At 53.3% G+C, this 57,671-nt stretch carries 51 protein-coding genes, 1 pseudogene and 1 riboswitch (1 of these 53 running past the window's edge); of the genes and pseudogenes, 27 read left to right on the top strand and 25 right to left on the bottom strand.

The genetic code is table 11. The annotated features are described in order from the left end of the window. Together narX and narL are read left to right on the top strand one after the other, a co-directional pair. Positions 1-321, top strand: the 3' end of a protein-coding gene (gene narX, locus M2374_RS21345) for a nitrate/nitrite two-component system sensor histidine kinase NarX (RefSeq protein ID WP_117342901.1). The gene continues 1,476 nt to the left of window position 1, outside the view; 321 of the gene's 1,797 nt are visible here — the last part of the coding sequence; its start codon lies off the left edge, out of view; its stop codon occupies positions 319-321. Then, positions 314-964: a two-component system response regulator NarL gene (narL, locus tag M2374_RS21340; RefSeq protein WP_003020756.1), complete on the top strand. Its 651-nt coding sequence runs from the start codon at positions 314-316 to the stop codon at positions 962-964. Before narX ends, narL begins: the two co-directional genes overlap by 8 nt. A gap of 19 nt (positions 965-983) precedes the next feature. Here the strand turns inward: narL and M2374_RS21335 are convergent, their stop codons facing one another. From M2374_RS21335 to nasR, 7 genes are all read right to left on the bottom strand, one after another. Next, entirely contained in the window at positions 984-2,369 is a 1,386-nt protein-coding gene (locus M2374_RS21335; RefSeq protein ID WP_181695540.1) for a YchO/YchP family invasin, read from the bottom strand. 103 nt (positions 2,370-2,472) lie between these two features. Further along, positions 2,473-5,073: a nitrate reductase gene (locus M2374_RS21330; RefSeq protein WP_181689035.1), complete on the bottom strand. Its 2,601-nt coding sequence runs from the start codon at positions 5,071-5,073 to the stop codon at positions 2,473-2,475. Continuing rightward, positions 5,070-9,137 carry a nitrite reductase large subunit NirB gene (gene nirB / locus M2374_RS21325; RefSeq protein WP_181689034.1) on the bottom strand — a complete coding sequence of 1,356 codons (4,068 nt, stop codon included), beginning with the start codon at positions 9,135-9,137 and terminating at the stop codon, positions 5,070-5,072. The genes M2374_RS21330 and nirB overlap by 4 nt, the downstream gene beginning before the upstream one ends. Before the next feature lie 9 nt (positions 9,138-9,146). Beyond that, the gene (locus M2374_RS21320) at positions 9,147-9,935 is read right to left on the bottom strand and encodes an ABC transporter ATP-binding protein (RefSeq protein ID WP_115258295.1); all 789 of its coding nucleotides are present in this window, start codon (positions 9,933-9,935) and stop codon (positions 9,147-9,149) included. Positions 9,936-9,944: 9 nt separating this feature from the next. Beyond that, positions 9,945-10,820, bottom strand: coding sequence for a nitrate ABC transporter permease (ntrB, locus tag M2374_RS21315; RefSeq protein ID WP_117342905.1), 876 nt, complete (start codon positions 10,818-10,820; stop codon positions 9,945-9,947). A gap of 1 nt (position 10,821) precedes the next feature. Continuing rightward, complete coding sequence (locus M2374_RS21310) at positions 10,822-12,081, bottom strand: CmpA/NrtA family ABC transporter substrate-binding protein (RefSeq protein WP_181689033.1); 1,260 nt, start codon at positions 12,079-12,081, stop codon at positions 10,822-10,824. Between the two features lie 226 nt (positions 12,082-12,307). Further along, positions 12,308-13,489, bottom strand: coding sequence for a nitrate regulatory protein NasR (nasR, locus tag M2374_RS21305; protein WP_117342907.1), 1,182 nt, complete (start codon positions 13,487-13,489; stop codon positions 12,308-12,310). 73 nt (positions 13,490-13,562) lie between these two features. On the opposite strand from nasR, the gene M2374_RS21300 reads away from it, so the two are divergent. Together M2374_RS21300 and M2374_RS21295 are read left to right on the top strand one after the other, a co-directional pair. Continuing rightward, entirely contained in the window at positions 13,563-13,916 is a 354-nt protein-coding gene (locus M2374_RS21300; protein ID WP_096756774.1) for a DsrE/DsrF/TusD sulfur relay family protein, read from the top strand. Positions 13,917-14,179: 263 nt separating this feature from the next. Continuing rightward, positions 14,180-14,425 (top strand): DUF1883 domain-containing protein, encoded by a 246-nt coding sequence (locus tag M2374_RS21295; RefSeq protein ID WP_096756773.1) that lies wholly within the window; start codon positions 14,180-14,182, stop codon positions 14,423-14,425. Between the two features lie 47 nt (positions 14,426-14,472). Here the strand turns inward: M2374_RS21295 and M2374_RS21290 are convergent, their stop codons facing one another. Continuing rightward, the gene (locus tag M2374_RS21290) at positions 14,473-15,168 is read right to left on the bottom strand and encodes a gamma-glutamylcyclotransferase (protein WP_137361821.1); all 696 of its coding nucleotides are present in this window, start codon (positions 15,166-15,168) and stop codon (positions 14,473-14,475) included. 398 nt (positions 15,169-15,566) lie between these two features. Here M2374_RS21290 and chaA point away from each other — a divergent pair, with 398 nt between their 5' ends. Beyond that, entirely contained in the window at positions 15,567-16,667 is a 1,101-nt protein-coding gene (gene chaA / locus M2374_RS21285; RefSeq protein ID WP_115258290.1) for a sodium-potassium/proton antiporter ChaA, read from the top strand. A 105-nt stretch (positions 16,668-16,772) separates the two neighbouring features. Here the strand turns inward: chaA and kdsA are convergent, their stop codons facing one another. The 6 genes from kdsA to hemA are packed head-to-tail and all read right to left on the bottom strand — an operon-like array spanning position 16,773 to position 22,077. After that, on the bottom strand, positions 16,773-17,627 hold the full coding sequence (kdsA, locus tag M2374_RS21280) for a 3-deoxy-8-phosphooctulonate synthase (RefSeq protein ID WP_096756770.1): 855 nt from the start codon (positions 17,625-17,627) through the stop codon (positions 16,773-16,775). 35 nt (positions 17,628-17,662) lie between these two features. Beyond that, entirely contained in the window at positions 17,663-18,472 is an 810-nt protein-coding gene (gene sirB1 / locus M2374_RS21275) for an invasion regulator SirB1 (RefSeq protein WP_096756769.1), read from the bottom strand. A gap of 2 nt (positions 18,473-18,474) precedes the next feature. After that, on the bottom strand, positions 18,475-18,867 hold the full coding sequence (sirB2, locus tag M2374_RS21270; RefSeq protein WP_096756768.1) for an invasion regulator SirB2: 393 nt from the start codon (positions 18,865-18,867) through the stop codon (positions 18,475-18,477). Beyond that, the gene (gene prmC / locus M2374_RS21265) at positions 18,864-19,697 is read right to left on the bottom strand and encodes a peptide chain release factor N(5)-glutamine methyltransferase (protein WP_181689032.1); all 834 of its coding nucleotides are present in this window, start codon (positions 19,695-19,697) and stop codon (positions 18,864-18,866) included. Before prmC ends, sirB2 begins: the two co-directional genes overlap by 4 nt. Then, positions 19,697-20,779: a peptide chain release factor 1 gene (gene prfA, locus M2374_RS21260; RefSeq protein WP_115258288.1), complete on the bottom strand. Its 1,083-nt coding sequence runs from the start codon at positions 20,777-20,779 to the stop codon at positions 19,697-19,699. The genes prmC and prfA overlap by 1 nt, the downstream gene beginning before the upstream one ends. Before the next feature lie 41 nt (positions 20,780-20,820). Further along, complete coding sequence (gene hemA, locus M2374_RS21255) at positions 20,821-22,077, bottom strand: glutamyl-tRNA reductase (protein WP_096756765.1); 1,257 nt, start codon at positions 22,075-22,077, stop codon at positions 20,821-20,823. Positions 22,078-22,288: 211 nt separating this feature from the next. On the opposite strand from hemA, the gene lolB reads away from it, so the two are divergent. The 12 genes from lolB (at position 22,289) to M2374_RS21195 (ending at position 34,094) form a co-directional block, all read left to right on the top strand. Next, the gene (lolB, locus tag M2374_RS21250; protein ID WP_096756764.1) at positions 22,289-22,912 is read left to right on the top strand and encodes a lipoprotein insertase outer membrane protein LolB; all 624 of its coding nucleotides are present in this window, start codon (positions 22,289-22,291) and stop codon (positions 22,910-22,912) included. Further along, positions 22,909-23,760, top strand: a complete 852-nt coding sequence (ispE, locus tag M2374_RS21245) for a 4-(cytidine 5'-diphospho)-2-C-methyl-D-erythritol kinase (protein WP_181689031.1) — start codon at positions 22,909-22,911, stop codon at positions 23,758-23,760. The genes lolB and ispE overlap by 4 nt, the downstream gene beginning before the upstream one ends. A 266-nt stretch (positions 23,761-24,026) precedes the next feature. Beyond that, a complete protein-coding gene (gene prs, locus M2374_RS21240) occupies positions 24,027-24,974 on the top strand; it encodes a ribose-phosphate diphosphokinase (RefSeq protein ID WP_001518537.1) in 948 nt (315 codons plus the stop codon). A gap of 124 nt (positions 24,975-25,098) precedes the next feature. After that, positions 25,099-26,778, top strand: coding sequence for a C4-dicarboxylic acid transporter DauA (gene dauA / locus M2374_RS21235; RefSeq protein WP_146716910.1), 1,680 nt, complete (start codon positions 25,099-25,101; stop codon positions 26,776-26,778). A gap of 106 nt (positions 26,779-26,884) precedes the next feature. After that, positions 26,885-27,427, top strand: a complete 543-nt coding sequence (locus M2374_RS21230) for a GNAT family N-acetyltransferase (RefSeq protein WP_181689030.1) — start codon at positions 26,885-26,887, stop codon at positions 27,425-27,427. Positions 27,428-27,643: 216 nt separating this feature from the next. Next, a riboswitch (cobalamin riboswitch) is annotated at positions 27,644-27,871 on the top strand. 200 nt (positions 27,872-28,071) lie between these two features. Further along, complete coding sequence (locus M2374_RS21225) at positions 28,072-29,124, top strand: ABC transporter substrate-binding protein (protein WP_137361825.1); 1,053 nt, start codon at positions 28,072-28,074, stop codon at positions 29,122-29,124. A gap of 65 nt (positions 29,125-29,189) precedes the next feature. After that, positions 29,190-30,254, top strand: a complete 1,065-nt coding sequence (locus M2374_RS21220; RefSeq protein ID WP_153880452.1) for an iron ABC transporter permease — start codon at positions 29,190-29,192, stop codon at positions 30,252-30,254. Then, positions 30,251-31,072 (top strand): ABC transporter ATP-binding protein, encoded by an 822-nt coding sequence (locus M2374_RS21215; RefSeq protein ID WP_135911902.1) that lies wholly within the window; start codon positions 30,251-30,253, stop codon positions 31,070-31,072. The genes M2374_RS21220 and M2374_RS21215 overlap by 4 nt, the downstream gene beginning before the upstream one ends. 18 nt (positions 31,073-31,090) lie before the next feature. Then, a complete protein-coding gene (locus M2374_RS21210; protein WP_135911901.1) occupies positions 31,091-31,531 on the top strand; it encodes a pseudoazurin in 441 nt (146 codons plus the stop codon). 26 nt (positions 31,532-31,557) lie between these two features. After that, the gene (gene petA, locus M2374_RS21205; protein WP_181689029.1) at positions 31,558-32,106 is read left to right on the top strand and encodes a ubiquinol-cytochrome c reductase iron-sulfur subunit; all 549 of its coding nucleotides are present in this window, start codon (positions 31,558-31,560) and stop codon (positions 32,104-32,106) included. 1 nt (position 32,107) lies between these two features. Next, a complete protein-coding gene (locus M2374_RS21200) occupies positions 32,108-33,280 on the top strand; it encodes a cytochrome b N-terminal domain-containing protein (protein ID WP_181689028.1) in 1,173 nt (390 codons plus the stop codon). Between the two features lie 4 nt (positions 33,281-33,284). Continuing rightward, entirely contained in the window at positions 33,285-34,094 is an 810-nt protein-coding gene (locus M2374_RS21195) for a cytochrome c1 (protein WP_146717039.1), read from the top strand. A 46-nt stretch (positions 34,095-34,140) separates the two neighbouring features. Here M2374_RS21195 and ychH read toward each other — a convergent pair whose 3' ends face one another. Continuing rightward, complete coding sequence (ychH, locus tag M2374_RS21190; protein WP_045443721.1) at positions 34,141-34,419, bottom strand: stress-induced protein YchH; 279 nt, start codon at positions 34,417-34,419, stop codon at positions 34,141-34,143. 274 nt (positions 34,420-34,693) lie between these two features. Between ychH and pth the strand changes: the two genes are divergently transcribed. From pth to M2374_RS21175, 3 genes are all read left to right on the top strand, one after another. After that, positions 34,694-35,278, top strand: coding sequence for an aminoacyl-tRNA hydrolase (gene pth / locus M2374_RS21185; RefSeq protein WP_046275292.1), 585 nt, complete (start codon positions 34,694-34,696; stop codon positions 35,276-35,278). 115 nt (positions 35,279-35,393) lie between these two features. Continuing rightward, positions 35,394-36,488 (top strand): redox-regulated ATPase YchF, encoded by a 1,095-nt coding sequence (gene ychF, locus M2374_RS21180; RefSeq protein WP_096756754.1) that lies wholly within the window; start codon positions 35,394-35,396, stop codon positions 36,486-36,488. A gap of 502 nt (positions 36,489-36,990) precedes the next feature. Next, the gene (locus M2374_RS21175) at positions 36,991-37,707 is read left to right on the top strand and encodes a YebC/PmpR family DNA-binding transcriptional regulator (protein WP_137361829.1); all 717 of its coding nucleotides are present in this window, start codon (positions 36,991-36,993) and stop codon (positions 37,705-37,707) included. A gap of 232 nt (positions 37,708-37,939) precedes the next feature. Here M2374_RS21175 and M2374_RS21170 read toward each other — a convergent pair whose 3' ends face one another. Beyond that, positions 37,940-39,037, bottom strand: a complete 1,098-nt coding sequence (locus M2374_RS21170; RefSeq protein ID WP_115258276.1) for an alkene reductase — start codon at positions 39,035-39,037, stop codon at positions 37,940-37,942. A gap of 102 nt (positions 39,038-39,139) precedes the next feature. Between M2374_RS21170 and M2374_RS21165 the strand changes: the two genes are divergently transcribed. Further along, positions 39,140-40,051: a LysR family transcriptional regulator gene (locus M2374_RS21165; protein ID WP_115258275.1), complete on the top strand. Its 912-nt coding sequence runs from the start codon at positions 39,140-39,142 to the stop codon at positions 40,049-40,051. Between the two features lie 100 nt (positions 40,052-40,151). On the opposite strand, the gene M2374_RS21160 is transcribed toward M2374_RS21165, so the two are convergent. Next, positions 40,152-41,630 (bottom strand): HAMP domain-containing sensor histidine kinase, encoded by a 1,479-nt coding sequence (locus M2374_RS21160; protein WP_181689027.1) that lies wholly within the window; start codon positions 41,628-41,630, stop codon positions 40,152-40,154. A 2-nt stretch (positions 41,631-41,632) separates the two neighbouring features. Then, positions 41,633-42,346 carry a response regulator transcription factor gene (locus M2374_RS21155; protein WP_137361832.1) on the bottom strand — a complete coding sequence of 238 codons (714 nt, stop codon included), beginning with the start codon at positions 42,344-42,346 and terminating at the stop codon, positions 41,633-41,635. A gap of 143 nt (positions 42,347-42,489) precedes the next feature. On the opposite strand from M2374_RS21155, the gene M2374_RS21150 reads away from it, so the two are divergent. Genes M2374_RS21150 through M2374_RS21140 form a run of 3 tightly spaced genes read left to right on the top strand, consistent with a single transcriptional unit; the run spans position 42,490 to position 44,165 of the window. Next, on the top strand, positions 42,490-43,104 hold the full coding sequence (locus M2374_RS21150; RefSeq protein WP_181689125.1) for a cytochrome b/b6 domain-containing protein: 615 nt from the start codon (positions 42,490-42,492) through the stop codon (positions 43,102-43,104). Between the two features lie 10 nt (positions 43,105-43,114). Continuing rightward, positions 43,115-43,876: a molybdopterin-dependent oxidoreductase gene (locus tag M2374_RS21145; protein WP_181491321.1), complete on the top strand. Its 762-nt coding sequence runs from the start codon at positions 43,115-43,117 to the stop codon at positions 43,874-43,876. Between the two features lie 28 nt (positions 43,877-43,904). Beyond that, entirely contained in the window at positions 43,905-44,165 is a 261-nt protein-coding gene (locus M2374_RS21140; protein ID WP_153880461.1) for a pentapeptide MXKDX repeat protein, read from the top strand. Positions 44,166-44,255: 90 nt separating this feature from the next. Here the strand turns inward: M2374_RS21140 and licT are convergent, their stop codons facing one another. From licT to M2374_RS21125, 3 genes are all read right to left on the bottom strand, one after another. After that, a complete protein-coding gene (gene licT / locus M2374_RS21135; protein WP_181689026.1) occupies positions 44,256-45,086 on the bottom strand; it encodes a BglG family transcription antiterminator LicT in 831 nt (276 codons plus the stop codon). A gap of 166 nt (positions 45,087-45,252) precedes the next feature. After that, the gene (locus tag M2374_RS21130; protein ID WP_181689025.1) at positions 45,253-46,596 is read right to left on the bottom strand and encodes an OprD family outer membrane porin; all 1,344 of its coding nucleotides are present in this window, start codon (positions 46,594-46,596) and stop codon (positions 45,253-45,255) included. 91 nt (positions 46,597-46,687) lie between these two features. Continuing rightward, positions 46,688-47,425, bottom strand: coding sequence for a histidine phosphatase family protein (locus tag M2374_RS21125; protein ID WP_181630982.1), 738 nt, complete (start codon positions 47,423-47,425; stop codon positions 46,688-46,690). Positions 47,426-47,979: 554 nt separating this feature from the next. Between M2374_RS21125 and surE the strand changes: the two genes are divergently transcribed. The 3 genes from surE to M2374_RS21110 all read left to right on the top strand — a co-directional run bounded on the left by surE (position 47,980) and on the right by M2374_RS21110 (position 52,233). Continuing rightward, the gene (gene surE / locus M2374_RS21120; protein WP_404979249.1) at positions 47,980-48,819 is read left to right on the top strand and encodes a 5'/3'-nucleotidase SurE; all 840 of its coding nucleotides are present in this window, start codon (positions 47,980-47,982) and stop codon (positions 48,817-48,819) included. Positions 48,820-48,949: 130 nt separating this feature from the next. After that, positions 48,950-50,818 carry a PTS beta-glucoside transporter subunit IIABC gene (bglF, locus tag M2374_RS21115; RefSeq protein ID WP_181689124.1) on the top strand — a complete coding sequence of 623 codons (1,869 nt, stop codon included), beginning with the start codon at positions 48,950-48,952 and terminating at the stop codon, positions 50,816-50,818. 17 nt (positions 50,819-50,835) lie between these two features. Further along, complete coding sequence (locus M2374_RS21110) at positions 50,836-52,233, top strand: glycoside hydrolase family 1 protein (RefSeq protein WP_181630861.1); 1,398 nt, start codon at positions 50,836-50,838, stop codon at positions 52,231-52,233. 70 nt (positions 52,234-52,303) lie between these two features. Here the strand turns inward: M2374_RS21110 and M2374_RS21105 are convergent, their stop codons facing one another. The 4 genes and pseudogenes from M2374_RS21105 to M2374_RS21090 form a co-directional block, all read right to left on the bottom strand. Next, positions 52,304-53,833 (bottom strand): carboxylesterase/lipase family protein, encoded by a 1,530-nt coding sequence (locus tag M2374_RS21105; RefSeq protein ID WP_181632160.1) that lies wholly within the window; start codon positions 53,831-53,833, stop codon positions 52,304-52,306. A 106-nt stretch (positions 53,834-53,939) separates the two neighbouring features. Then, a pseudogene (locus M2374_RS21100) lies at positions 53,940-55,361 on the bottom strand (PTS transporter subunit EIIC); the annotation flags it as partial. Positions 55,362-55,550: 189 nt separating this feature from the next. Continuing rightward, positions 55,551-56,906: a carbohydrate porin gene (locus M2374_RS21095; protein WP_181689023.1), complete on the bottom strand. Its 1,356-nt coding sequence runs from the start codon at positions 56,904-56,906 to the stop codon at positions 55,551-55,553. 567 nt (positions 56,907-57,473) lie between these two features. Further along, positions 57,474-57,671, bottom strand: a 198-nt coding sequence (locus M2374_RS21090) for an autotransporter outer membrane beta-barrel domain-containing protein (RefSeq protein WP_259155879.1), incomplete at its 5' end; no start/stop codon positions are given.

Below are 57,671 nucleotides of genomic sequence, written 5' to 3'. Positions count from 1 at the left end.
TCGCACCAGGCTATTCACCTGTTGCAAATTGCCCGTGAAGCCCTGAGTAATGCCCTGAAACACTCTCACGCCGATGACGTTGTGGTGACGGTGGTGCAAAATGGCAAGCAGGTCAAACTGACAGTGCAAGATAACGGCTGCGGCGTACCGGAAAACGCCGAACGCAGTAACCACTACGGCATGATTATTATGCGCGATCGTGCGCAAAGCTTGCGCGGCGATTGCCGTGTACGCCGTCGCGAGACTGGCGGTACTGAAGTTGCTGTCACTTTCATTCCCGAAACAAACTTCACAGAAGTCCAAGGAGATACCCATGAGTAATCTGGAACCGGCAACCATCCTGTTGATCGATGATCATCCGATGTTGCGAACCGGTGTAAAACAGCTTGTCAGTATGGCGCCCGATATTACCGTGGTCGGCGAAGCCAGTAATGGCGAGCAGGGTATCGAGCTGGCTGAGTCTCTTGATCCCGATCTGATCCTGTTGGATCTCAATATGCCCGGTATGAACGGTCTGGAAACGCTCGATAAGCTGCGCGAAAAATCCCTGTCCGGCCGCATCGTCGTATTCAGCGTCTCCAATCATGAAGAAGACGTGGTCACCGCCCTGAAACGCGGCGCGGATGGTTATTTGTTGAAAGACATGGAACCGGAAGATTTGCTGAAGGCATTACAGCAAGCGGCCGCCGGTGAAATGGTGCTTAGCGAAGCTTTAACACCCGTACTGGCCGCCAGCCTGCGTGCTAATCGTGCCACCTCAGACCGCGATGTCACCCAGCTCACGCCGCGCGAACGCGACATCCTGAAACTGATTGCCCAGGGCCTGCCTAACAAGATGATTGCCCGCCGTCTGGATATCACCGAAAGCACGGTCAAAGTCCACGTGAAGCATATGCTGAAGAAAATGAAGCTCAAATCACGCGTAGAAGCCGCGGTATGGGTGCATCAGGAACGCATTTTCTAATTTTTAATGCTGCTTATCGTTAACGAGGATCATTTTCCGACACCGCGCTAAACGGTTCGGTCAGTGATAGCGTGATCTCATTGGAAGAGACACGCTGACCCTGTTCGTCTTCCACCACCACCGACAGCCGCCAGCGGTTTGTTGCCCCGTCACTGCTGTCCCACTTTGGCATAATAATCGTCCAGCCTTCTGCACTCCGGGTAGTTGTTCCCGCCGTCAAACTCAGCGCTTGCGTATCCCCCTGCCACGTCAGGTGGCGAATACCGTGTAGACTGCGCACCTCCAGCTTCAGCGCTACAGACTCGCCAGGCGTGAGATCCCACGGCGGAGTTGCCAGAAACACAGCCAGGGTTTTGCGCTGGCGATATTCCATCGTCGGCAGATTGTTACGCTGTGGTAAGTCATAACGACTCCCGCGCAAGGACTGACTGCCAGCCACTTCGCTGACCATCAACTGTTTTTTTAACGGCACGCCAAAGCGATAGTTAAGCTTTACGCCGACGCTGTTCTGGCTGACCCCGCTTTCACCCTGCTTATGCTGCGCGGTCACCGTCACCAGCGGCACCGGCGTGTAGCTCAGCCCCAGCTTGACCGCCACCGGATTATGGTAGCCGGTTCCGGAATGAAACAGATCGACCTGGTCGCCAAAGTATTGCTCCACGCTAACGCTGGTATTGAGATGTTCATAAAACGGGACCCGCATCAGGGCAGTAAGATCGTATCCCCGCGCCATGCGCTGCACCTGCGTCGCAGAACGTTCCTGCCAGGACGAGAACGGCTGGTAATAATTGGCGGATAAGCGCAGATACTCGCCCCACGCTTCAGCACCCACGCCACCGCGCGGCAGGTTTTCATCCAGCAGAGTGTCATAAAAGGTGTTGTAACCTAACAACCAGCCGTTGCGTACCCAGCGCTGCCCGATGCCCAGATTACTGACCAGCCCCTCATCTTGCTGGGTTATCCCCATCTGGCTCCAGGTTAGGTAACGTTGATTATCCTGCCAGGGAATAAACCAGCTTCCCCGGCTGCCGGTAAAGCGACCCTCGTTATCCACCTGTAGCCCAACGCTGGCATTACCCCAGGGAGAAAGCAACGACTCCAGTTGTTGATTCACCTGCTCACTGACCGTGTCACGCACCTGGCCAAACGCAAACTGCTTCGCCTGTTCACCGGTATCAAGACCATTATCGGTCATGCTGGCTTCGCCAAACGCTTTGACCATTTCGGCAAAATGCTTTTCACCGGCCCGGGACTCCGCTGCCATGCCAAGATCGGGTAAGCCATCATGATTGTTGTCAAACGGGTTGGCGGCCTGCTGGATAAACGAAGACTGCGCGCTGGCAGTACCGCCTGCCAGCGGCAAGAGTAGGAGGATACTACGTGTACAACTGAAAAAACGGCTCAAATCGTCGGTGGCTTTTACATCATTAAAATCAGGTCTCTCGACCGTTAACCATACCTTTCAGGCCAGCAATTTGCAGCCTTTTCTCAAATTTTCAGGAATATCCTTACTCTTTAAGCGTTACCGTTTGTTTCAGTAAGGCACGCAACTCCGGGATGCACGACCCACAGTTGCTGCCGCAGCGCAGCTGTTGTCCCAACGTCTGAACCGAATGGCAACCGTCGGTGATCGCCCGGACGATCGCCGTTTCACCTACGCTGAAACAGCTGCACACTATCGCCCCCTCGTCAGGCGCTATACCTGCGGGTTTGCCGCTCAGCAGCGCATGGCGTATTTCAGCATTGTCTGGCGCTCGCACAAACGCGGCGAGAATAGTGACGGTGTCAATCTCAGGCTGCGTCGCCGCCGACCAGAATCCCAGCATCAGTTGCCCCTCCCGCCAGGCCAGGATATTCAGCCCCTGGCCCCAGTGCGCCTGCTGGATTTGCCAGCCTTGTGCCGTGCAGTACTGGCATAGCCAGCTGGCGAATTCCCTGTCACCCGCCAGGGTATAGCGAAAAACCGTGTCCGCCGCTTTGCGCCACCAATGGACAAAACCGGGCAGTGTTAATTGATGGCGGCTAAACATCTCCCCCTGCCATTGCGGCTGCCAGGGCATGATACGCACCGCCGTCTGTTTACTTTCTGGCTGTCCGGAATGGGGATCGCACACCGGCGCGACCAGCGCGTTTACCCGGCCCTGACGGGCAAAGCTGTTGTTCCAGTGCATCGAGGTAAACGCGCTGCCCGCCCGCTGACCTGGCTGGATTGCCACCCTGCCCACCATCAGCCCGCGCGGGGAACTGATACGACACAGCGCTCGCCCGGTCAGCTGAAATCGTACGGCGTCCTCGGTTGACACCTCGACCAGCGGTTCGCTGATGTGCTGCATCAGGCGCGAAACGGTGCCGGTGCGGGTCATGGTGTGCCACTGGTCACGGATACGCCCGCTGTTTAACACCAGCGGATAGAGCGCATCACAGGCGGTTGTCATCCCCTGCGGCGTGACCGGCACCAGCCGCAAACGCTGGTTCGCGTGCCAGCCCTGCCAGAGGTTTAGCGGCGCTAGACATCGACTGACCGGCCAGCGAACCGGGGTCATGTCTTCCCACTGCGCGTACGTCATTTCGGCCAGGGCACCAATATCAAAGGCGCGTTCCCCATTATTTTCAAAACCGGAAAGCGCCGCATGTTCACAGAAGACCTCCCACGCGTTTTGCCAGCTAAACGCCCCGGCATACCCCAACTGTTTAGCCATCTGGGCGATAATCCACCAGTCTGCACGCGCCTCACCGGGAGAGTACAAAAAGGCGCGCTGGCGAGAAATGCGCCGCTCTGAATTGGTCACCGTACCATTCTTCTCTCCCCAGGCCTGCGCCGGAAAGCGAATGTGGGCATAGCGACTGGTATCGGTGTCGGCCACCACCTCGGAGACAATGACCAGCGGGCAGGCCGCCAGCGCCTGACACACAGCATGGCTGTCCGGTAACGATACCGCCGGGTTAGTCCCCATGATCCACACCGCTTTAATCTCGCCGTTGCCAATAGCCTCGAACAGCTCGACCGCCATCAACCCCGGCGTTTGTGCCAGCCGCTCAGCGCCCCAGAAGCGGGCCACGCGCGACAGGTCCTGCGGGTCAAAACTCATCTGTGCTGCCAACTGCGTCGCCAGCCCGCCTACCTCGCGACCGCCCATCGCGTTTGGCTGTCCGGTCAGCGAAAATGGCCCGCACCCGGCGCGGGCGTATTTACCGCTGGCCAAGTGGACGTTGATGATCGCATTGCATTTATCGCTGCCGCTGGCGGACTGGTTAATGCCCATGGTGTACAGCGTGACGGCCTTTGGCGCATACATAAACGCGTCATAAAACGCGGTGACTTCCGCCACCTCCAGCCCACAAAACTCCGCCACCCGCGCCACGTCCCAGTCACGCGCGATAGCCAACGTTTCCGTTGCCCCGTCAAAATCCCCCAGCGCTGCACCGTCGGTGGCAATTCTGTTGAGCAAACCCACAAACAGCCCACCGTCGCTGCCAGGCAGCAGCGGCAGATGCAGATCCGCAATATCACAGGTGGCAGTACGTCGGGGATCGATAACCACCACCTTCAACAATGGATTAGTTTGTCGTGCCTGCACCAGCCGTTGGTACAGCACTGGATGCGTCCACGCGGCATTCGATCCCACCAGCACCACCAGATCGCTACACTCGATATCTTCATAGCTGCAGGGCACCACGTCGGCACCCAGCGCCCGCTTATAGCCGGTCACCGCCGACGACATGCAAAGCCGCGAGTTGGTATCGATATTGGCCGCACCGATAAAACCTTTCATCAGCTTGTTGGCCGCGTAGTAATCTTCCGTCAGTAGCTGACCGGAAGCGTAAAAGGCCACCGCCTGCGGGCCGTGCTGGGCGATAATGCTGCGCAGACGCGTGCCTGCGGTTTCCAGCGCCTGCGACCAACTGACCTTCGCCCCGTCAACCGTCGGCTGTAACAATCTGCCGCTCAGCCCGGTGGTTTCCGCCAGCGCCGCGCCTTTGACGCACAGGCGACCAAAGTTTGCCGGATGGTCAGGATCGCCCCGGACGTTAACGCCTTTTTCGCTCACCTGGGCGATCACCCCACAGCCGACGCCGCAGTAGGGACATGTGGTACGTATCTCACTCATGAGGCCTCCGCGCGCAGAATCAATGCCTGATTGCCCACCCACACTTTTCCATCCACCACTTTCACCGGCCAGGCGCGTACCGCCTGCTCGCCGCTGTCATACTGGCGACCATCACGCAGGCGAATGCGCTGTTTATACAGCGGCGAAATCACAACAGGCTCACCGGCCACATCCCCCAAAATGCCGCGCGAAAGTACCTGAGCGTCACTGCCGGGTTCACGATTATCCAGCGCATAAATCGACTGACCAAAACGGAAGAGTGCGATTTGCAGGTCACCCAGTAGGGCACCAATCCCTGCCTGTTCCGGGATCGCCTCAAGCGGGCAGATCGCCTGCCAGGGTTTCACCGGTAATGTCTCACGAGCATGGCGTACAGGAGGGGCCAACTGCGGCTGGCCGCGTAAGGCTTGACGCGCGATGGCGTCATCCGGGGCATCGCTGTTGACGTAAGAGCGAAACAGCGCCAGACGTTGCGGACTGCTGAGCGTGGTTTGCCACTCGCACTGGTAGCTTTCCACTACCCGCGCCATCTCTTGTTCCAACTCGCTGGCAATACCTAAGCTATCGTCCATGATCACCTCGCGCAGGTAATCAATACCGCCCTCGAGATTGTCCATCCAGGTACTGGTACGCTGCAGGCGGTCCGCGGTGCGGATGTAGAACATCAGGAAACGATCGATGGTCTGAATCAGCGTGGCATCATCCAGATCGCTGGCAAACAGATCGGCATGGCGCGGCTTCATGCCGCCGTTGCCGCACAAATACAGGTTCCAGCCTTTATCCGTGGCAATGACGCCGACATCTTTCCCTTGGGCTTCGGCACACTCGCGGGTACAGCCGGAAACCGCCATTTTGATTTTGTGCGGTGCGCGCAGGCCCTTGTAGCGATTCTCCAGCGTGACCGCCAGTCCGGTTGAGTCTTGAACACCGTAGCGACACCAGGTTGAGCCGACACAGGACTTCACCGTACGCAGCGACTTCCCGTAAGCATGCCCGGTCTCGAACCCCGCCTCGACCAGCTCGCGCCAGATATCGGGCAACTGTTCAAGCCGCGCACCGAAGAGATCAACCCGCTGCCCGCCGGTAATTTTGCTGTACAACTGGTAGCGTTTAGCAATCTGACCAAGGGCAATCAGGCCATCCGGCGTCACTTCCCCCGCCGGCATGCGCGGGACCACCGAATACGATCCGTCTTTTTGAATGTTGGCAAAATAGCGATCGTTCGTGTCCTGCAACGGCAGATGCGCAGGTTTAAGCAGATACTCATTCCAGCAGGAGGCCAGCACCGACCCCACCAGCGGTTTACAAATTTCACAGCCGTGCCCGTGTCCATAGCGGGCAATCAACTGTTCGAAAGTGTGAATATGATTCACCCGCACCAGATGATAGATTTCCTGACGCGACCAGGGAAAGTGTTCACAGATATCCTTTTTGACCTCCACACCCTGCGCAGCCAGCTGATGATCCATCACCTGTTTGACCAGTGCGCTGCACCCGCCACAGCCGGTTGCCGCTTTGGTACACTGTTTTATTGCACCGATATCCGTCGCCCCAGCGCTGACCGCCCGGCAGATATCGGCCTTGCTGACGTTATGACAAGAACAAATCTGTGCGGTGTCAGGGAGTGCCGCCACCCCAAGCACTTTCGGTGCGCTACCCGCCACGGCAGGCAGGATCAGCAATTCCGGCTGCGCGGGCAGCACCAGTCCGTTCAACATCATTTGTAGTAGCGTGGTATAGTCACTGGCATCGCCCACCAACACGCCGCCCAGCAGCGTTTTGCCGTCGGCGCTGACGACGATTTTCTTGTAGATTTGCTGCGGGCCGTGGGTCCACTGATAGCTTTGCGCCCCCGGCGTGCGCGCCTGCGCATCACCAAATGACGCCACATCAACGCCGAGCAGCTTGAGCTTAGTGCTCATGTCCGCCCCGCCAAAACTGGCCTCTTCCCCGGCCAGCCGCGCGGCGGCAACGCGCGCCATCTGATAGCCCGGCGCCACCAGTCCAAATATCCGCCCTTCCCACAGCGCGCACTCGCCAATGGCGTAAATGGCATCATCTGACGTGCGGCAGTGGCTATCAATGCTTATTCCACCGCGATCGCCGAGGTGTAAGCCACTGCTGCGAGCCAGCGTATCCTGCGGGCGGATACCGGCGGAAAACACCACCAGATCGGTGTCCAGCCGCTCTCCGTCGGCAAAATGCAGCACCAGGCCGTCTGGCGTACGCTCAATTTCGCGGGTGGATTTTGCGGTATGCACCCCCACCCCCAGCGCCTCAATTTTTTCGCGCAGCATAGCGGCGCCGGCATTATCCAGTTGCACCGCCATCAGGTTCGCGGCGAATTCAACGACATGGGTTTCCAGCCCAAGCTGGCGCAGCGCATTGGCCGCCTCCAGCCCAAGCAGCCCACCGCCAATCACCACCCCACGCCGGGCATTTTTCGCTTTTTCCGCAATGGCATCGAGATCGTCGAGCGTACGGTAAACAAAACAATCCGCGGAATCACCGCCTTTTACCGGCGGCACAAACGGGTACGATCCGGTGGCCAGCACCAGCGCATCCCAGTGGGTTTCATGGCCGCTGGCGGTACGGATAACCCGAGCTTCACGGTCGATTTGCGTCACACACTGCGCAAGACGCAGCTCGATACCGTGACGCGCAAAGAAGTCCTCGTCCACCAGTGACAGCGACTGCGCGCTGCGCCCGGCGAAATACTCGGAAAGATGTACCCGATCATAGGCGGCATAACGTTCTTCGCCGAACACCACGATGTGATACTGCATATGCAGGTTGCGGCTTACGCATTGCTCGAGAAAATGGTGGCCAACCATACCGTGTCCCACAACAGCCAGCGTCGGTTTTGTCATCGTCATCAGTCCTGCAGCCGGTGGCTGCGTATCAAAGCGGTCAAATAGCCAGGCGGAATTTGCCGGCGCGTGTGCATCCAGCAAGTCGGTGAGCGGCGCAGCGCTGCGGCAATTGCCCATTAACAGCACGCCATGGAGTTTTCCGTCGCGAATCAGCAGACGGCGGTAGTGTCCGCTGAGCGGATCCCAGCTACTCAACGCGGTATCCGTGGGTTCGGCGTCCGTTACCCCAGCGCTGAACAGTTCGATTCCCGTCACCTTCAGGCGCGTGCCGCGATCATGCCAACGAAATCCCTCGCCGTTCTGGCCTGCCAGGCGTGCAGCCAGCACCTCGGCCTGCTGCAGGCACGGTGCCACCAGCCCCCAGGTCTGGCCGTTAATTTCACAACACTCGCCCACCGCGCTGATGCCTGCGACGGTGGTACGCAGTTGTGCGTCCACCACGATCCCCCGTTGGCAGCTCACACCGCTCTCCTGCGCCAGGTGGATATTCGGTTTGACGCCGGTCGCCATCACCACCCGCTGCGCGGCCAACTGCTCACCATCCAGCAATGTGACGCGATCTCCTTCAATGCACGTAATCCCGGAATTGAGTACGCAGCGAATACCGCGCGCTGTCAGCTGGGCCAGCAACAGATCGCTGGCCTGCCGATCCAGCTGGTGCTCCATCAGACGTTCGGCGCGATGAATTAACGTGACGTTGTCACAGTTTAGCCGTAGCGCTGCCGCTGCCTCCACGCCGAGTACGCCGCCGCCAAGCACCACCACCGGACCTGGTTGTTGCAAGATGGCCTCCACATCCGCCATCGTGCGAAACGCGTGCACATGCGCCTGTTCACCGCCAGGAATTGGCGGAATAAACGGCACCGAGCCGGTGGCAAAAACCAGCTCATCCCACTCAAGGATGCGCGTGCAGGTCGTCAGCCGGCGGCGAGTCGCATCAACGGCCAGCACGCGTTCCCCGCTCAGCACCGTGACGCCGTGGTCGGTATACCACTGGCGCGGATGAAGTAGCGTGTGGGCAAACGTCTTCTCCCCACCCAGCACCGGTGATAGCTGGATGCGGTTATAGGCCAGCTGCGGTTCCTCACCGATAAGCGTGATCGCGATGTCGCTGCACTTGTACGCCAGCAGCGCCTCGGTCAGGCGCGTCGCCGCCATGCCGTGCCCCACAATGACCAGTCGTTGCGTCATATCGCCCCCTTACGCCGCCTTCGGCTGTTTCTCATACAGGAAGTGGAGGATGCGTTGCCGCAGGTGGTGATAACGGCTGTCATCCGCCAACTGGACGCGGTTACGCGGGCGCGGCAGATTTACCGCCAGAATCTCGCCCACCGTGGCCGCCGGGCCATTGGTCATCATCATCACCCGATCAGAGAGCAGCACCGCCTCATCGACGTCATGGGTAATCAGCACAATGGTGGTGTTCAGCGATTGCTGGATCTGCATCACCGTGTCCTGCAAATGTGCTCTGGTGAGTGCATCCAGCGCGCCAAACGGTTCATCCATCAGCAGCACTTTGGGTTTCATGGCCAGCGCACGGGCAATACCCACTCGCTGCTTCATGCCGCCGGAAACCTCGCCTGGATGTTTGTGCATCGCGTGGCCCATCTGCACCCGTTCAAGATTGTGCGCAATCCACTCGCGCCGCTCGGCCTTGTTCATGGTGCGGCGAAAGACCTGATCGACCGCCAGCGCCACGTTGTCAAAGCAACTCAGCCACGGCAGCAATGAATGGTTCTGGAATACAACCGCCCGCTCCGGCCCCGGCCCGGCAATTTCGCGGTTATCGCAAAGCAGGCCGCCTTCAGTGGGTAACGTGATGCCCGCGATCAGATTCAGCAACGTCGATTTCCCGCAGCCGGAATGACCAATCAGGCTGACCGTTTCCCCTTCATGGATATCAAACGAGACGTTTTGCAGCGCCAGAAACTCGCCGCTGGCGGTGGAAAAACGTTGGCTCACTGCCTGTACCTGAATAATGGGTTTCATGCTGTCTCCTTATTTTTCCTGCCAGCTAAAACGACGGGCGACCCGCATCAGCCCCTGCTCAAGCAGCAGGCCCACGACGCCAATAATGACAATGGCGATAAGAATGTTTTCGACGTTGAGGTTGTTCCACTCATTCCAGATCCAAAAGCCAATGCCCAGTCCACCGGTGAGCATTTCGGCGGCCACAATCACCAGCCAGGCAATACCGATAGACAGGCGCATGCCGGTGAGGATCGCAGGCAGTACCGCGGGAAAAAGAATGCGGCGCATCACCGTCCACTCGGAGAGTTGGAGCACACGGGCGACGTTGAGATAATCGTCAGGAATTCTGCGCACCCCTTCGGCGGTGTTGATCACCATCGGCCAGATGGAGCAGATAAAAATAGTCCAGCTGGAGGCCGGTTCCGCCTTTTGAAACAGCAGCAACCCAATGGGCAGCCAGGCCAACGGGCTGACCGGGCGCAGCAGCGCGACCAGCGGTGAAAACATGTGTGAGGCGAAGGTAAATCGGCCAATCAGAAATCCGAGCGGGATGCCGACTAGCGCCGCGAGGCCAAAACCAATGGCCACCCGCTGCAATGACGCCAGCACGTTCCAGCCGATGCCCATATCGTTCGGCCCATTGTTATAGAACGGGTCAGCAAACAGCGTTAGCGCCGAGTCCAGCGTGCTGAGCGGCGTCGGAAATCCCTGGCTGTTGATCGCCGCCAGTTGCCAGCACACCACCAGCAGGCCCATCCCCAGCAGCGCGGGCACGGCTCGTCTGACCCACGCGTGCAGCCACAAATAGGCCGGCGTTTTGCGTTTTCTCACCGTCACGGCGGCCAGCGTGATCACCTCACCCACAGCCGGTTCAGGGGTTTTTAGTTGCGTGTTTTGTTTCATCTCAGGCTCCTTTACGGTGGAGGGTAAAGCGGTTGGCATACGCTTCCGGGTCGCGACCGTCCCACACGGTACCGTCCATCAGCGTGCTGGTACGCAGTAGCTGCGCTGGCAGGGTTATGCCGCCTACGGCCGTCGCCGCGTCGCGCCAGATATCAATACGGTTGACCCTGGCCGCAATATCCGCATAGTCCGGTGCCTGCTTAAGCAGCCCCCAGCGGCGGAACTGCGTCAGGAACCACATGCCGTCCGAGTGCCACGGGAAGCTGACTTCTCCGTCACGAAAGAATTGGATCGGGTGCGCGTCCTGCCAGCGATGACCAGCACCGTTGTCGTATTCGCCCAGCATGCGTCCGGTCAGGTACTGTGCTTTGGTATTGAGCCAGGCGCGTCCGGCAAGGATTTGCGCCGTTTCACGTTTGTTGGCCTCGCTGGCGTCAATCCAGCGCGACGCCTCAAGTACGGCGCTTACCAGCGCCCGGGCGGTGTGTGGATGCTTCTCCACCCATTCCCGGCGCGTGCCGAGCACTTTTTCCGGATGATCGGGCCAGATTGCCTGCGAGGTAGCGGCGGTAAATCCGATGCGGTCATTAATGGCCCGCGCATTCCACGGCTCGCCGACGCAGAAACCGCTCATATTGCCGATGCGCATGTTCATCACCATTTGCGGCGGCGGCACCACCACGGTACGGATATCGGTAAACGGATTGATGTCGGCGCTGGCCAGCCAGTAATAGAGCCACATGGCGTGCGTGCCGGTAGGAAAGGTATGCGCGAAGGTGTAGGTTCCTGGCGCCTGCCCGGCAATCAGCTTTTTCAGCGACGGCGCGTCGGCGATCCCCTGCTCCTGCAGCGCAGCAGACAGCGTGATGGCCTGGCCGTTTTGGTTCAGCGTCATCAGATTTGCCATCGCCTGCGGTTTGCTGGCGATGCCCAACTCCAGCCCGTACAAGAGTCCATACAGAACGTGGGCGGCGTCCAGTTCGCCGGAAACCAGTTTGTCACGTACCGCCGCCCAACTGGCCTCTTTGCTGGGCACCAGCGTAATGCCGTACTTTTTATCAAAGCCTTTCAACGCGGCAATCACCAACGGCGCGCAGTCAGTGAGGGGAATGAAGCCCACTCTGACCGTGGTCATTTCTGGCGCGTCAGACCCTGCAGCCCACACCGATGGCATCAGGCCGGAAATCAGGGATGCCCCCCCGATGGCGGCGCTGGCCTGCAGGAATCGCCGCCGCGTTAGCAAAACTGTTCTGTCATCCATACATGCTCCCCATAACAAAAAAAAAGCGCCCGGCAATGCCGAAGCATTGCAGGACGCCTTTATCCTCAAAGCAGACAAACCGCCGTTGGTCTGTTGCTAAACTGTCTGTAGAGATGAATGCAATTCGGATGCCAGAATTTCGCTGGCGCGCTGAGCGGCTTTTACCTCCCGGTGACGTTATTTTGCACCCGAATATGGCAGAGGCTGCTCGTCTGTTGTGCAGCCGCTATCCCTGAATGAGTGATTTCACGGTCAACAGCGCACGGGCGATATCCACCATCCGCTGATTTTTATCCATCGCCATTTTGCGCAGCCGTTGCCAGGCCTGTTCCTCACTCATATTGTGATGATTCATCAGTACACTTTTCGCCTTATCAATCACCTTCCGCTCTTCTAACGTATCCTGTAGCGACGCCAGTTGGCCGCTCATCTGCTCGAGCTGGCGTGCCTGCTGGCGAACCAGCAGCAGAAGCTGTTTGTCGCGACGCAGGCAGAGGTTGTCATCGGCGCTATCATCAAGCCAGTTATCGAGCGGCAGCGCGTTGGCGTCTTCCGCCAGACGCCGCTCAACGGCCTGCATCAGCTCGCCGATCAGCCTCTCCTCCACGTCGCGTAAACGTTCCAGCCGCTGGGTCTGCAACGTAAACCAGCGCAGCGTGCTTTCGCCGTTATCGGCCTGCGGGTGTCGCGTGCAAACCTGTCGACGCAACTGTTCAATCGTGCCAGAGGCTTCACACTGCTGGCGAAAATGCTGCACCAGCGCCGGTGAGGCCAGTGAGCTAAAGGCTTCAAAGCACGGCTGCTGTCCGTCGATCCGATCCACCAGCGCCTGGCGCATAGGCGGCTCAAATTCGCCAAGCGTAAAGCCAATCGCGCCCAATGCCCGCTCTTGCCCCACCAGCTCTTTGCCCTGCATAAAGCTGTACAGGGCCACCATCCCGCGGGCAACGTAGGGGTCATCAATACTGTCATTAAGTTGCGGGACAATACCGAGCACATGCCGCAGCGCACGGTTGTACTGCGCCATGGCCTGTTGCGCATCTAACGCCTGCCCGCTGACCGCTTCACGCAATGCGGGCAACTGCGCCAGGCACCAGACGGTACCGGCAATGCGATGGCATAGCGTGCTGCTGGCCTGCGGCATAAGCTGCGTAAACAGCGCGTGCAGTTGTCGACATTCCTCATCCACCAGTGCGCGGCTGGCACGGACCTCCGGACCGTAAAGTGACCCACGGGAGCACAACCAAATGTTGGATGCACCGCGTTCGCACTGTAGCATATGCACCAGATGGCTAATGCGCGTCACCAGTTGGCCTGACTGCGCCAACTGGCGAAGCTGGGTATTCTCAAGCTGACGTGCGTGGTGAAACCATTGCGTGGCACCGGGGTCTTGCGCATGTGTCATCATCTCTGCTCTCACGGATAACGGGTTTTCCCAAAGAGCTAGCAATATCCATGCCCCCCTGACAACAGGAGTCAAAATGCAAAAGATAGTGATCGTCGCGAACGGTGCGGCCTATGGAAGCGAATCGTTATTTAACAGTCTGCGTCTGGCCATTGCCCTGCGCGAACAGGATGACAGCCTCGATCTGCGACTTTTTTTGATGTCGGACGCGGTAACGGCGGGAATACGCGGGCAGAAGCCGACGGAAGGCTACAATATTCAGCAAATGCTGGAGATCCTGACCGCACAAAATGTGCCGGTGAAACTGTGCAAAACCTGCACCGATGGTCGTGGCATCACCACGCTGCCGTTAATCGACGGCGTTGAAGTCGGGACATTGGTGGAATTAGCCCAGTGGACGCTAGCGGCGGATAAGGTGTTAACCTTCTGATAGACGACTTTTCAGGTAAGCGCACTGAAAGAGCCGGATATTTCCAGATTTAATCTGTCAGGGGCGCGGTTTCGCTAAACGTAAGCACGCCCTTTCAACACTTTTCAGGGATTTTGTCATTTTTGTTTAATCGTTATGCCATTTTTTGATCAAAATCAGCATCCTGTCCCTCCCCCTTTGGTGTTATGCCATGAGTGAAATGTGAACAACATCACGCAGCACTTTCGACAGAAAGTACGTTGTTTTCAAGAATGGGGTGAAAAATGGCATTAGTGAAGGCAAGTTTGAAATTGTTTGGTGGAGATACCGTGGTGGTGCGCTGTTCTGAGCGCTGTCACATTCATCTGATGAGCGAAAAAAATCACGTCAAAGACACGCAGACCGACATTTTAAGCGTGCAGGATCGTGATAACGCATGGTTGACCGTGCCGTATACCGGCACGTGGAATGTTCTGATCGACAGCCACAGCCAGTCGCTGGAACATTCCATCAGTTATATCGCCGCCTGATAGTTAGCTGCCCGAAAGCACTCTCGCTTATCGGGCAGTTCGCCGACTCAGGCAAATCCTGGCCGCATGACCCCTTCCGGTAACACCTCGCCCAGCAGTCGTTTGACCGTGACGATCAGTTCGTTCAGGCAATCATCCTGCATACCTAACCGGGACAGTTCCTGTTCCAGCGAGAACAGATACTGCGCATTGGTTCCCAATGGTCCGCTGGCGGTAGCGATAAGCGGCGCGATCACCTGCGCGCGCGTATCTGCCTCAAACAATGGATGCCGCGGATCCATAATAAAGACCAACGCATTGACCGTCCGCCCGTCATCAAGCGTGAGCTGACACCAGGTCGGAAGATAGCAGCCGGTGATCATTTCGCGCTTCCACAGCAACGTCAACTCTTGCTCCAGCGAGGCGTCCGGTAAGCGGTAGGCTACACCGGTGGTGCGGCCCCCTTCTTTCAGGGCCAGCATCCGTCCAGGCTGACACGCCGTGCCTCGTCCCGCCGTCAGGCGCAGGCAAAATGCCCGGTGCCAGCCGACTAACGTGCCGGTACACGACTCCTCAAACTCTAAGGCCGGGTTCCACATCAACGATCCATAACCAAAGATCCACACCGGTCCATCATCTGGTCGGCAAGCGAGTGTGGCAGCCAGTGAGGCTGCCCGTTGTTCCGCTGACCAGAGTAGTGATTCTTCAATAGCACCAAATGCCGTCTTACAGTCGGCATTCAATAAAAAATCACGCGTTAACACCTTACACCTCCGCCACTGCAACGTCCCTGCGACAACTTTTTGACGCCTTCCGGGCTTTTTTGCTGTTCATTTTGAAACCAATATCAGGACAATAGGCAATTCACTGGCTGCATGCAAGGCAGCAAAGGCTCAACGGCACTTTATATCCTGTACTGATGGCGCGATCGGTACCGACATGTTGCTCATTGTGAGTGTCAATATTTGTGCACCATTAAAACTAACACCTTGTTATTTAAATCGTCTCTAAACAAGATAAATGATTATATTCACTTTGAAGCAAAAAACGGGCCACGCCGTAAAATTACGTAAAAACAGATCGGAAATACCGAGATATCTGTTATTTTTTACATTCTTTAATACATTTATAATTATAAATACCTGCAGAGATGGAGAAGTGAATGACACATGCACATGAGGCGGTAAAAACCCGCCACAAGGAGACCTCGCTCGTCTTCCCGATTTTGGCGCTGGTAGTTCTGTTCTTATGGGGGAGCAGTCAGTCACTACCAGTGGTTATCGGCATTAATGCGCTTGCCCTGGTGGGTATATTAAGCAGTGCATTTAGCGTTGTACGTCACGCAGACGTATTAGCCCACCGACTCGGTGAACCCTATGGTTCCCTGATCCTGAGCCTGTCGGTGGTTATTCTTGAAGTCAGCTTAATTTCTGCATTAATGGCAACGGGCGACGCCGCGCCGACCCTGATGCGCGATACGCTCTATTCAATCATTATGATTGTCACCGGTGGTCTGGTCGGTTTTTCATTACTGTTAGGCGGGCGTAAATTTGCCACCCAGTATATGAATCTGTTTGGTATTAAACAGTATTTGATCGCCCTGTTCCCGCTGGCCATTATTGTGCTGGTGTTCCCGATGGCATTGCCGGGCGCGAATTTCACCACTGCGCAGGCGCTACTGGTGGCGTTAATTTCTGCCGCAATGTACGGCGTATTTCTTCTGATTCAGACAAAAACGCACCAGAGCCTGTTTATTTACGAACACGAAGACGAGGGTGACGACGACGACCCGCACCACGGTAAACCGTCAGCGCACAGTAATATGTGGCATGCGGTTTGGCTTATCGTCCATTTAATTGCGGTTATCGCAGTGACCAAAATGAACGCCAACCCACTGGAGACGCTGTTAACGGAACTGAATGCGCCGGTTGCGTTCACTGGTTTCCTTGTCGCATTGCTGATCCTCTCTCCTGAAGGGCTGGGTGCGCTGAAAGCGGTGCTGAGCAATCAGGTACAGCGTGCGATGAATTTGTTCTTCGGCTCCGTGCTCGCCACCATTTCGCTGACAGTTCCGGTTGTAACGCTGATTGCGTGGGCGACGGGCAACGACCTGGTGTTTGGCTTAGGTTCGCCAGAGATGATTGTGATGGTTTCTTCGTTGGTACTGTGCCAAATTTCCTTCTCGACCGGGCGCACGAACGTGCTTAACGGTGCGGCACATCTGGCACTGTTTATCGCCTATCTGATGACGATCTTTGCTTGATTCATAAAAAAGCCGGATGCGACGCAAAGCGTCATATCCGGCCTACAGTGATTTTTGCGTCGTAGGCCCGATAAGCGTAAGCGCCATCGGGCACACAAGCCAAACTTAGTTCTCAGTATCCAGTTCGTCGAAGCTTTTCACCAGATCATCAACCGCTTTGATCTGGGTGAGGAACTGTTCCAGCTTCGCCAGCGGCAGCGCGGAAGGACCGTCACATTTCGCATTGGCTGGATCCGGATGTGCTTCAATGAACAGACCCGCCAGACCCACCGCCATACCGGCACGCGCCAGTTCAGTCACCTGCGCACGACGACCGCCGCTTGCAGCACCGAACGGGTCGCGGCACTGCAGCGCGTGGGTAACGTCAAAAATAACCGGTGAGTTACCGGAAACTTTCTTCATCACGCCAAAGCCCAGCATATCCACAACCAGGTTGTCGTAACCGAAGTTTGCGCCACGATCGCACAGAATAACCTTGTCGTTGCCACCTTCATGGAATTTATCCACGATATTACCCATTTGACCTGGGCTTACGAACTGCGGTTTTTTGACGTTGATAACGGCACCGGTTTTCGCCATCGCTTCAACCAGATCGGTCTGGCGAGCGAGGAAGGCCGGAAGCTGAATCACGTCCACAACGTCAGCCACAGGCTGCGCCTGGCTGGCTTCATGCACGTCGGTGATCACTTTTACGCCAAAGGTTTGTTTCAGTTCCTGGAAGATTTTCATCCCTTCTTCAAGGCCCGGACCACGATAAGAGTGGATGGAAGAACGGTTGGCTTTATCAAAGGAGGCTTTGAACACGTAAGGGATACCCAGTTTCTGAGTAACGGTTACGTAGTGCTCACAAATGCGCATCGCCAGATCGCGGGATTCCAGCACGTTCATGCCGCCAAACAGCACGAATGGCAGGTCATTTGCCACGTTGATGTCGCCAATGCTAACCACTTTTTGTTTCATAGGATCGCCTTAAACGGTAGGTAAAGTGTCATTAATCAATGCAATACAATATGCTTGTGCGAAATAGTATTTATCTGCGCACGGATCATTTCGCTGATCGGGTCTTCCGGACACTGCTCAACGAAATAACTTAAATCGGTTAACGCAACATGTTCACATTCCAGCTGCGCGTAGATCAATCCGCGATCGCGTATTTCATACGGATCTTCAGGATTAAACTGCAATAAGGCCTCACTGGCGCGCAGTGCCAGCTCCATTTGCCGTTCTTCCATCAGCGATGATTTCAGCGTGTCGAGCAGTTTGCGGATCACTTCCGCGTTATCCGCCTCATCGAGATCTTCGTTAAACAGCTCAGCTACCGGGCTGATATTGCCCTTTAGCCACACTTCCAGCGTGTGCTCATTTAACGTTTCGCCATTGAACGGGTTAATCAACCACATTTCGCCTTCCAGTGATTCAATGCGCAGAATTAACTGCGTCGGGAAAATCACCGGCACCAGCGGCAGATCCAGCCGATTGGCCAGCCACAACAAGATGGCGCCAAGCGACACCGCGCTGCCCTGACGATTTTTCAGGACCTGGTCGAGCCAAAGTGCATCAGAAAGACGATAGACGCCGCGGGTATCCGTAAACCCCCAGTCGCCGTAAAAAAGTGCCAGCAATTTTTCCAGTTGCTCATCCTGAGACAGGAGCTGGCTAATTTCTTCATGCGCGAGGCTGGCCAGACGTTCCAGTTCGTCGTAGACAGATTGCGTAGGGAAATCCAGGCGGATAGACTCCGATGCCAGGATCATCCCATCGCACAATGGCGCTTTATTAAATTCGAAATCAGCTAACGACCTCATGATTACCCCAGTAACGGTATTTTTGTGGTGGCGAGTTTAATGATGATGTACAGCACCACCAGCGCCAGCGGAAAGGCGATTAAACGCGCCTGCTGGCTGCGCGCCCGACGATAATCGAGCGCAATAAAACCCAAAACGATGTAAATGATAACCCCAAACAGCTTTTCAGTCAGCCATGTCCCCTGTTCGGTGAATGGCAGGATGTGCGTTTTAGCGATCAACGCCACGCCGCTGAGTAACAAAACGGTATCAATAACCGGCGGAGCAATCCGCGTCCAGCGCGCTGACGCAAGGCGTGCTTGCGTGTAACGCCACCAAAAACGCAGCGTGAGCAGCCCCACGGACAGCGCAATGCTAATAAGATGAACGCCGAGCAACAGGCTGAAGGTGGTCATGCAGCGAGGCGCCCGAGCGTAATGCGCTCGTTGCCGCCGTAATCACGACAGGTTTCGACCGCCTGGTATCCACTGCGCGTAAACGCGTCACGCACCGCCTGCCCCTGCTGCCAGCCGTGTTCCAGTAGCAAATAACCGCCAGGGGTTAACATGTGTTTAGACTGTTCGATGATATGCACGATATCCGCCAGGCCATGATCGCCGGCCACCAGCGCGGTCAGCGGCTCAAAACGTACATCGCCTTGTGCCAGATGCGGGTCCTGCTCATCAATGTACGGTGGGTTACTGACGATCATGTCGAACTGCTGCCCATGCAAAGCGCTGAACCAGTCGCTTTGCAGCACGCGCACATTGTTGATGCCCAGATGCTGCGTATTGCGGGTCGCCAGCGCCACGGCGTCCGGCATCCGATCAACCGCCGTCACGTCGCAGTCCGGGCGCTCGGAAGCCAGCGCCAGCGCAATAGCGCCCGTACCGGTCCCCAAATCCACAATGCGGCACGCAGAGGCAGGCAGGCGTGCCAGCGCCTGCTCGACTAAGCATTCAGTGTCCGGACGTGGAATAAGCGTCGCCGGTGACACGAACAGCGGCAGCGACCAGAACTCGCGAACGCCGGTTAAGTGCGCCACCGGTTCTCCCCGTTGACGACGCGCCACCAGCGCGTTCAGCTGTTCCTGCTGTGCCGCGGTTAATACCGTTTCACCAAACGCCAGAATAAAGGTACGCCCTTTGCCGGTAACGGTCTCGAGTAAGATCTCGGCGTCGCGGCGCGGGCTTTCGCTGTTCTGTAATTGGGCTATTGCTTCACGCAGCCAGTGCTGATAATCCATTAATCCTGCTCGGACAACGCCGCCAGCTGGTCGGCCTGGTATTCCTGGACAATCGGCTCAATGAGCATATCCAGTTTCCCTTCCATCGCTTCGTCCAGACGGTAGAGCGTCAGGTTGATGCGGTGATCGGTTACGCGACCCTGTGGGAAGTTATAGGTACGGTTACGATCGCTGCGATCGCCGCTGCCTAACAGGTTGCGGCGCTCGGAGGCTTCCGCCTGCTGGCGTCGCGCCACTTCGGCGGCACGAATACGTGAGCCCAGCACCGACATCGCTTTAGCTTTGTTTTTGTGCTGTGAACGTTCGTCCTGACATTCAACCACAATACCGGTCGGTAAGTGGGTAATACGAATAGCCGAGTCGGTGGTGTTAACGTGCTGACCACCGGCCCCCGATGAACGGAAGGTATCAATGCGCAGGTCAGCCGGATTGATGTCCGGCAGTTCCGCTTCCGGCAGCTCAGGCATCACCGCGACCGTACAGGCAGAGGTATGGATACGTCCCTGAGATTCGGTGGCCGGAACGCGCTGTACGCGATGACCGCCGGACTCGAACTTCAGTCGACCATACACGCCATCGCCGCTCACTTTGGCAATAATTTCTTTATAGCCGCCGTGTTCACCTTCGTTGGCGCTCATGATCTCCACGCGCCAGCGGCGAGATTCAGCGTAACGGCTGTACATACGGAACAGATCGCCTGCAAACAGCGCCGCTTCATCGCCGCCGGTTCCGGCACGCACTTCAAGAAACGCATTACGTTCGTCATCCGGATCTTTCGGCAGCAGTAGCACTTGCAGATGCTGTTCCAGCTGTTCACATTTTTCTTTTGCTTCGCGCAGTTCATCCTGCGCCATCTCACGCATTTCAGGATCGTCGAGCATCATCTGTGCTGTTTCGATATCATCCTGAACCTGTTGCCAGTCCGTGAAACAGCGAGAAACATCGCTTAACTGGGCATATTCGCGCGACAGCGCACGAAAGCGATCCTGGTCTGCGATGGTTCCCGCATCGCCGAGCAGCGCCTGAACTTCTTCATGGCGTTCATGCAGGGCTTCCAGTTTGGCAACGATAGAAGGCTTCATAGGCGTAAATGCACCCTGTAAAAAATAAGATTGGTGTGCTGCTACTCCAGCCCGAGGCTGTTGCGCAGAATATTCAGGCGTTCACTATCCCCGTCACGGGCAGCCTGTTGAAGAGATTTGGTTGGTGCATGGATCAGGCGGTTAGTCAGTTTCCAGGCCAGATCTTGCATAATGGCTTGCGCATCACCGCCCTGTTGAAGAGCAGCCAACGCTTTGGCGGTCAGTTCATCACGCACTTGTTCTGACTGACTGCGATATTCGCGGATGGTGTCACTCGCGCTTTGGGCGCGGAGCCAGGCCATAAATTCGCTGGTTTCCTGCTCGACGATCGTTTCGGCTTCCACCGCCGCCGCTTTACGCTGCGCCAGATTATGCGAAATGATGCTTTGCAGGTCGTCAACGCTGTACAAGTAAGCGTTCGACAGTTTGCCGACCTCCGGCTCAACATCGCGCGGTACGGCGATATCGACCAGCAGCATCGGCTGATTGCGGCGGTTTTTCAGCGCGCGCTCCACCATCCCTTTACCGATAATCGGCAGCGGGCTGGCGGTAGAACTGATAATGATATCGGCGTCCTGTAAACGTGCGTCGATATCACTCAATGAGATCACCTCAGCGCCGACTTCGTCTGCCAGCACCTGCGCACGTTCACGCGTACGGTTGGCGATGATCATCTTCTTCACTTTGTGTTCGCGTAGATGACGCGCCACCAGTTCGATGGTCTCACCTGCGCCAACCAGCAGTACGGTTACCGTGGACAGCGATTCAAAGATTTGTCGCGCCAGCGTACAGGCCGCAAAAGCAACGGACACGGCACTGGCGCCGATGTCGGTTTCGGTGCGGACACGTTTGGCGACGGAGAACGATTTCTGGAACATGCGCTCCAGCGCACTGGCGTTCAGGTGGCCTTTTTGCGAATCCGCAAAGGCTTTTTTCACCTGGCCGAGAATTTGTGGCTCGCCGAGTACCAGCGAATCCAGGCCGCTGGCAACCCGCATCAGATGGCTGACGGCGTCGTTGTCCTGATGCCAGTAAAGGCTGCTGCGCAGTTCTTCTTCATTCAGATTATGGTATTCGCACAGCCAACGGATCAGCGCCTCTTGCAGGTTATCCTGCTCTTCGACGCTGAGATACAGCTCCGTGCGGTTACACGTCGACAGCACTACCCCGCCTTGCACCATTGGCTGCGCAAGCAGGCTGTCCAGCGCCTGATCGAGCGTATCCGGCGAAAACGTTACGCGTTCTCGCAGCGATACAGGTGCCGTTTTATGGTTAATACCAAGCGCTAAAAGGGTCATGTGTGCGGGAATAGTACCAGCGTTGATAAGGTTAGACTGCGGGCATCATACAGGATGCGTGCGGCCAATAAAAGAGACTGCCCCCTTTTGGAGTAATAGCTTAGTGCACAAATTTTAGTGATTTAAGATAACGTGAACGTAGACGAGGTCAGATGGCGGCGCTAGCATTAAGAACTATAACTGCAACGTATCTCAAGGATTTGTCATCATTATGACCCTGCCTGATTTTCGCCTGATCCGCCTGCTGCCGCTGGCAAGCCTGGTCCTCACCGCCTGTACACTCAATGCGCCGAAAGGTCCTGGCAAAAGTCCGGACTCCCCGCAGTGGCGTCAGCACCAGCAGGAAGTGCGTGCGCTGCACCAGTATCAGACGCGCGGCGCGTTTGCCTACATTTCCGAACAGCAGAAGGTCTATGCCCGCTTCTTCTGGCAGCAAACCGGTCAGGATAACTATCGTCTGCTGCTGACCAATCCGCTGGGCAGTACCGAACTGGAACTGAAAGCCCAGCCAGGCAACGTCGAGCTTGTCGATAATAAAGGCAAGCATTATACCGCCGATGATGCCGAAGAAATGATTGGCAAACTGACCGGGATGCCGATTCCGCTCAATAGCCTGCGTCAGTGGATCCTCGGTCTGCCGGGCGACGCCACCGATTACAAACTTGACACGCAGTACCGTCTGAGCGAAGTCAACTACAGCCAGAACGGTAAGCGCTGGAAAGTGGTGTACAGCGCCTACGACAGCAAAACGCAGCCAGCGATGCCCGCTAACATGGAACTGTCCGACGGCGACCAGCGCATTAAGCTGAAAATGGATAACTGGATCGTGAAATGATGACCCATTGGCCCTCTCCGGCAAAACTGAATCTGTTTTTATACATCACCGGACAGCGTGCGGATGGTTATCACACGCTGCAGACGCTGTTTCAGTTTCTCGATTACGGCGATGATATCCGCATTGAGGTGCGCGATGACGGCGACATTCATCTACTCACCCCGGTTGCGGGTGTGGAGCATGAAGATAACCTGATCGTGCGCGCCGCACGTTTGCTGATGAAAACTGCCGCAGAAAGTGGACGCTTGCCCGCCGGGCGCGGCGCGGCCATCAGCATTGATAAGCGCCTGCCAATGGGCGGGGGTCTGGGCGGAGGCTCCTCGAATGCCGCAACGGTTCTGGTGGCGCTGAACCACCTCTGGCAGTGCGGGCTGTCCGTCGATGAACTGGCAACCATCGGATTAACTCTGGGTGCCGACGTGCCGGTATTTGTACGCGGACACGCGGCCTTCGCCGAGGGGGTGGGAGAAATTCTCACGCCGGTCAATCCACCGGAAAAATGGTACCTGGTTGCTCATCCTGGCGTCAGTATTCCGACGCCGGTGATTTTTAAAGACCCGGAACTCCCGCGCAACACGCCAAAAAGGTCAATAGAAACGTTACTAAAATGTGAATTCGGCAATGATTGCGAGGTTATCGCAAGAAAACGTTTTCGCGAGGTTGATGAGGTGCTTTCTTGGCTGTTAGAATATGCGCCGTCGCGCCTGACTGGTACAGGGGCCTGTGTCTTTGCTGAATTTGATACAGAGTCTCGTGCTCGCCAGGTGCTTGAGCAAGCCCCGGAATGGCTCGAAGGCTTTGTGGCGAAAGGTGTCAACCTCTCCCCATTGCACAGAGCGTTACTCTAAATCATTCGGGTTTCAGGAAGATGGTGAGATGACGGAACGCCCGGCGCATACAAAAGTATGTGACTGGTGTGAGGAATTGATGCCAGCGCACATGAAACGCGAGAGATAACGAGTAAGCCGGGCAAGCTGAGTTGCGGTGACAACGTCACCCTGTTCCAGACGTTGCATCGCGCTCTTTAATACACCGCCTGGAGAGGATACTGCCTGGCCCGCACAGTTTTCGGCAGATTCTTTCCACCAATGGACGCATGCCTGAGGTTCTTCTCGTGCCTGATATGAAGCTTTTTGCTGGTAACGCCACCCCGGAACTAGCACAACGTATTGCCAACCGCCTGTACACTTCACTCGGCGACGCCGCTGTAGGTCGCTTTAGCGACGGCGAAGTCAGCGTACAAATTAATGAAAATGTACGCGGTGGTGATATTTTCATCATCCAGTCCACTTGTGCCCCTACTAACGACAACCTGATGGAATTGGTCGTTATGGTCGATGCTCTGCGCCGTGCTTCCGCAGGCCGTATCACCGCCGTTATTCCTTACTTCGGCTATGCACGCCAGGATCGTCGCGTACGTTCCGCTCGTGTACCGATTACCGCAAAAGTCGTCGCTGACTTCCTGTCAAGCGTTGGCGTTGACCGCGTCCTCACCGTTGACCTGCATGCTGAACAGATCCAGGGCTTCTTTGACGTACCGGTTGATAACGTATTCGGTAGCCCAATTCTGTTAGAAGACATGCTGCAGCTGAACCTGGACAACCCGATTGTGGTTTCTCCAGACATCGGTGGCGTCGTGCGTGCCCGCGCTATCGCTAAGCTGCTGAACGATACCGATATGGCTATCATCGACAAACGTCGCCCGCGTGCGAACGTTTCTCAGGTGATGCACATTATTGGTGACGTTGCAGGTCGTGACTGCGTCCTGGTTGATGACATGATCGATACCGGCGGTACGCTGTGCAAAGCAGCAGAAGCGCTGAAAGAACGTGGTGCCAAACGCGTATTTGCTTACGCAACTCACCCGATCTTCTCAGGCAATGCGGCAAACAACCTGCGCAACTCGGTGATTGATGAAGTCGTGGTTTGTGACACCATTCCACTGACCGACGAAATCAAAGCACTGCCGAACGTGCGTACGTTGACCCTGTCGGGTATGCTGGCCGAAGCGATTCGTCGTATCAGCAACGAAGAATCCATCTCTGCTATGTTCGAGCATTAATCGAGCCCGGCTCAAAAACCCGCTGCGGCGGGTTTTTTTATCCGTTTTATTTATTTGTATGATTTATGCCAACTTCAACTATCAGTTTCTAGATAGATGATGCGCTCATGGATGAAACATTATTGTGAACAGACTATTTTCCTCACATGTGATGCCTTTCCGCGCCCTCATCGACGCTTGTTGGAAAGAAAAATATACCGCCTCGCGCTTTACCCGTGATCTGATCGCCGGGATAACCGTGGGCATTATTGCTATCCCGCTGGCAATGGCGTTGGCAATTGGCAGCGGCGTTGCGCCACAATACGGCCTGTATACCTCAGCCGTTGCCGGGATTGTTATCGCCCTTACCGGTGGTTCACGTTTTAGCGTCTCCGGTCCTACCGCCGCCTTCGTGGTGATTTTATATCCGGTGTCGCAGCAGTTCGGGCTGGCAGGTCTGCTGGTGGCTACGCTGATGTCCGGGATCTTCCTGATCCTTTTCGGCCTCGCCCGATTTGGCCGATTGATCGAATATATCCCGGTCTCCGTTACCTTAGGCTTTACCTCAGGTATCGGTATCACCATCGGTACCATGCAGATTAAAGATTTTCTCGGTCTGCAGATGGCACACGTCCCGGAACACTACCTGCAAAAAGTGGGTGCGTTGTTTATGGCCCTGCCGACCATTAACCTTGGTGATGCCGCCATTGGCGTGGTCACGCTGGGGATCCTGATTTTCTGGCCGCGTCTGGGGATCCGCCTGCCTGGTCATCTTCCGGCGCTGCTGGCCGGTTGTGCGGTAATGGGCATCGTTAACCTGACAGGTGGCCATGTCGCGACCATCGGTTCTCAGTTCCACTACATTCTGGCGGATGGTTCGCAGGGCAACGGTATCCCGCAACTGCTGCCACAGCTGGTGTTGCCGTGGGATATGCCGGGGTCGGACTTTACGCTAAGCTGGAGTTCATTACGGGCGCTGTTACCGGCAGCCTTCTCGATGGCGATGCTCGGCGCGATTGAATCCCTGCTGTGCGCTGTGGTGCTCGACGGGATGACCGGCACCAAGCACAAAGCCAACAGCGAGTTGGTGGGTCAAGGGCTGGGGAATATCGTCGCGCCATTCTTCGGCGGCATCACCGCCACCGCCGCAATTGCCCGCTCTGCGGCTAACGTTCGCGCCGGGGCCACCTCGCCCATTTCTGCGGTGATCCACGCGATTCTGGTGATCCTCGCCCTGCTGGTGTTAGCTCCGTGGCTTTCCTGGCTGCCACTTTCCGCCATGGCGGCCCTGCTGCTGATGGTGGCGTGGAACATGAGTGAAGCCCATAAAGTGGTGGATCTGCTGCGTCACGCACCGAAAGACGACATCATCGTGATGCTGATGTGTATGTCGCTGACCGTACTGTTCGATATGGTGATCGCCATCAGCGTCGGTATCGTTCTTGCCTCGCTGCTGTTTATGCGCCGCATTGCGCGCATGACGCGCCTGGCACCGGTTAACGTAGACGTACCGGACGATGTGCTGGTGCTGCGCGTGATTGGCCCGCTGTTCTTTGCCGCAGCGGAGGGATTGTTTACCGATCTCGAAACGCGTATTACAGGCAAGCGCATCGTGGTACTGAAGTGGGATGCCGTCCCGGTACTGGATGCCGGTGGTCTGGACGCCTTCCAGCGTTTTGTTAAACGACTGCCGGAAGGCTGTGAATTACGTATCAGTAATCTGGAGTTCCAACCGCTACGCACCATGGCGCGTGCGGGTATCCAACCCATCCCCGGCCGTCTGGCGTTCTTCCCGAACCGTGACGCCGCACTGGCTGATATTTAACGTTTAGTGATGGCCGGCAGGCTTTGCTTGTCGGTCACTCTTCACTTCTGCAATCCCCGCTGAGTTGCTATTATCATTTCCCCTACTCCTGATAATACCCACAACAATGAACCCTAATGCTACGTATACCTTTCGCGAAATTACCGAGTCGGATATTCCCGCCGTTCAGTCATTTATTATCCGTCATTTAAATCTCTATTTTCAGGCTAACAGGCCCACTCCACGTCCTGACGAAGACATATTAGATTTACGTTCACACTACCTGCACCACCCCCGAAATCTACTGCTCGGCGCGTGGAATGCACACCAGCAACTTATCGCTACGCTGGCAGTGTGTCAGTACGATGACAGAATCATGGCATTGCGCGGGCGCTATGATTTAGCCAACACCGCAGAAATTTGCCGCTGTTACGTGGAACAGGAACACCGCCGTCGAGGTATAGGCCGCCAACTTATGACGCTGGCAGAAGCATATTGTCAGCGTCAGCAATATAAAACGCTCTACTTGCATACCCATCATTTTTTACCCGGCGGCTATCAGTTTTGGTGCAACAATCACTTTAACGTGTTCCTTGATGAAGGTGGCGAGCAACAAATTGTCCATATGGAAAAACATATTGAAAAATGTGATGTGGCGCAGATTATTTAATAAGCGTGTATTTCTCGCTATTCATTTTATTCTTTTTCAACGCCACATCGTTAATTGATCAGCATCAAATAATTCTCATTTAATTTACCAAATATTCATTATCTTCGGCACATCACAATGAGCCATTAAAGATTAACCACATGATTTAAAAGGAATTAAAAATGACAATTAAATACTACCTACTTATTACAGCGGTTGACGCAATATTAGCATACCGATACAGTCCGCTCCGACAGTATTTCAAAGCGCAGTCATGCTTTTGAAACGGAATATGGTGCGGATGATTTCTCTCTTATGCCATAGCTGCCCCCGCAACTGTAAGCGGATGCTGAATATCCCTGTGTAGTGATGATTCACTACAGGTCACTGTAAAATATTTTTATGGGAAGGCCGATATTCTGATTACCGTAAGCCAGGAGACCTACTGTCATGGTTTTATACATTGAGTGGACGGGATGGTCCATGGGGTGATTTATTTGACGAATGAACAAAATTGATTCCTGATCAAACTGGCAACAATATGTTTTATTTTCATATTATTTTGCCTGAATGTCATGATGAAATGTCATCTATCGTCATGCGCCTGTCCCGCGAAATAAATAATGACCAGACGCTGAAGCGCTGGCATCAACGGGACAATGATAATGTATTCTGTTTTTACCTCTGCTTATTGCAAATATTCACTTCTGGCGCTGACCGGCGCGGCACTCTTCCTGACCAGTAATATGGCGACGGCGGCAAAGACGCAATATCCGCTGACTATCAAAAACTGTGGTCGAGATATTACCTTTAATAAAGCCCCGCATCGCGTGACCACAGTGGGTCAGAACAGCACTGAAATCCTCTATTCTTTGGGTCTGGCCGATCGCGTTGTAGGCACATCGCTGTGGTTTGGCCCGGTTCCTGAACAGTACAAAGCGGCGAATGACAAGATTGCAGTCATCGCACAAAACATACCCAGCTTTGAAGGCATTATCGCCAAAAAACCAGACCTGGTTGCCAGCCAGTTTGAATGGCAGATTGGCCCCGCGGGGACGGTTGCCTCTTATGAACAATTCAGTGAACTCAACGTTCCGGTTTATACCGCCCCTGCCGATTGCGCAAAAGACAATGAAGACGGCGGCGATGGTGTGCGTAAAGGCATGTTTGATATCGCCATGGTCTACCAGGAAGTTGCCGATCTGGCCAAAATCTTCGATGTGCAGGACAAGGGCGATGAGCTGATAGCCAGCCTCAAAGCCCGCGAGGCCGCAGCCAAAACGAAGATCACCGGCATGGAGAATAACGTTTCTGCCGTCTTCTGGTTCTCCAGCGCCGATCTGCAGCTTGATCCGTATGTTGCCGGTAAATTTGGCCCCGCCGCGTGGATCGCACAAACCCTCGGGGTAAAAAATGTCATTGATTCTGCGGAAGAGTGGCCGACTGTCGGCTGGGAAACCATTGCCAAAGCCAGTCCATCGGTGATTGTTCTCGGCGAGATGGGCCGTCGCCGTTTCCCGGCGGATGACTGGAAAGTCAAAATGGAATACCTCAAGTCTGACCCGGTTACCCGTCTTATCCCGGCGGTGAAAGACAACCACCTGCCGGTGATTGATGTCCAGACCATGAATGCGGGCATCAGAACCCTTGACGGGCTGGAAAAACTCGCCGATGCGCTGGTGCAATACGGTCTGGCACACCCGCAGGCCACTCATTAATCCTCGTCGCGCGTGATGTCATGCACGGGCATCACGCGCTTTCGCACTCAGGAAAGCCATCAACAATGAGCGAATTACGCAGGACGCGTCGGGCGATGAGTCAGTTTACCCAGCGAACGCTGCTGCACAGCCTGTGGGTCAGCGTGGTGATGTGCGGGGTGCTGCTGGCGGGGATCTCCATCGGTGAGACGTTTATCCCGTGGCAGCATGTCACCCACACGCTGGCAAACCACCTGTTTGGCAGCCAATATCCGGTAGACGCGCTGGATGCTGGGATCATCTGGAACTACCGCCTGACCCGTGCGCTTGTCTCTGCCTGCTGCGGTGCCTGTCTGGCCGTTTCCGGCGTGGTGCTGCAATCACTACTGCGTAATGCGCTGGCCGAACCTTATCTGCTGGGGATCTCGGCCGGGGCATCGACGGGAGCGGTGCTGATCGCGCTGACCGGGTTGGGTGCGGGGATTATCAGCATGTCGCTCGGGGCGTTTATCGGCGCGCTGACGGCATTTCTGTTTGTCGCACTGCTGGCCGTGGCCGCAAGGGGTAAAAACGGGTCCGCCACCACGCAAATTATTCTCGCCGGGATCGCCAGCTCGCAGCTGTTCAATGCCATTACCTCGCTCATCATTACCCGTTCGGCCAATGCCGAACAGGCACGCGGCATTATGTTCTGGCTGCTCGGCAATCTGAGCGGCGTACGCTGGCCCGATGTGGTACTGGCCATCCCGACCGCGCTGGTCGGCATCATCGTCTGCTTTTGCTACGCCCGCCATCTGGACGCATTTTCATTTGGCGCCGAGTCAGCGGCCTCGCTGGGCATCCCGGTTAAACGCACTCGCGCCGTACTGATTACCGCGGTGACGGGGATGACCGCCATTATGGTGTCGATTGTCGGGGCCATTGGCTTTGTTGGACTGGTTATCCCTCACGCTGCGCGTTTACTGGTGGGCAATCAGCATCACCGCTTGCTGCCCGTCAGCGCCCTGATTGGTGCCATTTTTCTTATTGTCGCGGACGTCATTTCACGCACCTTACTACCAGGGCAAGTACTGCCTATTGGGGTGATCACTGCGCTGGTTGGCGCGCCCGCATTTTCGATTATTTTGATCCGAGGGAACCCGAGCAAATGACGGTTAACCCACGTTTTACCACGCCGCTACGCGCGGTAAATACCGCCAACGATGTGGTCTGCGCTCAACATCTGCACTGGGAGGTGAAAGGCAAGGCCATCGTCAATGATGTCTCTTTTCAGGTCGCACCCGGTGAGTTTGTGGGCATTATCGGCCCCAACGGTTCGGGGAAAACGTCGCTCATTTCCCTGCTGGCCGGTTTACTCAAGCCCTCCAGCGGCAGCGTTTCGCTTAACCGCAAAGATATTCGCCGCTACTCACGCCGCCATCTGGCGCAAAAGGTCGCCCTGGTTGAACAGCAGGCGGAAACCAGCGAGCGTCTGACCGCCATCCAGGCCGTGTCCCTTGGCCGCACGCCGTGGTTAAGTCTGCTGTCGCCGTGGTCACGGACCGACGACGATATCGTGCAGACGATGCTGGAGAAAGTCTCCCTGCAAAACGTCCAGCATCGCTGCTGGCATACCTTCTCCGGCGGCGAACGCCAGCGCCTGCATATTGCCCGGGCGCTGGCACAACAGCCGCAGGTATTGCTGATGGATGAGCCAACCAATCATCTCGACATCCAGCATCAAATTGGCCTGCTTAACCTGGTTAAACGCGAAAAACTGACCGTGATTGCCGCCCTGCACGATCTGAATCATGCCGCGATGTTTTGCGATCGCATCATGGTGATGACAGCGGGACGACTGGTCATGCAAGGCTGCCCTGCAGCTGTCTTCACCCGAGAAAATCTTAACAACTGGTTTGGCATCGATGCGATTGTCGAACGAGCTGCTGATGAGGCGAGCTGCTTTATTCGCTACCAACGGCCAGCGTAAATATCACAAGGAACTGCAATGAAATGTATTAAACAACGTTTACTCATCCTGTGCCTGTGCGCGTTCACCTCGACGGCGTTCGCACAAACGTATGAAGTGCTGATGAAAAACCGCGGTACCGGCGGACCGATGGTCTACGAGCCGGATTTTCTGGCGATCCAGCCGGGCGATAGCGTGAAGTTTGTTCGCAAGCACAAAAGCCACAATGCGGCCTCAATTGCCGAGCTGTCTCCTGCCGGGTACCCCGGTTTTATCGGCAAAATCGATGAGGAGATTGAAATCAAATACGACACAGCAGGCTTCTACGGCATCAAATGCTCACCGCACTATGCGCAGGGGATGATTATGCTGATCAAAGTCGGCGACGCCGTTTTACCCGACAGCTACCGCGCGTTTAAAGCCCCCGGCCTTGCCGATAAACGCTTTCAGGACATTTATACCCGTATTGAGAAGCCCTGACAGCGCAATAAACAGAGGAGACGGCGGTGAGTAAAAAAACGGACAGTGAGGCAATCCACACCCAGCGACGCGATTGCCTGTGTAAGTTGACAAAATTTGTCGGCGCTGCGGGGGTGACCGCAGCCGTCTGGCCACTCATTTCGGCGCTAGGGCCGGACGATAAAACCGTGGCAGAAAATGAGCCGGTGGATGTCTCTCTTGCGGGAGTAGCGGCTGGACAGACGGTGAAACGAATCTGGCAGGGGAAACTGATCCTGATTCGCCACCGTACGCCAGACGAGGTCAAGGCGGCGCAGCAGGCCGACACCCGACTGTTGCTCGACCCGCAGGCAGACAGCGAGCGGGTCACGGCGGCGCATCCGCAGTGGCTGATCGTTCAGGGTTACTGCCCGCATGCCGGATGCGTGCCTAACGCCAACCCCAGCGGTCAGGGCTGGATTTGTCCGTGTCACGGCTCAGAGTTTGACACCTCCGGGCGCGTGACGCGGGGTCCGGCCACGGCGAATTTGGCGATCCCCGACTATGCCCTGGCCGCCGATGGTCTGAGTGTACGCCTTGGCACAAAAGAGGCCTGACATGAACGCAACGTCCCCGACAGCACCCCAGCGTCATGTGCAATTTCGCCTTCCGTTCCCCCGCTCCATTACCGGCGTGTGGATCTTTGCCGTCGGCATCATCTTGCTGGTCATGCTGGGCGTGCAAATTCTCTCCGGCATCGTGCTGGCAATGTTTTATGTGCCCACGGCAGATTCCGCGTTTGATTCCATTGTGCATATTATGCGTGCGGTCAGGCACGGGGAGCTGGTGCGTAATCTGCACGCCATTGGCGCCTCGCTTTTTTTCTTCGCCTGCTACCTGCATATCTTCCGCGCGATGTATTACAACGTGTACCGCAAACCGTATCTGAAGATGTGGGCCATCAGCGTAACGCTGTATGTGCTCCTGATGATCACCGCATTTCTCGGCTATAGCCTGATTTGGGGGCAAAAAAGCTATTGGGCCGCCACGGTCATCACCAGCTTCGCCCGCGCAATACCGTTCGTTGGCGATACGCTGTACACCTTTTTTGTCGGCGGGTATGCGCCCGGCACGCCGATGTTAGGCCGTTTTTATGTGCTTCACTTTATTATCCCCTTCGCCATTGTTGCGATGACGATATGGCATTTGCGTACCGTCCAGTCAGCGTTCGCCCACGCGATGAAAAAAACGTTCACCGCCCGCGAGTCGCAACGTCTGCTGTTTGATTTTCGCGTCACCGAACGCGATGCCCTCAAGCTGACACTGTTTTTAATGCTGTTTGCGTGGTTCTTATTTTTTGCGCCGCACTACCTCAGCAGTGCCGATAACTTTATCCCCGCCGACCCGACGGTCACGCCCGCCGTTGTCGCGCCCGAGTGGTATTTTCTGCCCTTCTTCTCCATTTTGCGCTGTTTTCCCAATGAGCTGGCGGGCATTGCCGCCATGTGCGCATCGGTGCTGATCTTCTATTTGTTACCCTGGCTGGATACCTCCCGCGCACGGTTTCGCCATTACAGCAAATGGATCAAACTCGGTTTCTGGATCTGGGTCGGCAATGTGTTCTTTTTAGGCTGGCTGGGTTCAAAAGCACTGGTCGGCCCCGACCTGCTGGACGGATTGAGTAACGATGACGGCTGGATCCGTGCCGCGTCTCAGCTTTCAACGCTTATCTATTTCGCATGGTTTCTGCTTGTGATGCCGTGTCGACGCTTACTGGAAAAACAGGACTGACATGATGGGACGATGGTTAACCTTTGCAGCCCTGAGCCTGGCGTCACTCTTCAGTCATGGGTATTGCGCGCCGCTTCCGCCCCCGCAGCCGTGGGTATTTAGCGGCGTGAACGGCGCTCACGACACTGAACAGTTACGTCGTGGTTTACAGGTTTACGAAGAAAAATGCCGGGCCTGCCACGGTATGAAATATCTCACCTTCAAAGAGCTGACCCAACCTGGCGGGCCGCAACTCACGCAAGCAGAAGCCAAAGCACTGGCCAGCGGCTATCTGTTTGCAACGGTTGAGGACGATGGACAACCGGGTGAACGTGACGGCAATCTGAACGATGTCTTCGCCTCCCCTTATCTGAACGATCAGGAAGCCAAATACCTCAACAATGGCGCACTGCCGGTGGATCTCAGCTATATCGTGCGGGCACGAAGCTACGATCGCGGGTTTCCGCAGTTTATCCTCGATGCGTTTATTCCCTACACTGACAGCGGTGCGGATTATATTTATGCGCTGCTGACGGGTTATTTACCCGACGATCCTGAGATGAAGGCAAACCGGTATTTTCCTGGTGGGATAATCAATATGCCAAAGCCGCTGGCAGATGGTGAGATTACCTGGTCCACGCAGTCTCATCTGCCACAAACCGAGCAACAGTACGCGCGCGATGTCACCGCGTTTCTGGCATGGGTTGCCGATCCGCAGCTGGCGTCAAGAAAACATCAGGGAATGTATGTGATGGGGTATCTGGCGGTGGTTGTGGCATTATTAGCACTATTACTGCGAATTCAGTCCCGCTCGCGCAAAAGCAAGACGAACTGAAAACCAGTCAGCGTAAGGCTGGCTGGTCTGCAGACAATGTCACGGTTTAGCTATGGCGTTGGCTATTATTACGACGACAGCGTTTGTCGTAATGGCGAACCCACCAGTAGCGGTCGCTGATTTGTTCGTGACCGCCGACGCGAGCCCCCGCCAGCCAGAGCACGCCGCCAACAAAAATACTGAGCACGGCACCGTGTGCAAAAAATTGTGGTAGGTTAAATTGCGGCAGCTGATTTAAGATTGAATAGCCCACACCGACAACCATCACCACCAACCCTAAAGCCATGAGCACGTTACCGAGTAACGAAGCGTTTTTGCGTTTCATGTGTCACCTCCGGAACTTTGGGTTGCTACAGGGAATACCCCTAATCCTTATGTGTAAAGTATAGACAACACTGCCGCTCGCAAGTGCGCCTGCGATCACAATTACAAACACTCATGCAACAAAACTTTACAAATAACCCACTGAACACACTCATTTTCTAATAGTCCAGCGAGGCAATTATTCAATTTTTGCCGGTACGCACGCAGTTTTTTGTCAAGCGCCCCGTCAGACAGTAAACTACACGCCGGTTATGGACACACTCAGGACAAAATACGTGACGATTAAATTGATTGTCGGTCTGGCAAATCCCGGCGCTGAATATGCGGCTACGCGACACAATGCCGGCGCATGGTACGTCGATTTACTGGCAGAGAGATTACGCGCCCCCCTGCGCGATGAGCCGAAATTCTTCGGTTACACCTCCAGAGTGACGCTCGAGGGTGAAGATGTCCGTCTGCTGGTGCCAACCACATTTATGAATCTGAGCGGCAAAGCAGTCAGCGCGATGGCCAGCTTTTATCGGATCAATCCTGATGAGATTTTGGTCGCCCACGACGAATTAGATTTGCCCCCCGGCGTTGCCAAGTTTAAGCTCGGCGGCGGCCACGGCGGGCATAATGGCCTGAAAGACATCATCAGTAAGTTGGGCAATAACCCGAACTTTCATCGCTTACGCGTTGGAATTGGTCATCCCGGCGATAAAAACAAAGTTGTCGGTTTTGTTTTAGGCAAGCCGCCTGTTTCAGAACAAAAGTTAATTGATGAAGCCATCGACGAAGCGGCGCGTTGTACCGAGATATTGTTCAAAGACGGCCTGACCAAGGCAACCAGCCGGTTACATACCTTTAAAGCACAATAAGCAGCGATGTGCGGCATTTTTCCCGCGTGCTGTGTATAATAGGCAAAGTTATTTACTTTTCTACAATCTGTTTTCCATAACAGGTTGAATATCAAAAGATTAAGGTGATTTAAACATGGGATTCAAATGCGGTATCGTCGGTTTGCCAAACGTAGGCAAATCCACCCTGTTCAACGCGCTCACCAAAGCGGGTATTGAAGCGGCTAACTTCCCGTTCTGTACTATTGAGCCGAACACTGGCGTTGTACCGATGCCCGATCCGCGTCTGGACCAGTTGGCTGAGATCGTCAAGCCGCAGCGTATTCTCCCGACTACTATGGAATTCGTCGACATTGCCGGTCTGGTAAAAGGCGCATCCAAAGGTGAAGGTCTGGGTAACCAGTTCCTGACCAACATCCGCGAAACCGAAGCGATCGGTCACGTGGTACGCTGCTTTGAAAACGACAATATCATTCACGTTAATAACAAAGTGGATCCGGCTGACGATATCGACGTCATTAATACCGAGTTGGCACTGTCTGACCTGGATACCTGCGAACGCGCGATTCACCGCGTGCAGAAAAAAGCCAAAGGCGGCGATAAAGACGCTAAAGCCGAGCTGGCCGCGCTGGAAAAATGCCTGCCGCATTTGGAAAATGCCGGGATGCTGCGTTCACTGACCAACCTGACGGACGAAGACAAAGCTGCCATCAAATACCTGAGCTTCCTGACCCTGAAGCCAACCATGTATATCGCCAACGTTAACGAAGACGGTTTTGAGAACAACCCGTACCTCGATAAAGTGCGTGAAATCGCGGCAGCTGAAGGTTCTGTGGTGGTTGCCGTGTGTGCGGCAGTTGAATCCGATATCGCCGAACTTGACGATGCCGATCGTGAAGAATTTATGGCTGAGCTGGGCATTGAAGAACCCGGTCTGAACCGCGTGATCCGCGCCGGTTACGAGCTGCTGAACCTGCAGACCTACTTCACCGCTGGCGTGAAAGAAGTCCGCGCGTGGACCATTCCTGTCGGTGCGACCGCTCCGCAGGCTGCTGGTAAGATCCACACCGACTTCGAGAAGGGCTTTATCCGTGCACAGACCATCGCGTTTGAAGACTTCATCACCTACAAGGGGGAGCAAGGCGCAAAAGAAGCCGGTAAGATGCGTGCAGAAGGTAAAGATTACATCGTCAAAGATGGCGACGTAATGAACTTCCTGTTCAACGTCTAAATAAAATTTGTTGTCTCATGAGGTTTCATTGAACTTCATGAGAATCAAAAAAAACCATTAAATCCACGCAATTGCGTGGATTTTTCATTTCATAGAGTCTCATGTAACCTCAACGGAATCAGTCCAGAAAACGTCGAACATACCTTGTATGTGAGGACAGGAAATACCTACTGCCGCGGAGTCAGTCCAGTTTTCCAGATGTTTTTGTCCACTCTGCGTAATTTAATAGTGTTTATTATCTGGATTATCACAATTATTTTTCCTGACTTATTTATTATTATTTCAGCTCGATTGTTAACAATAAAAATAAAGCACCAAATGTAAATTTTAAAATGATCACCAAAAACACCAACCATTTATAAAATTAAAGTAACATCACGTAAGATTGTCGTTTTTTATTTCTCATAGACGAGTATTTACATATCATGATATAATCTCGCGGAAAAAATGCAGGTTAACAACCTGCATTTAATGTAAATAAATCTTTGAGGAGAGCATTCCAGTGGGACGTAAATGGGCCAATATTGTTGCTAAAAAAACGGCTAAAGACGGTGCGACGTCTAATATATATGCAAAATTCGGTGTAGAAATCTATGCTGCTGCTAAGCAAGGTGAACCAGACCCAGAATCAAACTCATCTTTAAAATTCGTTATTGAACGTGCGAAGCAAGCACAAGTCCCGAAACACGTTATTGATAAAGCAATTGATAAAGCCAAAGGCGGCGGCGATGAAACATTCGTGCAAGGTCGTTATGAAGGTTTTGGACCCAATGGCTCAATGATTATCGCTGAAACCTTGACGTCAAATGTTAACCGTACGATTGCTAATGTCCGCACAATTTTCAATAAAAAAGGCGGGAGTATCGGAGCGGCAGGCTCTGTCAGCTATATGTTTGACAATACTGGCGTCATTGTATTTGCAGGAACAGATCCAGACCGTATTTTTGAAATTTTGCTTGATGCTGAAGTTGATGTTCGTGATGTAACCGAAGAAGAAGGAAACATCGTCATTTATACTGAACCTACAGATCTTCACAAAGGAATTGCAGCTCTAAAAGCAGCTGGAATTACTGAATTCGCAACAACAGAATTAGAAATGATTGCTCAAGCAGAAATTGAACTCTCACCAGAAGATTTAGAAATCTTTGAAGGACTTGTTGATGCCCTTGAAGATGATGATGATGTTCAAAAAGTATATCATAACGTTGCAAATCTCTAATTATATATTAAAGAAATCTGTCGTTGTGGCAGATTTCTTAATTTTACAACTTTGTATATTAAAGCATATCCAGCCAGATGCATTGTTTTAAATTCACCCTGTCATTATCGCGCACAAAATATATTTTTTTGCCCATAGCATTATAAAATTAATATATCCACGCAATTGCGTGGATTTTTCATTTACCCTGTTATTGATGCCCGCCGTGATGGCCGTTAATACATCGCCATAGTTAATTCAGAAATGGGTAATCGGTATAACCCACTTCGCTACCGCCAAACAGCGTCGCTGGGTTACCCATTTCTGAAAGTGGCAGGTTTTCTTTCAGGCGACGTGGGAAATCTGGATTAGCGATAAAGGGACGTCCGAAAGCGACCAGATCTACGATCCCTGCCGATAACAGTTTGTCGGCTTTTTCACGGGTGTAATTCCCCGCCACAATAATCGTACCGCTAAAAGTCGCCCGCAGGGTCTCCCGGAACGCATAGGGCACCTGCGGCGCATCATCCCAATCCGCTTCCGCCAGATGAATAAAGGCAATACCTTTTGATTCACACCAGGCCGCCAGAGCCAGAATAGCGTCAATAACCTGCGGGTCATCCATGCCACGCTGGGTGATGTACGGGGCCAGACGGATACCGGTACGCTCTGCACCAATGGCCTCGCTGATCGCTTCCAGTATCTGCTGGGCGAAACGCACACGGTTTTCCAGACTACCGCCGTATTCATCGGTTCGTTGGTTTGAAGAACGGCGCAGGAACTGATCAATCAGATACCCGTTGCCACCGTGAACTTCCACGCCATCAAACCCCGCTGCCACCGCATTGAGGGCCGCCTGCCGGTAATCTGCTATTACCCGTTGAATATCAGCTGTCGTTAGCTCACGTGGAACCGGGCAGTCGACCATTTCACCGATACCCTCATTGTTTACCACCCACACCTGTGCGTGCGGTGATAACGCAGAAGGAGCTACAGGTTGGCCGTCCGGGTGAAAACTTGCATGGGACATACGCCCCACATGCCACAACTGGGAGAAAATCGTACCTCCTGCGCGATGGACCGCATCTGTTACCAGACGCCATCCCGCCACCTGTTCAGCAGAATGAATGCCTGGTGTCCAGGAGTAACCCTGCCCTTGGGCAGAAATCTGTGTTGCTTCGGTGATGATAAGACCGGCGGTGGCGCGCTGCTGATAATACTCGGCCATAAGCGCGCCAGGAATATTACCGGGCTGGACAGTACGGGCACGAGTCATCGGTGCCATGACAATACGGTTTTTTAGTACACGTTTGCCAATAGATGTTGTCTCGAAAAGGGAATGTTGTGGCATGTTCTGCTCTCCTGAGCGGTTAACTATGGCTTGACTTTATGTCATGCAAGTCGCTTTGATAATGGCAGTAATAATTGATTATCTTTTCAGGAAAACGGAATAATGGGTAAATTCGAAGATATGACGTTACTGGTGGAAGTGGTTGAAGCTGGTGGTCTGGCCGCTGCAGGGCGTCGGATGAACCTTTCCCCCGCCACCATGACTGCACGATTAAAGGCGCTGGAAGAACGTTATCAAACCCGGCTGTTTAATCGTTCAACCCGGGCTATCGCATTGACACGAGCCGGGGAGGAGTTTTACCACGCCGCACTTCGTGTGCAGGAGGAGATGACACAGGCAGAATCAAAACTGACGCAGAAGGACGGACTGCTCAGCGGCAGCCTGCGTATTTCAGCCCCCTCGGACTTTGGCCGACAGTATCTTTCCCCTGCGCTTCTCGATTTCTCCCGTTTGCATCCTGAAGTCAGAAGCTCCGTTTATCTCAGTGAGAGCGTGGTGGATTTGATTGTCAACCGTCTGGATATGAGCGTGCGTTTTGGGAACTTGCCGGACAGTAATCTGGTCACAAAATTCATCCGTCCTAATTATCGGGTGCTGGTTGCGTCAAAAAGCTACCTTGAAGCACACGGAACGCCTCAGTATCCGGATGAATTACACGGGCACCGCTGCCTGGTGATGGAGCAGCGCGGCACGCTGATGAACGAGTGGCGTTTTGAAGAGCAAAATGAAACCGCGGTGGTGCAGGTCACGCCGGCAATGGTATGTGATGACGGCGCCTTGCTTCGTCAGTGGGTACTGGCGGGAGCGGGTATTGCCAGCAAATCCTGGTGGGATGTGAAGCGAGATGTGGAACAAGGGCGACTGAGCGTTTTATTTGCTGAGACTTTTATCGGCTTCAGCCGCCATGACAAGAAACACGTTGGTCTGCAGTTTGTCTACCCTCAACGGCGTTTTCAGCCGTTGCAGGTGACGGCTTTCAGTGAGTTTTTCATTAGCTGGCTGGATAATGAATAACGCAGCTACTATCGGTTTTACGGCCGTGCAGCCACCTGGCGACACCGTTCATCTTCATCTGCGCACGTAGCCATTGAAGCTGGTATCACGGATAACTGGTTCAAATATGTGGGCCCGTCGTTAAGCCAAAGCGAAAACAAGCCCCGCTTTTCGGCGTATCCACCAGCGCAATTTCGCTACCATGTAGCTGTAGCATCTGGCGGACGATCATCAACCCCAGTCCCCCTACTCGAACACCTGCCGGATTCGCAATCGAAGGACGGATGAATAATCCCTCCATCAATTCTTGCGGGATCCCAGGACCGCTGTCGCTAATTTGCACCATCACTTTATCCGCTTCTCGCCACAAACGCACAGCAACAGTGCCGTTGTCGGGAGTATGGCGAATCGCATTATCCAGCAGGTTGGTCAGCACCCGTTCGATCATCCCGAGGTCTGCATCAATAAGCGGCAGGCCTGGCTGAATATCTGCCAGCAATGCCAGCTGTTTAGTCTGGGCAGAAAGTTCAAATTTCTGGAAAACATCCTGCAGCAGTTCACTAATCGAGAATTTCTCTTTCTGCGGTTTAACCACACCATATTCCAGACGAGCCAGCTCAAACAGCGACTGGGAGAGCGCCCCCACCTTTTGGCTCTGTGCGAGAGCAATATTAAGGTAGCGCTGCTTCTCAGCGTCGCTCAGGCTGGCTGACATTACGGACAGGCTTTCAAGGTAGCCGTGTAGTGAGGTTAATGGCGTGCGCAAATCATGGGAAATGTTGGCGATAAACTCACGTCGTAACTGCTCTTGTTGTGCAAGACGATGCCACTGTTCTGCAATGCGCTGGGCCATCGAGATAACCCCTTGTCGCAGTTGGCTAATTTCATCGTTACTGGTATTGATTTGCCGGGGCTGCGCCGCCATTGCCTGCATTTCTTCTATCCCACCGGTTTCCAGGGCATGGACTTGAGCAGACAATTCGCGCAAGGGACGAGTTATCCAGCGCAAGGCGAGTGCCCCCACCACCAGCCCCAACAATGCAACAAGGCTGATGGACAGTAAGACTATCTTCAACAACGCATCAAATTGCGCATTGCTGTTTAAGGCGTTGTAATTTTCCCCGAGCAAAATTACATACAAGTAGCCTTTTATCTGCCCATCCTGACGCATTGGCGACACGCTAAACACTTTCTTCGCATCAAGGCTACGCGGATCGTCGCCGTAAATGGGGTAATGAGGATTATTTAATGCCGAGTGTATTGGCTGTAAATCAACCCGCTGACGTTTGATGTGCCCTTCCGGCGCCGCATCACCAATAATATTGCCCTCTTTGTCCAGTAAATAAACTTCTACACTGGGATTCACCGCCATCAGATGATCAAATAAATTACGCATCGACTCTTTATTAAGGCCATCGCGTTCAAGCAGAGGGTAACTTTGGTTGATATGCCCGGCAAGGTCCGCAGAAAGCTGCTGAATTACGGCCTTACTGTATTCAGTACTGGTTCGCACCTGCAGCCAGCCCAACAGGGCACACGACGTAATAAACAGGAGAGCAAAAACCAGCGTTAAACGCTGTGAAAGTGTATAAGTTCGCATGGTTACTCGCGTGGCTGTGCGGTGAATTTATAGCCCTTTCCCCAGACGGTACGGATAAAGTTAGGTTCCGCCGGGTTATCCTCAATTTTGATCCTTAAACGATTGATATGTGTATTCACCGTATGCTCATAGCCTTCATGTTCGTACCCCCAGACCTGATTTAGCAGACTCAAACGAGAAAAGACTTTATCCGGATGTCTGGCAAAAAAGTAAAGCAAATCAAACTCTCTGGGCGTCAACTCCACCGACTGATGATTAAGTTGAACATCCCGAGCCAGCGGATCAATAGAGAGGTTATCAAAAATCAGTACACCAGCATCCAGCCGTAAATTCTTACTCATTGCTTCCTGACGGCGAAAGAGCGCCTTTACACGGGCGACCAGTTCAAGCATTGAAAACGGTTTCGCAAGGTAATCATCAGCCCCCAGTTCAAGACCGAGAATACGATGGGTTTCACTTGAACGAGCGCTGATAATAATGATGGGCGTATAACGCGTCATCGTTCTGGCATGGCGACAGATTTCAAGCCCGTCAACGCCAGGCAGCATCAGATCCAGGATTAGCGCATCCCACCCACCCTGGTTAAGTAACGCCATACCAATATTGCCATTTACCGCATGCGTCACCGTAAACCCCTCCTCACGCAGATGAAGCTGTAACAGCTCAGCGATGTTTTCATCGTCTTCTACGATAAGTAATTTCTTATCCTGATTCACTTCATTGTCCCCCACGATCCCGATACTGAAAGTCTACACAACAAGCGGGTAGAAAGTTGTCACATTTAATTTAACTTTGCGTGAAGCATCGGGGAATAAATTTTATTGATAATGACCTCATCGAATGTTCAGGAAGCATTGTGATGAAAAAGTTGTCTTTGCCTGTCACCCCGCCGGAGGTTATTCATCCCGCATGGTTGCGAGTGTGCCATTGGTTGAATGCCCTGGCTATGCTGATCATGGTCACCAGCGGCTGGCGAATTTATAACGCATCGCCACTATTTAACTTCAGGTTTATGAATGCGTTAACACTTGGCGGTTGGCTAGGCGGTGCACTGCAATGGCATTTTGCGGGTATGTGGATATTGGGCATTAACGGTTTGATTTATTTGTTTATCAATAGCCGGTCAGGTCGTTTTAAACAAAAATTCTGGCCTTTGTCTCTCAAAAGATTGATGACTGAACTATTGCTAGCCCTACGGGGTAAATTAGTTCACGGAAACCTCAGTCATTATAACATGGTACAGAAATACATTTATGTATTGGTGATTATCACCGGAGTTATTTTAGTCGGTTCAGGACTGGTTGTCTGGAAATCTGTGCAACTTTCATTCTTGAGCGAATTGCTCGGGGGATATGACAATGCGCGATGGATACATTTCTACGCCATGAGCATTATTGTCGCATTTACTTTTATTCATATGATGATGGTCGTGTTAGTCCCCCGCACATTATTAGCCATGATTCGTGGTCGATAAGGATATTATCATGAGCGATGAAAATGATATCCTGAAAGAAGCACAGCAACTAATTAGTAAAAAATTATCCGTAGAAGGTCGCCGTCGCTTTTTAAAACAGGGATTAACCTTGGGTGGACTCGTCATGCTGACGGGTTGTGATATCAGTGATAATCACCAAGTAGAAACGACGCTAAGCTCGATTTCTCGCTTTAATGACAGGGTTCAGGCATGGCTGTTTAACAGCAATGATTTAGCTCCCGTTTATCCTGAGTCAATGATGACAAGGCCGTTTCCTTTTAACGCTTTTTATGCCGAGGATGCCGCCCCAGACATTAATGGCAATGACTATCGCCTGGAGGTTGCTGGATTAGTTGGAGATAAACGCCCATGGACATTAGCACAACTCTACCAAATGGCACAGGTCAGTCAGGTCACCCGTCACATCTGCGTCGAAGGTTGGAGTGCCATCGGTAAATGGGGAGGGGTACCGTTTAAACTGTTTTTAACCGGTATTGGTGCTGACCTTAATGCACAATATGTCAGTTTCAAATGTGCAGACGATTATTACACCAGTATCGATATGGCAACAGCACTACATCCACAAACGATTCTGGCTCTGACATACGATGGAGAATTATTGCCGCGAAAATATGGCTTTCCAATTAAATTAAGAATACCCACAAAACTTGGATATAAAAACCCGAAGCACATTAACGTTATTGAAGTCACCAATCGTTACCCCGGCGGTTATTGGGAAGATCAAGGATATAACTGGTTTGGCGGTAGCTAATATACTCTAACCCTTAAAGGTAAATATTATGAAAAAATTACACACCGTAATCATGTGCGCTACATTGGTTTTTGGGATGACAACTGCTCACGCAGCAGATAGCATGAGTAAAGACTCAATGGCTAAAGATCACATGGGGAAAATGTCCCATGATTGCAGCAAGGATAAAATGAATAAAGATTGCATGTCAAAAGACAACATGCGTAAAGATGCAATGACCAAAGATACGATGTCCAAAGCTTCAATGGCTAAAGATGGAATGTCTAACGAGGGAATGGATAAAAAATAATTAATCCGGCATTACCTGCCATGATGTAACATCAGAAATTAGATACAAAAAACCACGCCATTGCGTGGTTTTTTGTATCTCGTTTTACCGTCAGACTTCCTTACGCACGCGCTCAATATGAATGGTGAGGAACATGATCTCCTCGGTGGTCAGTTCCCGCTGGTACGCCTTGCGCAAATGCAGTGCAATTTTCTCAGCGCATCCCCAAGCCCGGGAATAGTTTTCTTTGACGGCACTATGCAACGTTGCATCATCATCCGGCACCACGGTACGTGTCAGCATGCGTTGTGCAAAGAATTTTAGATGCGTCACAAAACGCTGATAGCTCAGAGTACTTTCATCATATTCCAGACGCAGTTGATACTTCACCAAATTGAGGATCTCCTGCATTACCTGAGTGATGTGCATCACTTCAGGCATTTCGCTATTAAGCTGCGCGGTCACCAGATGAAGTGCAATAAACCCGGCCTCATCTTCCGCCAGATCCACATTAAGCCGTTGGCTGATAATCGCCCTTGCCTCCTGTCCCAGTTCAAACTCCCGTGGATACAAACGCCGAGTTTCCCATAACAGTGCATTTTTGATCGCCAGCCCTTTTTTTTGTCGCTCAATGGCATAGTGGCAATGGTCAGTCAGGGTAATGTACAGGCTCTCCTGGAGTTTCCCCAACCGCGAGCGCGCCAGTTCAATAATGCGGTCGCAGGTGGTCATCACCTCCAGCGGGATCTGATTCATAAGATCCCCCAAACGGTTAACCAGTTCATCACTTTGTAGTGCGAACACTTTCTCGATACGCGACTCATCCAGCGCGTCACCGATCCGCTTCTGAAACGCAAGACCACGACCCATCACGACCTGTTCGCGCTGCTGTGCATCGAGGATAACGACAACATTATTATTAAGAATTTTGGCGATGATCATCTGAACCCCAAAAACAAAAAAACCTGACTCCTGACAGTCGCCAGAAATCAGGTTTTGCCTGCAGTACGCAGTTACAATCCATTCGCGTAATCTAACACTTCGGCGTTTTTATTTGAACTGTCTGGGTGAAAAACGTGATTCAGATCGCGCGCTATTTTTATCCAATTCAGAACATATTAAAGCGGTACTCAATGATAATTTCAGAGGCCAGAGTATGTGCCCGTGTGTAGTGTCCGTCGGTGAGCACCGGTGTTTTCCTCTTGCTTTTGTATGACCATCCCGGGCCAACCATTGCCCACACCGTCAGGTTTTTAAACACCGGATCGGTGGGAACCCAGCGACTGAAGGCGTTAATCTCACCGGAGCGAACATGGTTGCCCTTGTAATTGAACTGCGCAATGTTACCAACCAGACCTACGGTCAGCGCAGGCGTTAACCGATAATCTACCATATCGGCCATCACCAACTCGCCATCACGCATGTAATCATCACCCGCGTAAGCCATTGAGATAAAAGTTCCACGCGAGTTTTTACTCAGATGGCGTGGATAGAAACCAATCTCGTTGGCTTTACTGGCATCGGTATAGCCGATACCCCATTTATTGCTCCAGCGGTCTGCTTTCCAGGTAATATCGAGGGCGAAATGCCAGGCTTGATCGTCAAAATCGCGTTTATCCGCAGGCATAGCGCGGTAGTCATCCAGTGCCTGAGTGGCGTAAATTTGGCTGCCAATATTCAGCTGTGGAAGTGGTCTAACGTTGCTAAACAGCAGCTGGCGGCGCAGGTAGTTTTGGCTTTCGCCATACGCATACTGAACATCCATCAACGGTGTTTTCCACTTCACATCCCCCCCAACCAGATGATTAATATCCCGCCCGGTATTGGTCTGGAAATGTACCTTTTCTGGTGAATTACGTTCCATCGCGTTTTCTAAATACGCCCCGTGAAGCGCCACATCTCCGTAGGCTACCCCCCCGCTAATGCCGGAGTATGTGGTTGGAGAGAGTCGGGTGGAGCTCGAGATCACGCCATAGTTCTTGAACGTCTGCCAGCCCCAGCGGGCATTCAGTTGGGTGTCACCCAGCGCATACTTCATTTTAATATTGCGTTGACCAAATTTAGAAAAACCTTCGGCGTTGCTTTTTTTATTTCCTTTGCCCTTGCTGTACAAAATACCACGAGAATTAAAGTAATCACTGGCGCCTAATTTTATCGCGCTATAATAAACAGCATCGACGCCGATAATGTCAGCAAAATATCCGGACTGATAGTCAACGGCGAACCCTTGCCCCCACGCACTGTGCACATGCTTAGGGTTGGCGATATCCTCCTTCAGATACTTCCAGTAATTCTTAGCAGACAGTGTTAAATGCGAATCGGAAATAAAGGGGTCGATAACCCCTACATCAGATTGGGTAGTAGAAGGTTCCTGTCTATTATTGGTGACAGCCCAGGTAGATGCAGAAACCCCAAGCGTAATAAACGCAAAAGAAATACGTATCAGATTCATTTTATTATCCCAGAAGCAGCCGAAGCCGGGCCCTGCCAGAAAATGGCATACCAGTATTTCAGCCCTAAAAGAAAATCAGTGAATTATGTTATTACTCACCCGTAAGAGATTTCTTCCCTGCATCAACATATTTCAACGTGCCAATCTCTGGCACAGTATATTTGCCGTTTTTATAAACTATTTTCACTACCGCGGCATTGGCAATGGGCTTATTTCTGGCTGGATCAGGGGTCAAATCAGAGATCATAATTTGCATTGACATACCGGATGAAATAACCAGAACATTTTTATCACCCTCCGATTTTGCCCGTTCGATAATGGTGCCCAGCGCAGTCTGCGTGCGTGCTTTTACCTGCGCATAATTCTCTGCCAGGCCGCTGGGATCGGCGCTTGCCAGCGCATTCTGGCTATCGCGTAGCGCAATCTTACCTGCCATCATCGCATTGAATAATTCACCCCCATCGGCCATACCGAGCTTGTGCGCAGCAGCATTGGCCATCTCTTTATTGTGCGCCCCTTCAAAACTGCCAAAAAAAGCCTCACGCAGGCCTGGCAGTTCATTTAGATGATAATCAGTGATACCCTTCTGAGTTAAAACAACTGCCATTGTTTCACGTTGTCTTCCTGCATCACTGGAATAGAAACGATCAAAATGAATATCTTTTAGCCCCTCACCTAAATAGCGCGCGACCAGGCGACCTTGATCGGTGAGAGGGGAATCTGCCCATCCCTGAACACGATCAAACGTATTTAAAAACGTTTTACCATGACGTGCGATATAAATGTTTACGCCTTGTTCTTCAGGGGCATCTTTCTTATCATTCGCCATAACGACTGGGCTATTAATCACGCTAGCCAGAGCAAGAAAAGCAAGCAACCATTTTTTCACGTGTGACCTTCCGCTTATCATTCTTATACGTCAGAAACAAAAAAACCTACGCCAACTTCCCGATCGGTTAATTTAGATCGGGAGGGTGAGCGTAGGTTTTGCCTGTGGATACAGTAACAATCCAATGGCCGGGAACCATATCACTAATTATTTTGTATGACATCATGTTTATTAACAGAAAACGCAGAAATATGATCGTGTTCATAACGTGGGTGACAGATTGGATTATTGACACTCGCAAACACGGTGTATTAAGCCAAAAAAGTGAAACCGGTCACAGAAACCAGCGTGGACATCTGGACTAAATCGATTCCAACGCGTATTTTCGTTGCAGTTCCGGGATTGTTACTGAATCAGGCAAAACCTAAGGCACTTTTATGCAGCTATGCTGCAGCGAAGTGCCTTAGGTTTTTTTTTGCGCTGAATTCAGCCCCGCCAGTCAGAGATAAGGATTAAAGATGAAAATAACTCTCCTCGCTGCAACGTTACTGTCCATGTTTGCCTGTTCTGCCTTCGCCGGCTCTGCGCCGCTAAAGATACTGATTGTCAACGATGATGGTTGTGAATCTCCCGGCAGTATCTCATTACAGGAAAAGCTGGCAGCCAAAGGTTTTGACGTCTGGATGGTAGCCCCCGCCACAAATCAGAGCGGTATTGGTTCAGCCATTACGTTTAAAACCGGTAAGCTGTTCGATGTCAAAAAAGTCGCCGACAAACGTTTCTGCTTCCCCGGAACGCCCGCTGACGCCGTCGATTTCGGCTTACAGGGCGTGCTGAAAAACAGTCCTCCGGATCTCGTGATTTCAGGCGTGAATGACGGTCCCAACACCGGAATGGCGCTGGTCAACTCCGGGACCGTCAGCGCAGCGGCACGAGCAATCCGCTATGGCTACCCGGCGATCGCCGCCAGTATCGGCTATATCCTTAGCGAACAGGAAATGAAGAACAAATGGCCCAGCACGCACAAGTACTGGCCCGACTCCGTTGATTATGTCGTGGAGGTTGTTGAAACCCTTAATGCCAAACACACACCCGGTACGCCGCTGCTGCCAAAAGGTTCTGGGCTGAGCATCAACTACCCTGCGCTGGCAAAAGCGGAGATCAAAGGGGTGCGCTACGTCGAAAATGAAAGGTTCCCGGTGCCACAAATTGGTTATGAATTGATGGCCAACGGCCAGGCAAAACAGACCATCAACCCGGCCGCACTGGAAAACACACAAAACGAGACTGATTCAGGTTGGCTCAATAAAGGATATATCACCTATACCCTGTTCGACGGATCCTGGGATGCCCCCGCGTTCCAGGCACAATATGAAGCATTGCTAAAAAAATAGTCCATTGCTGCGCGCGTCGCGCAATGCGCGACGCATAATGGTTGCGCAGGCGGGCAAAACCTGTAGTGCCGGCGGGTTGGCCGTTCGGTACTCGGTTTTAAAGATCTCAGTACGGATAAGATGAATGAACATGAAATTTGAGGAACTGGCCAGCGATATCCTGCATCACGTGGGCGGTGGTGAAAATATCAACAGCGTGGTGCACTGCGCAACCCGGCTTCGTTTTAAACTTAAGGATGACAGCCTGGCCGACGCTGAAGCGCTGAAAGCCAATCCCGACATTATTATGGTCGTCGAGAGCGGTGGGCAGTTTCAAGTTGTTGTTGGCAACCACGTCCATGATGTCTGGCTGGCCGTCTGCCAGGCAGCGGGTATTAGCGATGATGTCCCGAACCAGATAAAACAATCAGACGATAAAGGGGGTCTGCTGGCAAAATTTATCGATATGGTTTCGGGTATTTTTACGCCGTTTCTTGGCGTGATGGCAGCCTGCGGTATCCTCAAAGGTTTTCTTGCCCTGAGTCTGGTTTGCGGCTGGATGACCGAAAACAGCGGAACCTGGCGTATTCTGTTCGCCACCGGCGATGCATTGTTTTATTTCCTGCCCATGGTGCTCGGCTACACCGCCGGCAAAAAATTTGGTGGTAATCCCTTCTTAACCATGGTCATCGGCGGTGCCCTGATCCACCCGATGATGATTGCCGCATTTCGCGCGAGCGCAGATGGCGCAACTGAGACATTCCTCGGGATCCCGGTGGTGTTTATTAACTACGCCTCCTCAGTCATTCCCGTGATTTTTGCCGCCTGGTTTTGTTGCTGGCTGGAACGCCAATGCAATAAGGTTCTGCCCTCTGCGGTAAAAAACTTCCTCACCCCGCTTATCTGCCTGTCCGTCACCGTGCCGTTAACCTTTCTGGCAATTGGTCCACTGGCAACGGGCCTTGGCGAACTGCTGGCGGCCGGTTTTCAGACCATATATAAATTCGCCCCCTGGCTGGCGGGTAGCATCCTCGGTGGCCTGTGGCAGGTGTGCGTGATCTTCGGTCTGCACTGGGGACTGATTCCGTTGATGATGAATAATATGGCTGTGGTGGGTCACGATCCCATGCTGGCTATCCTGCTGCCGGCCGTATTTGGACAGGTCGGCGCCGCGCTGGGGGTTTTCATCAAAACCCGCGATCAGCGTCTGAAAGCGCTGTCCGGCTCAGCCACTGTAGCCGGCGTCTTTGGCATCACCGAACCTGCCGTATATGGCGTCACGCTACCCTATCGTCGTCCGTTTATTTTTGGCTGCGTCGGGGGGGCCATCGGCGGTGCCATCGTCGGCTTTAGCCTGAGCCAGGTGTATTCTTTTGGACTGGCCAGTATCTTCACGCTGGCACAAATCATTCCGACAAGTGGTTTTGACTTCACCGTCTGGGGAGCCATTATTGGTGTGGTCGTTTCATTCCTCTTCGCCTGTCTGATGACTATTGTTGCGGGCCTGCCTGCCGCATCGGCAGCCTCAACGCCCGTTCCGGCAACCATTACCGCAACCCTCGATGAAAACACGGTACTTGCGCCCCTGAGTGGCGTCACGATTGCACTTGATGAAGTACCGGATGCCACCTTCGCCAGCGGTCTGATGGGTGCAGGTGCAGCCATCATCCCGGCAGAAGGAAGAGTCGTTGCCCCCTTCAGTGGCGAAGTTGCCAGCCTGTTCTCAACACGCCATGCCATTGGGTTACTCAGCAACAGCGGCATTGAGATCCTGATTCACGTCGGTATTGATACCGTCAAACTTAACGGTGAACACTTCACGGCGCATGTCAAAGAAGGCGACAAAATTCGCCCCGGTGAACTGCTGATTACCTTCGATCGTGAAGCCATCCTCAGTAAAGGTTTTGACCTGAGCACCCCCATCATTATGAGCAACAGTGACGACTTTGCCGGACTGGAACACCAGCATGAAACACCATACGTCAATGCTGGCGATCCGTTCCTGTGCGTCAAACGCTAATTTCAAAGGAGAACACCATGAACAACACTTTTCCCGATGGATTTTTATGGGGCGGCGCAATGGCGGCAAACCAGGTTGAAGGCGCATGGCAGGAAGACGGTAAAGGTGTGTCAACATCAGACATGCTGCCCAACGGCATTTTCGGTAACGTTGTCGCACGCCACGCAGGTCAGCACAGTATTAAGGACGTCGCCATCGACTTCTACCACCGTTACCCGGAAGATATCGCGCTGTTTGCCGAGATGGGTTTCACCTGTTTGCGCGTGTCAATTGCCTGGACCCGCATTTTCCCGCAAGGGGATGAAACTACACCGAACGAGGCAGGACTGGCATGGTATGACAACTTGTTTGATGAAATGTTGCGCCACAATATCCAGCCGATGGTGACGTTGTCGCATTACGAGATGCCCTGGGGACTGGTTGAAAACTACGGCGGCTGGGGAAACCGTGACGTCATCACCTTCTTTGAGCGCTACGCCCGCACCGTTTTCACTCGCTATCAGCACAAAGTCAAACTGTGGTTGACGTTCAACGAGATCAACATGTCCTTGCATGCACCGTTAACCGGTGTCGGTCTGCAGGACGGCTGCAGCAAGGCAGAGATATACCAGGCGATCCACCATCAGTTGGTGGCCAGTGGCCTGGCAGTTAAAGCCCTGCATGACATTATTCCTGATGCCAAAATTGGCAACATGCTGCTGGGTGGCCTCACCTACCCGCTGTCCTGCAAACCCGAAGACGTTTTTGCCACGTTGCAGGATAACCGCCAGTGGCAGTTCTTTGGCGACGTCCAGTGTCGTGGGGCTTATCCGGGCTATATGCAGCGTTTTTTCCGCGAAAACGACATCACATTACACATTGAGCCGCAGGATCATGACGCGTTACGCCACACTGTTGATTTTATCTCCTTTAGTTACTACATGACCGGCTGCGTCACAGCAGATGCTGAACTGGTCGAGAAGATGCAGGGAAATATTCTCGATATGGTGCCCAATCCGCATCTTGAAAGCTCCGAGTGGGGCTGGCAAATAGATCCTGTGGGCTTACGCACACTGCTGAACGTTCTGTGGGATCGCTACCAGAAACCGCTATTTATCGTTGAGAATGGACTGGGTGCCCAGGATACACCAGACCACGAGGGCCGCATTCACGACCACTATCGTATCAGCTATCTCAACGATCACCTGGTCCAGGTACGCGAAGCGATCGCGGATGGTGTGGAACTTATGGGATATACCTCGTGGGGCCCAATTGATCTGATTAGCGCGTCAAAAGCCGAAGTTGGCAAACGCTACGGCTTTATCTACGTTGATCTGCAGCAAGATGGTTCGGGTACGCTGGCGCGCAGTCGCAAAGAGAGCTTTTACTGGTACAAGGGAATTATCGCCAGCCACGGCGCGTTACTGAAAGCGTAATCGCGTTAACAAAAATACCCCGTCAGTAATGACGGGGTATTTTTTATTCTGACCAACTACAGTAAATGCATTATTCCTTTACCAGCGTTTCGACTAAATCCAGTCTCTCTTGCCACGGATCGCGCTGAGTCTGCGTCTGTTGCGCTCCTGCCGCCGGGATCAGCAGCAGGTTGTCTGCCTGACGGTTGAAAGCAGGCCATTCAGGCAGATTTTGTGCATTGGGCTGGCTGCTTCTGGCAAAATTCACCCAATACTGATTAAGCTGGGTAGCCACAGCCTGATCTTGCGGTTTCACCGTGTCGGCATAACGCGCCGTCAGTGTATTAAAAACATACGGAATTTCACTGGCATGCTGCGCGCCAGACGTCTGGTCACTCAGTGCCTGCGCCACGTAACCAAAACGATACTGCCACACAGGAAGCTGGTTATCACTCCATACCCGAGCCATATAGCGCGCCGGTTCAACCATAAAGCTATCGCTGGCAATAGCGTTGGCTGTCTGCTGCGGTGACATATCACGATAGGCCTGGTCCGCTTTGCCACGCAGGTCAGACGCAAACGGAGCAAACGCCTGTTCTCGCGTAGTGACCTGTGGTGCAAAACCTATATCCGCGTCGTTTGCACCAATCATCAGCGGCACTTTGTTGAATTGTCCCTTACTGTACAGCTCGTGAGGTTCAGCGGTAATAATCCGTCCATCGATCATTGGTCCGGAGTAATCCGGGCTTTGCATGGTGGCCATATTAAGGCCACTGACCACCTCGTTGGCAGGAAGCTGTCGCAGCGCCTCCAGCGCCTTGTCATCATCGCCGTTGACGCCGTGTTTGGCAGCAAATGCCAGACCGGCTTTTTCTGCCTGCTGCCAGTTCTGGTGCGGGACAATATTGTGACGGCCTGAGCCGGACTGGATAATGGCTTTCTGGAACAGACCCGATGCTTCTTTGCTGGTCAACAGGCTGTTAACGGAAAAGCCCCCCGCTGACTCGCCAAATAGCGTGACATTCTCCGGATCACCATTGAAGTTGGCGATATTATTTTTAACCCATTTCAGCGCGGCAAGTTGGTCCATCAGACCATAGTTCCCCCGTAGTGGATCGTTAGCCAGTGCGGGGTGGGCGAAAAAGCCAAAACGTCCTACACGATAGTTAAAGCTAACGAACACCACACCCTGGCGGGCAAAGGCATCCCCGGCATACACCGCAGGGGATGAGCCTCCATTGACAAACCCGCCGCCGTAAATCCACACCATAACCGGCAATTTGCCGCTAGCGTTAGCCGGACGCCATACGTTGAGCGTCAGACAATCTTCGCTAAACCCGACGCCTAACGGCGCAGCATCCCCAGGAAACGGCTCTTGTAGACAGTCTTTTCCGTAGTGTTTTGCCGGACGAACACCTTGCCAGGCTGTTACTGGCTGCGGGGGTTGCCAACGTAGTGCTCCAACAGGCGGTGCGGCAAACGGAATGCCCTTAAAAGCATCAACGCCCTGATGTTCGCTTCCTAAAATGCGTCCATCCGTCACGCTCACTTCCGGGCCCGCGGCCTGAGCCAGGCCAGCACAACAGATAAAGGTGAATCCAACCGCTAATGTGTATCGCATATCAATCCCCTGCTTTATAAGCCAATGGGAGGAAGGCCAGTAGCGACCCTCCTCCCGGTATATAACGTTAAGATCGTGTTTGTGGCGTTATTTATGGATGCTGTTTGAGCTCATTTTCATCGCTCGTGGTCGAAACTGTCGCCGCATTTTGTGCATTCAGCCCCGGCAGTCCTGCGACCAGCGTCATTGCGCAGCTCAGAATCAGTGCCACTACCGTGCCAATAATGCCCCCCCATAACGTGGCATCGACGCCACCCGGCGGAATCATCTGTGCAATGGTGAAGATGTTGGCAAATCCGAAGGAGTACACGTGGGTATTGCTGAAGCCAACAATTGCGCCCCCCACCGCCCCCGCGATGCAACCAAAAATAAATGGACGTCTGAGCGGCAGGTTTACGCCGTACACCGCAGGTTCAGTAATACCGAAAATACCGGCCGTCACGGAGTAGCCCGCCAGCATTTTCTGCCGTGCATCACGGCTACGCAGGAAGATCCCCAGCGCTGCGCCGACCTGGCCCATCACGGCTGGCAGCAACATAGGCAGCATCGTGTCATGGCCTAGCACAGCCAGGTTGTTGATCATCAGCGGGACCAGCCCCCAGTGCAGACCGAAGATCACACACACTTGCCACAGGGCGCCGATCGCCGCGCCTGCCAGCCACGGGGCAAGGACATAAATCCACTGGTAGCCGTTAGCGAGGAACTGACTAATCCAGGTCGCCACCGGGCCAATAATCAGGAAGGTCAGCGGCACCGTAACCACTAAGCAAATCAGCGGTGCAAAAAAGTTCTTCATGGATGATGGCAGCAGAACTGAACTCTTTTTCTCCAGCCAGCAACTCACCCACGATGCGAGAATAATCGGGATCACGGACGCACTGTAGTTGAACCAGGTTACCGGAATGCCAAGGAAGGTTTCCGTGATAGCGCCAGCTTGTTGACTGGCAGTAAACGCATCAATCATTAGCGGATGGGTCAGCGCGCCGCCGATCACCATGGTAATAAACGGATTACCGCCGAACTTCTTCCCGGCGGTGTAACCCAACACCAGTGGGAAGAAGAAAAACAGCGCGTCACTGGCAGCAAACCAGATTTTATAGGTCGCGCTATCGGTGGTTAACCATCCGCAAACAACTGCCAGGGCCAGCAATCCTTTGAGAATACCGGAGGCCGCCAGCACGCCAATAAAGGGCGTAAAAATCCCGGACACGATGTCAATTACGTGCCCTAAGGCACTACTTTTATTCCCTTTTTTCTCCGTTTCCGCAGGGGCATCATCCGTCAGACCGGCTTCAACACACACCGCCTGCCAGACATCGCCCACATCATTCCCGATGACGACCTGAAACTGACCGCCACTTTCGACAACCATAATCACACCCGGGCATTGCTTTAGCGCTGGTGCGTTAGCTTTTTGGTTATCATGCAATTTGAAGCGAAGTCGGGTAGCGCAATGCACCAGACTGTTAATGTTCTCTTTACCACCGACGTGGTCGATGATTTTTTTCGCCAGCGCTTGATGTTTCATATTGATGTTCCTTACGTCCGGTGTCCGCAGCCACCGTCTGACTGAGTAGAAAAATAAAAAAACCCGAGAACGTTCCACATTCAGCGAACGCGCTCAGGTTTTGCCTGCATAGTGCAGTAACAATCCCGTTCTGTTATTTGCCAGGAATAAAACAGCATGACGGCTATGGCTGTACTGGCTGTTTATGTATTAGAACGTCACCACCGTTTTCAGCTCGGTAACCCAGGCATCCTGGGTCTCTGAGACGCCGCCGGGGTTATGCCAGTACTGAATACCCGGTTGCAATTCGATCCACGAAACTGGACGGAAGCGATAATAGATCTCCGCATTCATAGAGCGGCCAGGTACGGGGCGATATCCCGGATTGTTGTAGTCGGAAATGCCGCTGATGCTGTTCATATACCGCTGGTTATGTGCAAACTCGTCGCTCGCATCGAACCAGGTTGCACCAATACCGATGGTGTCGTTCGGACGAGCATCAAACAGTCCACGGTAGCGGAACGTTGAGGCCAGCACGGAATGGATAACGTTTGTGCTCTGGTCTGCAAGGCTGAAGCTCAGTGAGGTGCTCAAGCCACGATTTGGATCACCATCATGCTGTGTCAATTGCTGGTTAAACCCGGTGTACATAAACCAGGTATCACTATGTTTCGTATAGCCATTCGGATCGGTGGCACCGGCACCGCCAGATTTTCCTTGATAGAGATCGGTTTGCGGTGCATTGGTGTACAGCACACCAAAGTTGTAAATCCCCGGTAATCCACTGATCACAGGACGGGTTTCAATTTCTAGCGGCAGCAACACGCCTTTACTACCTTTCGTCGACCAACTCCATGCATGGCTGCGGCTGGTTGCATCCGGGTTTTGCTCCATCACCCCACCTTTTAATGTCACGGTTGGCGTAATTTTGTACTCCAACGTGGTGCCCCAGGTATGCATGTTCCAATTGCTCCAGGTCAGTGAGTAGGCAGACTTACCACCGCACTGAGAGAGCAGTTGAGAATCGCAAGGGATGATTTGGTCGAAGGTCTGGACTTTGTTCATCATGCCGACACGCCAGGTCAAACGACGATCGTCAAAGCTCCGAGCAAAAGTCAGCCAGCCGAGGCGAGTAATAGACCCCCCGCCCCAGCTCTCCTGGGTCAAATCGTTAAACGGAACGCGTGGATCCTGGACACGTTTGGTCGTCAGGTTGTCATCGTGGTTACGGTTAACGATATTCCCTTCAATACGAGCATCAGGGATCCCGGTCCAGCGTTCCAGATCCTGATTAAAGGTCAGCGCGAACTGATCAATATAGGCCACGTGTGAATCATGGTTGTACCCGCCGCCACCATTCCATGCAATTTCGTTCAGATACCCCAGGTTGTAGGTAAAACCATTGTCATTGAGAATTTTACGAATGCCAAGCATGTCGCCCAGTACAGGCTCTGGTGGGGCTTCAAAACCCAGTACCGTCCCATTCCAGTCTTGTGCCATTGTGATTGGCGATACCGTCAGTAAGGCAAGCGCGTAGAGCTTATAAGGTATTTTTTTATATGCCATAATGAGACCTGTTTATTTATTCAATGCGTAACCGATGGCAGGCAATTTATATATTGCCCGTTATCATTTTATTTCAGGTAATAGCCGTCCCTGCAGTCATTAATAACTGCAAAGCGCCACTTTAAATAAAGTCAGACCAATAAGTAGAATGCGTGTAGATGTGCCTCCTCGTAAACGACAGGCAAAAAAAAACCTAAGTGCACCGCTTGCGCGGAACACTTAGGTTTTGCCTGTTAACCAGTAACAATCCTGAGTTGTAAACAGGTGGGACTGTATCATCATCCCACCACGTTGCAAACGATGAGAACGCTCTGCTGTATGAAAATGTGAGCAAGATAACACTTGCATAACACGGCGTTGCTGCGAAAAGTCGCAGCTTTTTTATCGCTGTAAAAAATATTTGCGCCGCTTTATAGCGGTTAGCGATATTAACGTTAAAAACGTGGGATAAAGATGGCTACACACCGTTATCCCACTTGTATTAAAATAAATTATACCGATGTAATTATAGACACACTGAACGTTAACTCAGCTATATCTACCTATTACCGGTCTGCTAAACGCAAACTAGAAGCTGTATTTCATCCCTACCATCGCAGATGAGTCGCTGTAGCCTTTGTCACCGACCTGGACGCCCACGTTACCCCACAGATTCAGGTGGTCGTTCAGTTTGCCTTCCACGCCGGTTTTGATTTCTCCGAGATTGCGCGCCCCGTCCTGATACACGCTCACCCCGTCCATCTTCGTACCAAAATCATGCGTGTT

The sequence above is a fragment of the Citrobacter sp. JUb117 genome (assembly GCF_024809055.1).
Lineage (GTDB): Bacteria > Pseudomonadota > Gammaproteobacteria > Enterobacterales > Enterobacteriaceae > Citrobacter > Citrobacter gillenii.
Note: the sequence above shows the minus strand (reverse complement) of the source record. Positions and strands in the feature narration are given on the sequence as shown.

What these genes read in the sequence shown, in the direction of transcription:
- prfA (WP_115258288.1), bottom strand. Translation starts at nt 20,779, where the DNA reads ATGAAGCCTTCTATCGTTGCCAAACTGGAAGCCCTGCATGAACGCCAT.
- narL (WP_003020756.1), top strand. Translation starts at nt 314, where the DNA reads ATGAGTAATCTGGAACCGGCAACCATCCTGTTGATCGATGATCATCCG.
- surE (WP_404979249.1), top strand. Translation starts at nt 47,980, where the DNA reads ATGTTTGCCTGTTCTGCCTTCGCCGGCTCTGCGCCGCTAAAGATACTG.
- ntrB (WP_117342905.1), bottom strand. Translation starts at nt 10,820, where the DNA reads ATGAAACAAAACACGCAACTAAAAACCCCTGAACCGGCTGTGGGTGAG.
- M2374_RS21170 (WP_115258276.1), bottom strand. Translation starts at nt 39,037, where the DNA reads ATGCCACAACATTCCCTTTTCGAGACAACATCTATTGGCAAACGTGTA.
- M2374_RS21215 (WP_135911902.1), top strand. Translation starts at nt 30,251, where the DNA reads ATGACGGTTAACCCACGTTTTACCACGCCGCTACGCGCGGTAAATACC.
- M2374_RS21140 (WP_153880461.1), top strand. Translation starts at nt 43,905, where the DNA reads ATGAAAAAATTACACACCGTAATCATGTGCGCTACATTGGTTTTTGGG.
- M2374_RS21220 (WP_153880452.1), top strand. Translation starts at nt 29,190, where the DNA reads ATGAGCGAATTACGCAGGACGCGTCGGGCGATGAGTCAGTTTACCCAG.
- bglF (WP_181689124.1), top strand. Translation starts at nt 48,950, where the DNA reads ATGAAATTTGAGGAACTGGCCAGCGATATCCTGCATCACGTGGGCGGT.
- M2374_RS21105 (WP_181632160.1), bottom strand. Translation starts at nt 53,833, where the DNA reads ATGCGATACACATTAGCGGTTGGATTCACCTTTATCTGTTGTGCTGGC.
- M2374_RS21130 (WP_181689025.1), bottom strand. Translation starts at nt 46,596, where the DNA reads ATGAATCTGATACGTATTTCTTTTGCGTTTATTACGCTTGGGGTTTCT.
- M2374_RS21225 (WP_137361825.1), top strand. Translation starts at nt 28,072, where the DNA reads ATGTATTCTGTTTTTACCTCTGCTTATTGCAAATATTCACTTCTGGCG.
- nasR (WP_117342907.1), bottom strand. Translation starts at nt 13,489, where the DNA reads ATGATGACACATGCGCAAGACCCCGGTGCCACGCAATGGTTTCACCAC.
- ychH (WP_045443721.1), bottom strand. Translation starts at nt 34,419, where the DNA reads ATGAAACGCAAAAACGCTTCGTTACTCGGTAACGTGCTCATGGCTTTA.
- sirB1 (WP_096756769.1), bottom strand. Translation starts at nt 18,472, where the DNA reads ATGAGGTCGTTAGCTGATTTCGAATTTAATAAAGCGCCATTGTGCGAT.
- ychF (WP_096756754.1), top strand. Translation starts at nt 35,394, where the DNA reads ATGGGATTCAAATGCGGTATCGTCGGTTTGCCAAACGTAGGCAAATCC.
- M2374_RS21150 (WP_181689125.1), top strand. Translation starts at nt 42,490, where the DNA reads ATGAAAAAGTTGTCTTTGCCTGTCACCCCGCCGGAGGTTATTCATCCC.
- M2374_RS21095 (WP_181689023.1), bottom strand. Translation starts at nt 56,906, where the DNA reads ATGGCATATAAAAAAATACCTTATAAGCTCTACGCGCTTGCCTTACTG.
- M2374_RS21330 (WP_181689035.1), bottom strand. Translation starts at nt 5,073, where the DNA reads ATGAGTGAGATACGTACCACATGTCCCTACTGCGGCGTCGGCTGTGGG.
- hemA (WP_096756765.1), bottom strand. Translation starts at nt 22,077, where the DNA reads ATGACCCTTTTAGCGCTTGGTATTAACCATAAAACGGCACCTGTATCG.
- lolB (WP_096756764.1), top strand. Translation starts at nt 22,289, where the DNA reads ATGACCCTGCCTGATTTTCGCCTGATCCGCCTGCTGCCGCTGGCAAGC.
- ispE (WP_181689031.1), top strand. Translation starts at nt 22,909, where the DNA reads ATGATGACCCATTGGCCCTCTCCGGCAAAACTGAATCTGTTTTTATAC.
- chaA (WP_115258290.1), top strand. Translation starts at nt 15,567, where the DNA reads ATGACACATGCACATGAGGCGGTAAAAACCCGCCACAAGGAGACCTCG.
- M2374_RS21145 (WP_181491321.1), top strand. Translation starts at nt 43,115, where the DNA reads ATGAGCGATGAAAATGATATCCTGAAAGAAGCACAGCAACTAATTAGT.
- M2374_RS21320 (WP_115258295.1), bottom strand. Translation starts at nt 9,935, where the DNA reads ATGAAACCCATTATTCAGGTACAGGCAGTGAGCCAACGTTTTTCCACC.
- M2374_RS21310 (WP_181689033.1), bottom strand. Translation starts at nt 12,081, where the DNA reads ATGGATGACAGAACAGTTTTGCTAACGCGGCGGCGATTCCTGCAGGCC.
- prmC (WP_181689032.1), bottom strand. Translation starts at nt 19,697, where the DNA reads ATGGATTATCAGCACTGGCTGCGTGAAGCAATAGCCCAATTACAGAAC.
- M2374_RS21160 (WP_181689027.1), bottom strand. Translation starts at nt 41,630, where the DNA reads ATGCGAACTTATACACTTTCACAGCGTTTAACGCTGGTTTTTGCTCTC.
- M2374_RS21200 (WP_181689028.1), top strand. Translation starts at nt 32,108, where the DNA reads ATGAACGCAACGTCCCCGACAGCACCCCAGCGTCATGTGCAATTTCGC.
- nirB (WP_181689034.1), bottom strand. Translation starts at nt 9,137, where the DNA reads ATGACGCAACGACTGGTCATTGTGGGGCACGGCATGGCGGCGACGCGC.
- M2374_RS21295 (WP_096756773.1), top strand. Translation starts at nt 14,180, where the DNA reads ATGGCATTAGTGAAGGCAAGTTTGAAATTGTTTGGTGGAGATACCGTG.
- M2374_RS21210 (WP_135911901.1), top strand. Translation starts at nt 31,091, where the DNA reads ATGAAATGTATTAAACAACGTTTACTCATCCTGTGCCTGTGCGCGTTC.
- M2374_RS21195 (WP_146717039.1), top strand. Translation starts at nt 33,285, where the DNA reads ATGGGACGATGGTTAACCTTTGCAGCCCTGAGCCTGGCGTCACTCTTC.
- kdsA (WP_096756770.1), bottom strand. Translation starts at nt 17,627, where the DNA reads ATGAAACAAAAAGTGGTTAGCATTGGCGACATCAACGTGGCAAATGAC.
- M2374_RS21230 (WP_181689030.1), top strand. Translation starts at nt 26,885, where the DNA reads ATGAACCCTAATGCTACGTATACCTTTCGCGAAATTACCGAGTCGGAT.
- M2374_RS21125 (WP_181630982.1), bottom strand. Translation starts at nt 47,425, where the DNA reads ATGGCGAATGATAAGAAAGATGCCCCTGAAGAACAAGGCGTAAACATT.
- sirB2 (WP_096756768.1), bottom strand. Translation starts at nt 18,867, where the DNA reads ATGACCACCTTCAGCCTGTTGCTCGGCGTTCATCTTATTAGCATTGCG.
- M2374_RS21300 (WP_096756774.1), top strand. Translation starts at nt 13,563, where the DNA reads ATGCAAAAGATAGTGATCGTCGCGAACGGTGCGGCCTATGGAAGCGAA.
- licT (WP_181689026.1), bottom strand. Translation starts at nt 45,086, where the DNA reads ATGATCATCGCCAAAATTCTTAATAATAATGTTGTCGTTATCCTCGAT.
- M2374_RS21110 (WP_181630861.1), top strand. Translation starts at nt 50,836, where the DNA reads ATGAACAACACTTTTCCCGATGGATTTTTATGGGGCGGCGCAATGGCG.
- M2374_RS21165 (WP_115258275.1), top strand. Translation starts at nt 39,140, where the DNA reads ATGGGTAAATTCGAAGATATGACGTTACTGGTGGAAGTGGTTGAAGCT.